Origin of the sequence: Parapedobacter brassicae (assembly GCF_051400755.1) — a bacterium.
In the GTDB taxonomy this organism is placed as follows: Bacteria; Bacteroidota; Bacteroidia; order Sphingobacteriales; family Sphingobacteriaceae; genus Parapedobacter.
Map to the genome: position 1 here is coordinate 201,563 of NZ_JBLFFL010000005.1, position 57,671 is coordinate 259,233.

At 50.6% G+C, this 57,671-nt stretch carries 49 protein-coding genes and 1 pseudogene (2 of these 50 running past the window's edge); 39 read left to right on the forward strand and 11 right to left on the reverse strand.

Annotated features, from left to right (window positions below; all coding sequences use genetic code 11):
* Positions 1-20, reverse strand: partial view of a ribosome small subunit-dependent GTPase A gene (gene rsgA, locus ACMGDE_RS14945; RefSeq protein ID WP_436833622.1) — the start only. Its footprint begins 901 nt before the window's first position; the window shows 20 of its 921 coding nt (coding positions 1-20); its start codon is at positions 18-20; its stop codon lies beyond the left edge, outside the window.
* A gap of 116 nt (positions 21-136) precedes the next feature.
* On the opposite strand from rsgA, the gene polA reads away from it, so the two are divergent.
* The 18 genes from polA (at position 137) to ACMGDE_RS15035 (ending at position 21,375) form a co-directional block, all read left to right on the forward strand.
* On the forward strand, positions 137-2,938 hold the full coding sequence (gene polA, locus ACMGDE_RS14950; protein WP_436833623.1) for a DNA polymerase I: 2,802 nt from the start codon (positions 137-139) through the stop codon (positions 2,936-2,938).
* A 10-nt stretch (positions 2,939-2,948) separates the two neighbouring features.
* On the forward strand, positions 2,949-4,073 hold the full coding sequence (locus ACMGDE_RS14955) for a toxin-antitoxin system YwqK family antitoxin (RefSeq protein ID WP_436833624.1): 1,125 nt from the start codon (positions 2,949-2,951) through the stop codon (positions 4,071-4,073).
* Between the two features lie 50 nt (positions 4,074-4,123).
* A complete protein-coding gene (locus tag ACMGDE_RS14960) occupies positions 4,124-4,783 on the forward strand; it encodes a phosphatidylserine decarboxylase family protein (protein ID WP_436833625.1) in 660 nt (219 codons plus the stop codon).
* Positions 4,784-4,791: 8 nt separating this feature from the next.
* On the forward strand, positions 4,792-5,829 hold the full coding sequence (locus tag ACMGDE_RS14965; protein WP_436833626.1) for a sensor histidine kinase: 1,038 nt from the start codon (positions 4,792-4,794) through the stop codon (positions 5,827-5,829).
* 96 nt (positions 5,830-5,925) lie between these two features.
* Entirely contained in the window at positions 5,926-6,573 is a 648-nt protein-coding gene (locus ACMGDE_RS14970) for a DUF47 domain-containing protein (RefSeq protein WP_436833627.1), read from the forward strand.
* A 20-nt stretch (positions 6,574-6,593) separates the two neighbouring features.
* Complete coding sequence (locus ACMGDE_RS14975; RefSeq protein WP_436833628.1) at positions 6,594-7,604, forward strand: inorganic phosphate transporter; 1,011 nt, start codon at positions 6,594-6,596, stop codon at positions 7,602-7,604.
* Between the two features lie 407 nt (positions 7,605-8,011).
* Positions 8,012-9,415: an OmpA family protein gene (locus ACMGDE_RS14980; protein WP_436833704.1), complete on the forward strand. Its 1,404-nt coding sequence runs from the start codon at positions 8,012-8,014 to the stop codon at positions 9,413-9,415.
* A gap of 155 nt (positions 9,416-9,570) precedes the next feature.
* A complete protein-coding gene (locus ACMGDE_RS14985; protein ID WP_436833629.1) occupies positions 9,571-9,756 on the forward strand; it encodes a CsbD family protein in 186 nt (61 codons plus the stop codon).
* A gap of 71 nt (positions 9,757-9,827) precedes the next feature.
* Positions 9,828-10,601, forward strand: a complete 774-nt coding sequence (surE, locus tag ACMGDE_RS14990) for a 5'/3'-nucleotidase SurE (protein WP_436833630.1) — start codon at positions 9,828-9,830, stop codon at positions 10,599-10,601.
* A 267-nt stretch (positions 10,602-10,868) separates the two neighbouring features.
* Positions 10,869-11,729: a 1,4-dihydroxy-6-naphtoate synthase gene (locus tag ACMGDE_RS14995; protein WP_436833631.1), complete on the forward strand. Its 861-nt coding sequence runs from the start codon at positions 10,869-10,871 to the stop codon at positions 11,727-11,729.
* 128 nt (positions 11,730-11,857) lie between these two features.
* A complete protein-coding gene (gene secA, locus ACMGDE_RS15000) occupies positions 11,858-15,148 on the forward strand; it encodes a preprotein translocase subunit SecA (RefSeq protein ID WP_436833632.1) in 3,291 nt (1,096 codons plus the stop codon).
* A 14-nt stretch (positions 15,149-15,162) separates the two neighbouring features.
* Entirely contained in the window at positions 15,163-15,606 is a 444-nt protein-coding gene (locus ACMGDE_RS15005) for an SPOR domain-containing protein (protein ID WP_436833633.1), read from the forward strand.
* Positions 15,607-15,610: 4 nt separating this feature from the next.
* Positions 15,611-16,804, forward strand: coding sequence for a M20 metallopeptidase family protein (locus tag ACMGDE_RS15010; RefSeq protein ID WP_436833634.1), 1,194 nt, complete (start codon positions 15,611-15,613; stop codon positions 16,802-16,804).
* Positions 16,805-16,821: 17 nt separating this feature from the next.
* Complete coding sequence (locus tag ACMGDE_RS15015) at positions 16,822-17,397, forward strand: thiamine diphosphokinase (protein WP_436833635.1); 576 nt, start codon at positions 16,822-16,824, stop codon at positions 17,395-17,397.
* A complete protein-coding gene (locus ACMGDE_RS15020) occupies positions 17,390-17,887 on the forward strand; it encodes a GNAT family N-acetyltransferase (RefSeq protein ID WP_436833636.1) in 498 nt (165 codons plus the stop codon). The genes ACMGDE_RS15015 and ACMGDE_RS15020 overlap by 8 nt, the downstream gene beginning before the upstream one ends.
* Before the next feature lie 117 nt (positions 17,888-18,004).
* Entirely contained in the window at positions 18,005-18,733 is a 729-nt protein-coding gene (locus ACMGDE_RS15025; protein ID WP_436833637.1) for a nucleotidyltransferase, read from the forward strand.
* Between the two features lie 8 nt (positions 18,734-18,741).
* A complete protein-coding gene (locus ACMGDE_RS15030; RefSeq protein ID WP_436833638.1) occupies positions 18,742-19,521 on the forward strand; it encodes a metallophosphoesterase family protein in 780 nt (259 codons plus the stop codon).
* 66 nt (positions 19,522-19,587) lie between these two features.
* Complete coding sequence (locus ACMGDE_RS15035) at positions 19,588-21,375, forward strand: glycoside hydrolase family 15 protein (protein ID WP_436833639.1); 1,788 nt, start codon at positions 19,588-19,590, stop codon at positions 21,373-21,375.
* Here ACMGDE_RS15035 and ACMGDE_RS15040 read toward each other — a convergent pair.
* Positions 21,365-23,560, reverse strand: a complete 2,196-nt coding sequence (locus ACMGDE_RS15040) for a bifunctional alpha,alpha-trehalose-phosphate synthase (UDP-forming)/trehalose-phosphatase (RefSeq protein ID WP_436833640.1) — start codon at positions 23,558-23,560, stop codon at positions 21,365-21,367. The two genes, ACMGDE_RS15035 and ACMGDE_RS15040, sit on opposite strands and share 11 nt — an antisense overlap.
* A 272-nt stretch (positions 23,561-23,832) precedes the next feature.
* On the opposite strand from ACMGDE_RS15040, the gene ACMGDE_RS15045 reads away from it, so the two are divergent.
* Positions 23,833-25,383, forward strand: coding sequence for an FAD-dependent oxidoreductase (locus tag ACMGDE_RS15045; protein WP_436833641.1), 1,551 nt, complete (start codon positions 23,833-23,835; stop codon positions 25,381-25,383).
* On the opposite strand, the gene ACMGDE_RS15050 is transcribed toward ACMGDE_RS15045, so the two are convergent.
* Positions 25,380-25,637 carry a KTSC domain-containing protein gene (locus tag ACMGDE_RS15050; protein ID WP_436833642.1) on the reverse strand — a complete coding sequence of 86 codons (258 nt, stop codon included), beginning with the start codon at positions 25,635-25,637 and terminating at the stop codon, positions 25,380-25,382. The two genes, ACMGDE_RS15045 and ACMGDE_RS15050, sit on opposite strands and share 4 nt — an antisense overlap.
* A gap of 58 nt (positions 25,638-25,695) precedes the next feature.
* On the opposite strand from ACMGDE_RS15050, the gene ACMGDE_RS15055 reads away from it, so the two are divergent.
* Positions 25,696-26,472, forward strand: coding sequence for an SDR family NAD(P)-dependent oxidoreductase (locus tag ACMGDE_RS15055; protein WP_436833643.1), 777 nt, complete (start codon positions 25,696-25,698; stop codon positions 26,470-26,472).
* A 4-nt stretch (positions 26,473-26,476) separates the two neighbouring features.
* On the opposite strand, the gene ACMGDE_RS15060 is transcribed toward ACMGDE_RS15055, so the two are convergent.
* Positions 26,477-26,836 (reverse strand): response regulator, encoded by a 360-nt coding sequence (locus ACMGDE_RS15060; protein ID WP_436833644.1) that lies wholly within the window; start codon positions 26,834-26,836, stop codon positions 26,477-26,479.
* Positions 26,837-26,848: 12 nt separating this feature from the next.
* Positions 26,849-28,834: a PAS domain-containing sensor histidine kinase gene (locus tag ACMGDE_RS15065; protein WP_436833645.1), complete on the reverse strand. Its 1,986-nt coding sequence runs from the start codon at positions 28,832-28,834 to the stop codon at positions 26,849-26,851.
* Positions 28,835-29,053: 219 nt separating this feature from the next.
* Between ACMGDE_RS15065 and ACMGDE_RS15070 the strand changes: the two genes are divergently transcribed.
* Together ACMGDE_RS15070 and ACMGDE_RS15075 are read left to right on the forward strand one after the other, a co-directional pair.
* Positions 29,054-29,554 (forward strand): hypothetical protein, encoded by a 501-nt coding sequence (locus tag ACMGDE_RS15070; protein ID WP_436833646.1) that lies wholly within the window; start codon positions 29,054-29,056, stop codon positions 29,552-29,554.
* A 1-nt stretch (position 29,555) separates the two neighbouring features.
* On the forward strand, positions 29,556-30,005 hold the full coding sequence (locus ACMGDE_RS15075; RefSeq protein WP_436833647.1) for a DUF421 domain-containing protein: 450 nt from the start codon (positions 29,556-29,558) through the stop codon (positions 30,003-30,005).
* A gap of 18 nt (positions 30,006-30,023) precedes the next feature.
* Here ACMGDE_RS15075 and ACMGDE_RS15080 read toward each other — a convergent pair whose 3' ends face one another.
* Positions 30,024-30,536 (reverse strand): RNA polymerase sigma factor, encoded by a 513-nt coding sequence (locus ACMGDE_RS15080; RefSeq protein WP_436833648.1) that lies wholly within the window; start codon positions 30,534-30,536, stop codon positions 30,024-30,026.
* Positions 30,537-30,735: 199 nt separating this feature from the next.
* Between ACMGDE_RS15080 and ACMGDE_RS15085 the strand changes: the two genes are divergently transcribed.
* Positions 30,736-31,419 (forward strand): SRPBCC family protein, encoded by a 684-nt coding sequence (locus tag ACMGDE_RS15085; RefSeq protein ID WP_436833649.1) that lies wholly within the window; start codon positions 30,736-30,738, stop codon positions 31,417-31,419.
* On the opposite strand, the gene ACMGDE_RS15090 is transcribed toward ACMGDE_RS15085, so the two are convergent.
* Both ACMGDE_RS15090 and ACMGDE_RS15095 read right to left on the reverse strand, forming a co-directional pair.
* Positions 31,408-31,674 carry a hypothetical protein gene (locus tag ACMGDE_RS15090; RefSeq protein WP_436833650.1) on the reverse strand — a complete coding sequence of 89 codons (267 nt, stop codon included), beginning with the start codon at positions 31,672-31,674 and terminating at the stop codon, positions 31,408-31,410. The genes ACMGDE_RS15085 and ACMGDE_RS15090 overlap by 12 nt on opposite strands.
* Before the next feature lie 87 nt (positions 31,675-31,761).
* Positions 31,762-33,072, reverse strand: a complete 1,311-nt coding sequence (locus ACMGDE_RS15095; RefSeq protein WP_436833651.1) for a M20/M25/M40 family metallo-hydrolase — start codon at positions 33,070-33,072, stop codon at positions 31,762-31,764.
* Between the two features lie 101 nt (positions 33,073-33,173).
* Here ACMGDE_RS15095 and ACMGDE_RS15100 point away from each other — a divergent pair, with 101 nt between their 5' ends.
* Together ACMGDE_RS15100 and ACMGDE_RS15105 are read left to right on the forward strand one after the other, a co-directional pair.
* Entirely contained in the window at positions 33,174-33,488 is a 315-nt protein-coding gene (locus ACMGDE_RS15100; RefSeq protein ID WP_436833652.1) for a rhodanese-like domain-containing protein, read from the forward strand.
* Positions 33,489-33,500: 12 nt separating this feature from the next.
* Complete coding sequence (locus tag ACMGDE_RS15105) at positions 33,501-33,689, forward strand: DUF6358 family protein (protein WP_436833653.1); 189 nt, start codon at positions 33,501-33,503, stop codon at positions 33,687-33,689.
* Positions 33,690-33,699: 10 nt separating this feature from the next.
* Here the strand turns inward: ACMGDE_RS15105 and ACMGDE_RS15110 are convergent, their stop codons facing one another.
* The 3 genes from ACMGDE_RS15110 to ACMGDE_RS15120 form a co-directional block, all read right to left on the reverse strand.
* Positions 33,700-34,431, reverse strand: a complete 732-nt coding sequence (locus tag ACMGDE_RS15110; protein WP_436833654.1) for a 2-phosphosulfolactate phosphatase — start codon at positions 34,429-34,431, stop codon at positions 33,700-33,702.
* Positions 34,432-34,439: 8 nt separating this feature from the next.
* Entirely contained in the window at positions 34,440-35,522 is a 1,083-nt protein-coding gene (gene gcvT, locus ACMGDE_RS15115) for a glycine cleavage system aminomethyltransferase GcvT (RefSeq protein ID WP_436833655.1), read from the reverse strand.
* A 126-nt stretch (positions 35,523-35,648) separates the two neighbouring features.
* Positions 35,649-35,990 (reverse strand): single-stranded DNA-binding protein, encoded by a 342-nt coding sequence (locus ACMGDE_RS15120; protein WP_436833656.1) that lies wholly within the window; start codon positions 35,988-35,990, stop codon positions 35,649-35,651.
* A 193-nt stretch (positions 35,991-36,183) separates the two neighbouring features.
* On the opposite strand from ACMGDE_RS15120, the gene ACMGDE_RS15125 reads away from it, so the two are divergent.
* From ACMGDE_RS15125 to ACMGDE_RS15190, 14 genes and pseudogenes are all read left to right on the forward strand, one after another.
* Positions 36,184-36,972, forward strand: a complete 789-nt coding sequence (locus ACMGDE_RS15125; protein ID WP_436833657.1) for a PhzF family phenazine biosynthesis protein — start codon at positions 36,184-36,186, stop codon at positions 36,970-36,972.
* Between the two features lie 69 nt (positions 36,973-37,041).
* Positions 37,042-37,806, forward strand: coding sequence for a type I methionyl aminopeptidase (gene map, locus ACMGDE_RS15130; RefSeq protein WP_436833658.1), 765 nt, complete (start codon positions 37,042-37,044; stop codon positions 37,804-37,806).
* 21 nt (positions 37,807-37,827) lie between these two features.
* Positions 37,828-38,991 carry a DNA polymerase III subunit gene (locus tag ACMGDE_RS15135; protein WP_436833659.1) on the forward strand — a complete coding sequence of 388 codons (1,164 nt, stop codon included), beginning with the start codon at positions 37,828-37,830 and terminating at the stop codon, positions 38,989-38,991.
* Positions 38,981-40,342, forward strand: coding sequence for a PSP1 domain-containing protein (locus ACMGDE_RS15140; RefSeq protein ID WP_436833660.1), 1,362 nt, complete (start codon positions 38,981-38,983; stop codon positions 40,340-40,342). The genes ACMGDE_RS15135 and ACMGDE_RS15140 overlap by 11 nt, the downstream gene beginning before the upstream one ends.
* 6 nt (positions 40,343-40,348) lie before the next feature.
* Entirely contained in the window at positions 40,349-40,822 is a 474-nt protein-coding gene (locus ACMGDE_RS15145) for a gliding motility lipoprotein GldH (protein ID WP_436833661.1), read from the forward strand.
* A 13-nt stretch (positions 40,823-40,835) separates the two neighbouring features.
* Complete coding sequence (locus ACMGDE_RS15150) at positions 40,836-41,027, forward strand: hypothetical protein (protein WP_436833662.1); 192 nt, start codon at positions 40,836-40,838, stop codon at positions 41,025-41,027.
* Between the two features lie 176 nt (positions 41,028-41,203).
* On the forward strand, positions 41,204-44,218 hold the full coding sequence (locus ACMGDE_RS15155) for a SusC/RagA family TonB-linked outer membrane protein (RefSeq protein ID WP_436833663.1): 3,015 nt from the start codon (positions 41,204-41,206) through the stop codon (positions 44,216-44,218).
* Positions 44,219-44,233: 15 nt separating this feature from the next.
* Entirely contained in the window at positions 44,234-45,784 is a 1,551-nt protein-coding gene (locus ACMGDE_RS15160) for a RagB/SusD family nutrient uptake outer membrane protein (protein WP_436833664.1), read from the forward strand.
* A gap of 161 nt (positions 45,785-45,945) precedes the next feature.
* Positions 45,946-46,272: pseudogene (locus ACMGDE_RS15165) on the forward strand (PadR family transcriptional regulator); the annotation flags it as partial.
* A gap of 143 nt (positions 46,273-46,415) precedes the next feature.
* Positions 46,416-48,065, forward strand: coding sequence for a PspC domain-containing protein (locus ACMGDE_RS15170; protein ID WP_436833665.1), 1,650 nt, complete (start codon positions 46,416-46,418; stop codon positions 48,063-48,065).
* A 177-nt stretch (positions 48,066-48,242) separates the two neighbouring features.
* Entirely contained in the window at positions 48,243-50,672 is a 2,430-nt protein-coding gene (locus tag ACMGDE_RS15175) for a TonB-dependent receptor domain-containing protein (RefSeq protein WP_436833666.1), read from the forward strand.
* Positions 50,673-50,975: 303 nt separating this feature from the next.
* Positions 50,976-53,858 (forward strand): triple tyrosine motif-containing protein, encoded by a 2,883-nt coding sequence (locus tag ACMGDE_RS15180; protein WP_436833667.1) that lies wholly within the window; start codon positions 50,976-50,978, stop codon positions 53,856-53,858.
* Positions 53,859-54,196: 338 nt separating this feature from the next.
* The gene (locus ACMGDE_RS15185) at positions 54,197-57,217 is read left to right on the forward strand and encodes a SusC/RagA family TonB-linked outer membrane protein (RefSeq protein ID WP_436833668.1); all 3,021 of its coding nucleotides are present in this window, start codon (positions 54,197-54,199) and stop codon (positions 57,215-57,217) included.
* A gap of 18 nt (positions 57,218-57,235) precedes the next feature.
* Positions 57,236-57,671 carry the beginning of a RagB/SusD family nutrient uptake outer membrane protein gene (locus ACMGDE_RS15190; protein WP_436833669.1) on the forward strand. It continues 1,070 nt past the right edge of the window, so the window shows 436 of its 1,506 coding nt (coding positions 1-436); the start codon lies at positions 57,236-57,238; the stop codon falls past the right edge of the window.

Genomic DNA, 57,671 nt, shown 5'->3' on the forward strand with positions numbered 1-57,671 from the left:
TTGGTGACAAGGCCTTTCATCGGATTGCCGGATTACGTGCTGGGGTGCATTTTGCCATCTGGGCAAAGGTCGAAAAAAAATGGTGAATAGTGAATGGTATCCCTATCTTTGTGGAGATACCAAATATTATATTGCTGTGAAGAAACTATTTCTGCTGGACGGGATGGCCTTGATTTATCGGGCTTATTTTGCGCTGAGTAAGACACCGAGGATTACGTCTACCGGATTTAATACCTCGGCGATATTCGGTTTTGCCAATACGCTCCTTGAACTGCTGAGAACACAGCAGCCAACCCATATAGCCGTGGTATTCGATACCATGGCACCGACGAGCAGGCATACGGAATTTGAAGCCTACAAAGCCAACCGGCAAGCGATTCCGGAGGATTTGGCCACGGCGATTCCCTATGTGTTTAAGCTGGTAGAGGGGTTCAATATGCCCCTCATCACGCTGGACGGGTACGAGGCCGACGATATCATCGGTACTTTGGCCAAACAAGCTGAAGCGAGCGGTTATACAGTGTACTGCATGACACCGGATAAGGACTTCGGCCAGCTGGTGTCCGACAACATTTTGATCTACAAACCCGCGCGGCTGGGCAACGGGGCGGAGGTGCTGGGCGTGAAGGAAATATTAGAAAAGTGGGAGGTCTCAGACGTAAAACAGGTCATTGATATCCTCGGCCTTTGGGGCGATGCGGTAGACAATATCCCGGGCATCCCCGGTATTGGGGAAAAGACGGCGAAGAGCCTAATCCAGCAATTCGGCTCCATAGAGGGCCTGCTGGCCAACACGGACCAGCTGAAAGGAAAGCAGCGGGAGAATGTGGAGACCTTTGCGGAGCAGGGACTGATCTCGAAGCGACTGGCGACCATCCAATTGGACGTGCCTATTGAACTGGATGAAGCGAAACTGGAACGGCGCGAGCCGAATAGGGAAGCGCTGGAACCGCTATTTGCAGAGCTGGAGTTCCGGACATTGGGCAAGCGTGTCTTCGGCGAGGAATTCAATGTGCTGGACGTAAAATCCACCACGGGCACACAGATGGATTTATTCGGCAATGCGGTTGAAAGCGCGAGCGGCACGGAGGTCATCACAACAGATTATGTACCGCCAGTAGCCAGCAGAAGTGTGCACAACACGCCGCATGAGTATCTGCTTGCCGACACGCCCGAGCGGCAGCAGGAACTAGCGATGCTGTTGGCCCAGCAGCGCTACTTCTGTTTCGATACCGAAACCACAGGCACGGATGCCAATATCGCCGACATTGTCGGGTTTTCGTTTGCGATTGAGGCAGGCAGGGCATGGTATGTGCCAACACCTGCCGATAAGGAAGGCAGCCTGCGCGTATTGGCTTATTTCAAACCGCTATTTGAGGATGAGACCATCGAAAAGATCGGGCAAAACATCAAGTTTGACATCCTGTTGCTGGCCCGCTACGGGATCAGCGTGAAGGGTGTCCTCTTCGATACCATGCTGGCGCATTACCTGGTAGACCCCGATACCCGCCATGGGATGGACGTGCTGGCCGAAAACTACTTGGGCTATACCCCCATTCCGATTACGGAGTTGATCGGCCCTAAGGGCAAGAACCAAGGTAATATGCAGGATGTCGACATGGAAGCCATCAAAGAATATGCAGCTGAGGATGCCGATATTACGCTGCAGCTGAAGGCGGTATTCGAGCCGCTGCTGGAAAATGCGGAGGCGATGGACCTGGCACGCAAGGTGGAATTTCCGTTGATCCATGTGCTGGCCGAGATGGAGCAGTGCGGGGTAAACATTGACGTACCGGTACTTAAGCAACTATCGCAGACCCTCGAAACGGATATCGCTCAAATCGAAAAAACCATTTTTGAAAAGGCGGGTGTACGATTCAACATTGCATCGCCAAAGCAATTGGGCGAAGTGCTCTTTGAAAAGCTGCAGCTGGACCCGAAGGCCAAGAAAACGAAAACGGGACAATACAAGACCGGTGAGGACGTGTTGCTGACGCTGGCCTCGAAAAGTGATATTGTAAAAGATATTCTGGAGTTCAGGCAGCTACAAAAATTGAAATCAACTTATGTGGATGCCCTGCCGATGATGATCAATCCGATAACCGGCCGTGTACACACGTCCTATAACCAGGCAGTGGCTGCCACGGGTAGGCTGAGCTCTACCAATCCCAATTTGCAGAATATTCCCATCCGGACGGAACGCGGACGGGAGGTGCGCAAGGCATTCATCCCCAGAGACGATGACCACGTAATCCTTTCTGCGGATTATTCGCAGATCGAACTGCGGCTGGTGGCCCACATGAGCGGCGATGAGGGCATGCTGGAAGCCTTTGCGAAAGGATTGGACGTACACCGCGCCACGGCGGCGAGGGTATATGGCGTGCCCCTGGAAGCGGTGACCGCTGAACAGCGGCGCAATGCCAAGGCGGTCAATTTCGGCATCATCTATGGTCAGTCAGCCTTTGGCCTATCGCAAAACCTCGGTATTCCGCGCTTAGAGGCGGCACAGATTATCGAACAGTATTTTGCCCAGTATCCGGGCATCAAAAAATACATGAATGACACGATCAATTTTGCCAAGGAACATGGCTACGTGGAGACCCTGCTCAAACGGAGACGCTACCTAAGAGATATCAACTCTGCCAACCAAACGGTGCGGGGCTTTGCAGAACGAAACGCGATCAACGCGCCCATCCAGGGCTCGGCAGCGGACATGATCAAGGTGGCGATGATCGGCATTCACGAGGCGATCAAGCGGACTGGACTCCGCGGGAAAATGACCATGCAGGTGCATGATGAGCTGGTATTCGATGTGCCTAAGACGGAAGTACCGATGCTGAGGGAACTGGTTGAGGGCCACATGAAAAATGCACTGACGATGTCCGTACCGATCGTCGTGGAGCTCGGGGAAGGACGGAATTGGCTGGAAGCACATTAATCCGGAAGGAATGGCAAACGTGCGACTGTGGATACTCGGATTGCTGTTCGCCTCCAATGGCGCTGCTGCCCAAGGTATGGACACCGTGCAAGCGCCGGTATATTATGAGGAGGCACCTGACGGAAGGACGCGGTTCTTTTATGACGACCACTATTTTCTCGCCGATAAATATTGCCCGTTTAAGGCGATAGAACGGGTGGGGCAATATGATTTTCAGCAGCAGGTATTTGTCGGCGAATTTACGGACTTCAACCTCCAGGGGCGGGCGATTCTCCGGGGCAGTTACCGCCATGGCAAGAAGGAGGGCACCTTCCAGGCATATCACCCCAATGGACGGTTGAAATGGGTGGTGACCTATGTGCAGGATATACCGCAGGGGCTATGGAAATTTTATTATCCGGATGGGAAGCCGCTGATGGAGATCGCGTATGGTGAGGCGGATGTGCGCTTCCAAAGTTTTTGGGATCAACGCGGTCGGCAACGGGTCATAGATGGAAATGGACGATACGAATTTGCTGTGCAATCCGACGGGTACAATGAATTTGGGTATGTGCGTTATAACCGAAAAGGAAAGGTAGTGGATGGGCGCCTGGATGGGAACTGGACGATTGAATACGTGTTTGCGGATGGAAAAAAAGAGGCAGCGGGGCATGAGTTTTATCGCGACGGCCGGTTTGTGGAGGGGTACGACGCCTACCAGGATGAAACGTTTTCGGACGCACCGCGGTATTCGGTGTTGCCGGTGGAGTTTTTCGCACGTGCGGAAGCGGTGGTCGGAAAGGCCTGTACCATTGATGACTATACCGGGTTTACAGGATACCTGGGCAAGCATTTTGAAGAATGGTTTGAAGGTGAAGTAGATGAAGTTCCGGAACCAACGCGCATTGAGTTTATCATTGATGTGAATAGCAAAGGTGCGCCGGGGCCGATCGATATGAAGACCAACTTTAGTGAGGAACGCTACGCCGAGTTGTTCATGGAAGCGGTGAAATGGATCGGCTTCTGGTTTCCGTCATATGCAGACGGCGCGTATGTCGACGATAAGTTGACCGTGACATTGGAGGCATTTCCGGATATGGCTATGCGCAAACTGCTTTTCTTTGATGTAGTGATTCGGCGGGAGAAAGGGATATAATGTTGCACATGATGGGGAGTTTGTCTAAGTTTGCCTATTAATTTTTTCGCATGACTATTCACAAAGAAGGGTATACCAGTATTGCCATCGTCGTGTTGTTGGTTTTCGTGGCCAACGCCTTGGTGCATTATTTTGTGCCCAATAACGCATTAGTTGTTTGGGCGGTGTATATCCTTTCGTTCCTCCTGTTGCTCACCATCTTGCAGTTTTTCAGAAGCCCCAAACGAGACATCGTTACCGACGATAACATGATTTTGTGTCCGGCAGATGGGAAAGTGGTCGTTATCGAAGAAACGGAGGAAACGGAATATTTCAAGGATAAACGGATACAAGTGTCCATTTTTATGTCGCCCGTCAACGTGCACATCAACCGCAATCCGGTGAGTGGCATCGTACGTTTCTTCCGGTACCATCCGGGGAAGTATCTGGTGGCGTGGCATCCCAAATCGTCGACCCTCAATGAGCGGACGAGCATTGCCGTGCAAACCGCTGCGGGCAAGGAGATCCTGTTCCGGCAAATTGCCGGGGCGTTGGCCCGGCGTATTGTGTGGTATGTGCGGGATGGCATGCAGGTACAACAGGGGGCAGAATTCGGTTTTATTAAGTTCGGATCACGGGTGGATGTCTTTTTGCCATTGGATGCCAAAGTAGCGGTGAAAATCGGCGACCGGGTATCAGGGGGACTTACGATCCTGGGACACTTTGATTAACGGCTGCCATGAGGTTTGTCTTGCTTGTCTTTATTAATGCATTTGCGGTAGGGCTCTCCATCGCTTGCGTTAATTTTTATTTTCAGCATAGCTGGCAACATTTCCTGATCACCTTCGCCATATCCTTTGCCATTAGTTTTGTTGCGTTCTATTACCTCTTCCAACGGTATATCTACAACAAGATCAGACTGATTTACAAACTTATCCATAACCTCAAGCTGGGCAAGGACTTGAAAGATGCGTTGGGTGAAAAAATGAGCGACGATCCCATCAACGACATGGAGCAACAGGTAAGGGATTGGGCAAAGGAGAAGAAAAAGGAGATTGATACCTTAAAAGATCAGGAGCGGTTCAGACGTGAATTTCTCGCCAATATTTCTCATGAATTCAAAACCCCGCTGTTTGCCATCCAAGGCTATATTGACGGGCTCCAAGACGGCATGATGGAGGAGGATCCGCAAATGGCAACGCAGTTTTTGATGAAAGCGTCGCAGAACCTAGACCGACTGACCTTTCTGATCAAAGATTTAGACGAGATATCGAAACTGGAAAGCGGACAAATACCCATTAATTATGAGAAGTTTGATCTCGTACTCGTCATCAAGGAAGTATTGGAATCAATGGAGGACAAGGCAAAAGCACATGATATATCATTGGTATTTAAAGAGAAATATCAACACTTGACACTCGTGAAGGCAGACCGGGAAAAAATCAGGCAGGTGCTCGTCAATCTTATTGATAACTCATTCAAGTACGGCAAGGCAAAGGGACAGACGGATATTCGGATTTATGAATTGTTTGAAACCGTACTGGTGGAGGTGACGGACGACGGTATCGGCATCGACGAAAAAAACCTGCCACGGGTTTTTGAACGGTTTTATCGGACGGATAAGAGCCGATCGCGCAAAATCGGCGGATCGGGATTGGGCCTTGCGATCGTCAAACACATTATGGAAGCGCATCAACAGACCATCAATGTGCGCAGCACAGAGGGGCTGGGTACGACGTTTGCGTTTACGTTAGAAAAGATAAAACCCTCGATGTAAAATTTCTGCACCCGTCAAACAACATAACACGGGGTGAGCTGTTAATTAACATTAAGTTAACATTAACATCATACTTTTGCAGAAATATTTTCTTTTATGTCGCTCAATAGCATATTCCAATATTTCGTTCCCAAGGATAAGAAATTCTTCCCGCTGTTTGAACAGGCCAGCAGTAACCTCATCGACATGGCGAAGCTGCTGAAGGAATTGGTGAATTCTTCTGATCCAGTCAAACGCAAGGAACTGACCAGAAAGATAGAAGACCTGGAGCACCGGGGGGATGATATCTCGCACCAGATACACCTGGAGTTAGGAAAGAATTTCATTACGCCGTTTGACCGGGAAGATATCCATACCTTGACCAGTTCATTGGATGATGTAGCCGATTATATCCACGGGTCATCCAACCGGATCGAATTGTACAAGGTGGAGAAAATCACAGACCCGATCATCGAAATGGCTGATTTGATCCTGGAAGCCACAGAAGATGTCGCCAAGGCGGTACATGAACTGCGCAATCTAAAAAATATCCGGAATATCACCGATTCGTGTGTACGCATTAATAGCATTGAAAATAAAGCGGATTATATTTTTGATAAGGCGGTAGCCGAATTGTTTGAATTTGAAAAAGATGCCATCGCGTTGATCAAATACAAAGAGGTGCTATCCGCCATGGAAACGGCTACCGATAGGTGCGAAGATGTGGCCAACGTATTGGAGAGTATCTTAGTGAAAAACGCCTAACCCAATTATCGCAGCAAAATATGGTCACCACACTCTTGGTCATTGTCATTATTCTTGCGGTCGCATTTGACTATATCAATGGGTTCCACGATGCCGCTAATTCCATTGCAACGATTGTTTCGACGAAAGTGCTGTCACCTTTTCAAGCAGTGCTGTGGGCGGCTGTGTTCAATTTTGCCGCCTATTTTTATTTTACTGACCATAAAGTAGCCAACACGGTAGCCAAAACGGTGTTGGAAGAGTATATCACCTTGGAGGTCATTTTTGCGGGACTGACCGCCGCGATTGGCTGGAACTTATTTACATGGTACTACGGTGTGCCATCCAGCTCTTCCCATACACTTATCGGCGGATTTGCCGGGGCAGGAATGACGCATGCCTTTATTTTGGGAGATAACGCGCTCGGTGCCATAAACTTGGGTGCCACGTTGCAGATCATTTCCTTTATCGTGCTGGCTCCGTTAATCGGTATGATCATCGCCGTGATCATCACATTGATCATCATTAATATATCCAAGCGCGCCAGGCCTTCTGTAGCAGAATGGTGGTTTAGGAAGCTGCAACTGGTCTCTTCAGCGGCATTGAGCTTTGCCCATGGTGGCAACGACGCGCAGAAGGTAATGGGGATTATTTTCGTGGCCATGGTAGCCGGGGGGTATCTGCAATCGAACGACCCCATGCCGGAATGGATCCCGATCACCTGTTACTCAGCTATCGCCTTAGGCACGATGAGCGGCGGCTGGAAAATCGTGAAAACCATGGGAACCAAGATCACTAAGGTCAACGCGCTGGAAGGGGTTGGCGCAGAGACGGCTGCTGCCGTGACATTGGGTATTACCGAGCACTTTGGTATCCCGGTGTCGACGACGCATACCATTACAGGTTCCATTATCGGTGTTGGTGTGGTAAAACGCGTTTCGGCGGTTAGGTGGGGCGTGACCATCAGTCTCCTATGGGCCTGGGTGCTTACCATTCCGGTGTCAGCAATATTGGCGGGTGTCGCCTACGCCGTTATCCATTACCTGTTTTAATTGTCCCGGGGGGCCAACAAAATTTTGTTTTTTTTAGGAAACAATACGATTAATCAGTAGATTTACACCCATTCTTACGCTACTGACCATTAAAATGGACAACTGGGGGAAGTGTCGGGTGAGGGTATAGCGAGTGGTTTCAGGGGCTCCTGAATAAGGAATAAAAGCTTTTTGGTGGGTTGGATGGCAGGTAGATCAGGATAAAACCAGTATAAACAACTGTAATACAAGTAAATACGTTCTTTTTTAGTGTGTTTTTGAAGCCGGTTTTGTGTCGTTTTTTTGAAAAAATGATAAAAGAGGAAAAAACTGGAATAGTATTTGCAAATGTTGCGTGAATCAAACTATTGGTTATTTTTGCAAAAGAAATTAGACAATTAAAAATTTTTAACCTTAAAAAACAGAGTATGAATTATTCTACAATCAAAACGGCAGTAGCGTGCTCGCTTGTCGCAGCCTTAGGGTTGACTGAAACGGCACAGGCACAAGAGCCGACTGTATTTGGAGGAAGGTCCCAATACAGAACATGGTCTATTGGTGTTAATGGTGGTTTTACTACCCCATCAGTACTTATCGGTGGTTCGAATGCGTTTAACCAAAAAGTTGGCTTTGGCGGATACAAGCTTCGTGAGTATTACGGCGTTACCGTACGCAAGCAATTCTCAAGCTGGTTCGGTTTGGAAGGCGCGATCAATCGCGGTCGGATCTTTACCTACAACAACAATGGTGTAGGACACGCCTATTTATTCGATGCGCTAAACGGTGCACCTGCAGCTCCTGCTGGTGGATACCAGTCAGCTGAAACATCAGTACAATACGCCGCTAGCTTGAATGGTGTATTCCAATTGGCAACCATTGACTTTTTGCGTCGTGAAAACTCGGTTAACTTCTACGCGAGTGTAGGTTACGGATTGATGGCGTTCAACCCAGTGGGTTATACTGATGCAGAGGGTTCTGCAGGTGAGTGGGACAACAAAGGCCAGTGGGGTGAAGAATTCAATGCTGATCGTGAATTGACCGCTGACCGCGACTTCAAACGCGAAGCGTATATCCCGGTTGGTGTAGGCATGAAATTCAAGCTGTCTGACCGTGTGGCGTTGAACTTGGGTTACACGATGAACTTCGTGGATGACAAAGCATTGTTCGGTCCAGTTGTTGACCGCGCAGCTAACGACAAGTTCTCGTACACCTATGCTGGCTTGGAGTTCTCATTGGGATCTTCTTCGAAACCAGATTTGACTTGGCACAACCCGGTATCTACTTTGTATGATGAGTTGAAAGATCCTTCATTGCGCAACGAGCTTGAAGCATTGAAACAACGTGTATCTACATTGGAAGGCCTTGTTGATGAGTTGAGCCGTGACGAAGATGGCGACGGTGTCTCTGACAAGTTTGACAAGTGCGCAGGTACTCCTGCTGGTACGCAAGTAGACGGTGCTGGTTGCCCGATTAAGTTCCCAGAGCCTGAAGCTGACTCAACATTGTCTGGTACTTACTCGAACATCCAGTTCGAATTCGACAGCTCTGTATTGAAGACCGAGTCTTATGCTACGCTTGACCAATTGTCTTCAGAGTTGCGCGAAAGCGGTGCAACTGTAAACCTGGATGGCCATGCTTCAGCAGAAGGTACAGAGGCTTACAACATGACATTGTCACAAGACCGTGCTAATTCAGTAAAACAATACTTGGTTAACTCTGGCGTAGACGCTGCTAAGATTGTTGTTCAAGCGTTCGGTGAATCTGCTCCGATTGCTTCTAATGCAACTGAAGAAGGACGCGTACTTAACCGTCGTGTTGAAATCAAAAAATAAGTAAATCCATATAAGGATTGCCAATAAAAAACGGTCACCCAGCGATGGGTGACCGTTTTCGTTTTGGACGACGTTTTCAGTTGATTGGATTTTTTCCAAACTTTTGATCAGAACCCTTGTTGACTTATTAGCGATAACATAAAAAATATAAGGCTATGAGCAACTTGAGATTAAAAGGCAATTGGAATGAACTAAAAGGAAAAGTGAAACAACAGTATGCCGATTTGACGGACGATGATCTGTTGTACGAGGAAGGACAAGAAGAGGAGCTGATTGGCCGTATCCAAAAGAAGACAGGTAAGGCACGGGACGAAGTGGTCGATTGGCTAAACACCTTGTAAGGCGAATCAAAAATTGAGGGGGAAGCGTTACGAACAATTGTTCGTAACGCTTTTCTTTTTAACTTAGTCGCATGTCAAAAAAACGACCCGCCATACTCGTCGTCAACGACGACGGCATCACCGCTACCGGCATCAAGGTGTTGATCGAAGAAATGCAGAAAATCGGAGACGTAACGGTGGTAGCACCAGAAGGTCCTCAATCCGGCACGGGACATGCCATCACCATCGGTAAGCCGTTGCGTATCGACCGCATCTATATCTATCCGGATGTGGAGATGTACAAGTGCTCAGGGACGCCCGTGGATTGCGTCAAGCTTGCCGTCAATAAAGTATTCAAAGGCAGGAAACCCGATATTTGCGTATCGGGTATCAACCATGGACTCAACAATTCCATCAATGTCTTATATTCGGGTACGATGTCGGCAGCGGTCGAGGGGGCGATTGAGGGGATACCCTCCATCGGGTTTTCCTATGATGATTTAGAATACGATGCTGATTTCTCCCAGTGCCGTCCCCATGTAAAGAATATTGCTGAGCAGGTGTTGAAAAGAGGTTTGGCGAAGGGAACGTTGCTCAACGTGAACTTTCCAAAGACGGACCAGATAAAGGGGATAAAAATATGTCGGCAGGCGGATGCTAAATGGGCGGAGGAGTTTGACGAACGGAAGGATCCCAGCAACCGCAGTTATTACTGGCTTACCGGCGTATTTCAGCTGCGAGACAAAGGTGAGGACACGGATGTATGGGCCCTGCATAATGGATATGCCTCGATCGTACCGGTACAGTTCGATATGACGGCCCACCATGCAATCCCTGAGCTTAATTCCTGGGATTTTGAGATTTAATAACCCACTGGTGAAGCGGAATTCGTTTTGGTTTGGTTGCGCAATCGGCCTCGGGGCTCCCCTGGCGGCTCATGCACTTGCTTGGCTCGCCCCCATACATATTGGAATCGGCGATAAGCCTTTGAGTGTTTATGTCATCGCGGCGTTAATTAACCTATTGCTGGTACGGTTTTTCTATCGAAATGGACTTGAAGGAAGCGCTCGAGGGGTAATTTTGGTTACCTTTGTGGCTACATTGCTGCTCATGTTTACGGAAAAGTTGTCACGATGAAGCTATCGCTCGGATTCTCTCCCTGCCCGAATGACACGTTTATTTTTGATGCGCTCATCCACCACAAGATCGATACAGAAGGGCTGACGTTTGATGTGCACTATGAAGACGTGGAAACATTGAACCGCAAGGCATTCGGTGGCGAGCTGGACATCACCAAGCTGAGCTATCATGCGTACGCCTATGCAGTAGATCGGTATGTATTGCTGAACGCAGGAAGCGCCCTAGGTTTTGGCGTAGGGCCGTTGCTGATCTGTAAACGGCCGGCGCTGGCGGGGCAGTTGTCAGACGATGGTCGGTGGTCGGCAGATGCCGGGCAGTTAACGGTGGGTATTCCCGGCAAATACACCACGGCAAACTTCTTGTTGGGGTTGGCATTTCCGGCACTTAAAAACAAACAAGAAATGCTGTTTTCCGATATTGAGCAGGCCTTGCTCGATGGACGTATTGATCTTGGGCTCATCATTCACGAAAACCGATTTACCTATCAGCATAAGGGGTTATATAAGGTGATCGATCTGGGCGACTACTGGGAGAAAACCACACGTTCACCCATTCCCTTAGGGGGTATAGTAGCCAAGCGGCAACTGCCGGACGCAGTTAAGCACCGGATTGACCGGGTCATCCGCAGGAGTGTGGAGTATGCTTTTGCCAACCCAAAATCCGGGATTGATTTTATCCGCTCGCATGCGCAGGAAATGAGCGAGGAGGTGATGTACCAGCATATTGAATTATATGTCAATCAATTTTCGGTTTCGCTTGGTGACGAAGGCCGTGATGCCATCCGTACCTTATTTGACAACGCCTGGAAACTTCAGTTGATACCCGAGACGACCAATGAGCTGTTTCTGGATTAAGGGCCTATCTCAATTCTACTATCCCAAATCTCAATTCTAATAGCTAACTTTGCCCATTATGCCATATTGGCGGTGAGGTGGATTTGGTGCCATTATTGACCATATGGCCTGTTATTAAACAATACACGATGTTAACATTCTTAAGCAAAATATTTGGCAGCAAATCTGAGCGCGATGTCAAACATGTCCAGCCGTTGGTCGAAAAGATCAAGGAGGAATATGTTAAACTCGAAGGGTTGACTCACGATGAGCTTCGTGCCAAAACGGCTGACTTCAAGCGACGCATAGCGGAATATCTTGCGGATCTCGATAAGGAAATTGCTGACCTGAAGACCGAGGCCGAACAAGAGGGGATTGATATGGGTCAAAAAACGGCCATTTACGATCAGGTAGACAAGCTGGGCAAAGCACGTGATCAGAAGTTGGAAGAAGTATTGATGCAGCTGCTTCCCGAAGCGTTTGCGGTGGTCAAAGAGACAGCCCGGCGGTTTACGGAACATACGGAATTAGCGGTGACCGCCTCTGAATTTGATCGTCAATTAGCAACGACTAAACCCCATGTGCAAATCGCCGCTGACAAGGCGATCTGGAAGAATACCTGGACAGCCGCAGGTACCGAGGTGACGTGGAATATGGTGCACTATGATGTGCAGCTCATCGGCGGTATCGTACTGCACGAAGGGAAAATCGCTGAAATGGCCACGGGTGAAGGAAAAACATTGGTGGGCACGCTCCCGGCGTACTTAAACGCGCTATCGGGGCAAGGGGTTCACATTGTGACGGTGAACGATTACCTCGCCAGGCGTGACTCAGAATGGAATGGCCCGCTGTTTGAGTTTCATGGTTTGCGGGTGGATTGCATAGACAAACATCAACCGAATTCGCCTGCCCGGCGCAATGCCTATGCGGCGGACATCGTATTTGGTACGAACAATGAATTTGGATTTGACTACCTGCGTGATAACATGGCGCAATCACCGGAAGGGCTGGTGCAACGAAAATTGCACTTTGCCATGGTGGATGAGGTCGACTCGGTGTTGATAGACGACGCACGTACACCATTGATTATTTCGGGTCCCATTCCCCGGGGCGACCAGCATGAGTTTTATGAGCTTAAACCACGTATCGAACGATTGGTAAATACCCAAAAGGCATTTATAAACGGTGTGCTGAACGAAGCCAAAAAGGCGATTGCAGCAGGAGACACTGGCGTGGAGAGCGGCGGACTTGCACTCTTCCGTGCGCACCGTGGGCTTCCGAAGAACAAGGCGCTTATTAAATTTCTCAGTGAAGGCAACAACCGGCAGGTTTTACAGAAAACGGAAAATTATTACCTGCAGGAGCAGAGCAAAAATATGCCCAAAGCAGACGCCGAGCTGTATTTCGTGATCGATGAAAAGAACAATCAAGTCGAACTCACGGAGAAAGGCATTGAATTGATCACGGCCTCGGGTGAGGATACCAGTTTCTTCATCATGCCCGACGTAGGCACCGAAGTGGCTGAAATTGAAAAGTCTGGATTGAGCGCCGAGGAAAAATTGGCGAAAAAAGAAGAGTTGATGCGCGATTTTTCCATCAAGTCGGAGCGTATCCATTCCGTCAATCAGCTGTTGAAGGCGTATACCTTATTTGAGCGCGATGATGAATACATTATTGACGAAGGTAAAGTCAAGATCGTCGATGAACAGACCGGGCGTATCATGGAAGGCCGCCGCTATTCAGACGGCCTGCATCAAGCCATCGAAGCCAAGGAAAATGTGAAAGTGGAGGATGCCACCCAAACGTACGCCACCATCACCTTACAAAATTACTTCCGCATGTACCATAAGCTGGCGGGCATGACCGGTACGGCGGTTACGGAAGCGGGCGAGTTTTGGCAGATCTATAAACTGGATGTGGTGGAGATCCCGACCAATGTGTCTACGCAACGCGAAGATCGCCACGATCTGATCTACCGTACCGCACGTGAGAAGTATAATGCCGTGGCCGAGGAAATCCAACGCCTTACGCAAGAGGGACGCCCCGTGTTGGTGGGTACTACATCGGTAGAAATATCAGAACTGTTGAGCCGCATGCTTAAACTCCGCGGCGTGAAACACAACGTGTTGAATGCCAAACTCCACCAGCGTGAAGCCGATATCGTAGCCGAAGCCGGGCAAGCGGGTATGGTGACCATTGCCACCAACATGGCTGGCCGGGGTACCGATATCAAGCTTGGTCCAGGCGTAAAAGAGGTTGGCGGGCTAGCGATCATCGGTACCGAACGTCATGAGTCGCGCCGCGTGGATCGGCAGTTGCGCGGACGTGCGGGACGGCAGGGCGACCCCGGCTCATCCCAATTTTTTGTGTCGCTAGAAGATCCCTTGATGCGCTTGTTTGCGTCTGAGCGCATTTCCAATATCATGGTCCGCATGGGGGTAGAAGAAGGAGAAGTGATGCAGCATAGTATGCTCACCAAATCCATCGAGCGGGCGCAGAAAAAGGTAGAAGAAAACAACTTTGGCATCCGTAAGCGGCTGTTGGAATACGATGACGTAATGAATTCCCAACGTACGGTCATCTATTCCAAACGTAAAAATGCGCTGTTTGGCGAACGCCTGGATGTCGATTTGAATAACACCATTTTTGATGTGGTGGAGGATGTGGTAACGACCTACAAGGAGTCCGGCACGTATGACGATTTTGAGCTGGAGGTCATCCGCATATTCGCGCTTGATCCGGCAATCGATGCCGATGAATTTGCACACAGCAATATTGCCACGCTGACCGATAAACTCTTTGAAAGGATCATCACGTACTATCATGAAAAGGCGGATAAAATCGCTATACAGACACTTCCTGTGTTGACGGATGTGTTTGCCACGAGAGGCGGACAGATCGAGAATATTGTTGTGCCTTTCTCAGATGGTTTAAGAGGTATACAGGTAGCCGCCAACCTCAAAAAGGCGGTGGAATCTGGTGGCAAAGAAGTGTTTAAGTCGTTTGAAAAAGGTGTGGTCCTGGCGTTGATTGACGAAGCTTGGAAAGAGCACCTGCGGGATATGGACGAGCTGAAACAATCGGTTCAGAATGCGGTGTATGAACAAAAAGACCCGATCATCATTTATAAAATGGAGGCCTTTAACCTGTTCAAACAGCTTTTGGTCGAGATGAATAAGGAGGTGGTGGGTTTTCTCTTCAAGGGAGAGATACCCAACCAGCAACCGCAAGATGTACACGAAGCACGCCCGATTCCGCGTCAAGAGGCACGGGTGAGAGCCTCCAAACCCGAGTTGGTAGCGTCTGGCGGCGGTGCTCCGGCAGAGGATACCCGTGAGGTACAGCGCGTCCAACCCATCCGCAACGAGCAAAAGGTGGGAAGGAATGACCCCTGCCCTTGCGGAAGCGGCAAAAAATATAAAAATTGCCACGGCGCATAAATCAGATAACGGTCATGGTTAAAAAAAGTCTCATATTTATTGGATTGCTGGTCTGCTTTTGGTGCGTGGCCGGATATGCCCAGCAAAAGGGTCAGGTAGAGATCGTGGCTGACCCGCTGATCAGCCTCATGCAGCGCAGCCGTAAAGGCACCAACATTACCGCCACCTCAACGCGCAAGCCGCCAGTTGACAAGAAAAGCGCCACACGCTCCAAAGCCATGGGCTTCCGTGTCCAGATTTATTCGGGATCAGATCGTTCACAGGCGTATGCCGAGCAAGCCCGCTTCAAACGGCTGTATAAAGGTATAGACACGTATGTCAGTTATGAAGAACCTAATTATCGTGTGAAAGCGGGCGATTTTAAGAGCCGGGGTGAGGCCCAGGCACTCATGCAGGGACTTCGGAAGCAATTCAATAACGTGTTTGTCTTTACCGAAGAGATATACGTCTACCAATAGCGAAATGGAGAGACGAATGAAGGACAAAATCAGTGTGCTTGCCACCCAGATACACGGAAAGATCGTGACGCAGCGGCGGCACCTGCATCAGCATCCTGAATTATCATTTGAAGAATACCAGACCTCCGCCTTTGTGAAGGCGGAACTGGATGGCTTGGGAATCCCCTATCTCCCCATGGCCAATACCGGATTGGTAGCACAGATAACAGGCGAACAGCCCTCTGACAGAGTCGTAGCGCTACGCGCCGACATGGATGCGCTGCCCATTACGGAAATAGGAGGTCGCGAATACGGTTCGCAGCATACCGGTGTCATGCACGCCTGCGGGCATGATGCGCATACGGCATCGTTATTGGGCACAGCGCACATCCTTCAATCGCTGAAGGCAGAGTTCGGAGGCACTGTCAAGCTGATTTTCCAGCCTGGCGAAGAGCGTTTGCCTGGTGGGGCAAGCCTGATGATCAAAGAAGGGGTATTGCAAAATCCGGTGCCGCAGGCCGTCATCGGGCAACATGTGATGCCGCTGATTCCAGCGGGCAAGGTAGGTTTTCGGGCGGGTAAATACATGGCCTCCACGGACGAACTGTACCTCACCATAAAAGGAAAGGGCGGGCATGGCGCACAACCCCAACAAAATATCGACCCCGTGCTGATCGCAGCGCATATCATCACGGCTTTGCAGCAGGTAGTCAGCCGAATTGCTGATCCTAAAATGCCCAGTGTATTATCGATCGGCAAAGTCATTGCAAACGGCGCCACCAACGTGATACCTGATGAAGTATACATGGAAGGCACTTTTCGGACCTTCGATGAGCAATGGCGCCGGGAGGCTCACGTACGGATGAAAAAGATCGCCACAGGTATTGCCGAAAGCATGGGCGCAACGTGTGATTTTGAAGTGCGCATCGGGTATCCCTTCCTCGTCAATGCGGAAGCACTCACGGCTGATGTCCGGGGCTATGCCGAGGAGTTTTTGGGCAAGGAAAACGTAATGGACCTCGATCTATGGCTCGCGGCGGAGGATTTCGCCTATTATTCGCAAGTGGCTGATGCATGCTTCTACCGCTTGGGTACAGGCAATGAAGCCAAAGGCATTACCTCGGCAGTACATACCTCCACGTTTGATATCGACGAAAGCGCATTGGCAGTAAGTACCGGACTAATGGCTTATATTGCGCTGCGTCAACTGGGCAACTAACCTTAACGCATTGAGCGATGTCTTCGCATCATATTGTCAAAGAAGATCAAGAACCCGCTTTAATCATTGCGGATTGCGGTACGGGTCCCACTCCTTACTTGGAGCAGTTGCTCGAGTGGAGTCCAACGGTGATCACGCATCGTATATGCATTGACCAGATCACCGAATGGGGCATTAAAGTCGATGTCCTCATCGCCAATGAGTATGTTCGTATGCCGCAGGACCACATCTTGGTGTTACCATTGGCGACCACCTTTATAGAAGATGCGTTTCACTATTTAATCGGCCAAGACCGTCGTGCGGCGAACATTTTAGCGGACGATATCCAGCCCGAGCTGCTGCTCCGGTATGCTGACAGGATGAATATTACACAGTTATCCAACGGTGTACGCGTCATGACGGTCAAGTCGGGGTTCAGCAAATGGAAACCGAAGGGCGAATCGGTACTCGTCTATGGCGTGGAGGAGGTGCGAGCCACTCAAGGGTTGAAACGCATCAGCAATCACCATTATATGACCGAGGCGGACGGACTTTTTTCCATTTCGTTCGCCGAATCCCATGGGCTGATCGGTGAGTATTTAGCATATGAATGAGATAACCATCCGAGCGGCGACATCGGCGGATGTGATGATCATCCACCGGTTGGCCCACGAAATCTGGTGGCCAACATATGGCGACCTGCTGGCACATGACCAGATCGTCTTTATGCTGGAGAGGATTTATGCCGAAACCAGCCTGCGGGCGCAGTTAGAAGCGGGGCAACGGTTTTCGTTGGCCATGCAGGGTGTCACGCCCGTCGGGTTTGTCGGATTCCAGCCGGCATCCGGCGATGCGCACATCATGCGGATTGAGAAACTGTACATCCTCCCAGCTGTACAGGGCCAAGGCGTCGGAACGCGGTTGCTTCATCACGTGGCAGCAGAAGCTTCAGCTGCCGGCCGGCATAGTTTGGAGCTAAACGTTTACCGGCATAACCCTGCCAAAGCATTCTATGAGCGGCACGGATTTGAGGTCGTCGCGACCGTAAAAATCCCCTACTTTGGCTATACGTTGAACGACTACGTGATGCAGAAGCAGCTTTAGCAAACGATTCAGTCGGTTTTTCAGCCTACTTTTTTGGGTAATTCCAAACAATGGCAACCCTATGTTTGTCTCTACCTGAGAAGCGTGCCCCATGCGGGGGAAGCGCAGATAAGGCAAATGATCGACGAAAAAGTAATTTCCATTTATTGCGATGCGTTGACCGTACTGCAGGATAATCAATGTGATTTTTTGATCGGAGGCGGATACGCTGTTTCCCATTATGTCGGTGCCAGGCGGGTGACCAAAGACCTGGATATTTTCTGCCTGCCGCAAGAATATCCAAAAATCCTCAAGTGTTTTGCAAATAGCGGATACCGCACCGAGTTGACCGATTCGCGGTGGCTGGCTAAAGTATTCAAAGAAGAGCACTTTATTGACATCATTTTTGACACGGTAAACAACATATGCAAAGTCGATGAAACGTGGTACACCTATGCGGTGGATGGCGATTTTTACGGTAAGAAGGCCAAGTTTGTTGCACCGGAAGAATTGATATGGTGTAAGATATATGTACAGAACCGCGAGCGCTATGATAGTGCGGACATCAACCACTTGCTATTAAAGACGGGGTCTCGGTTAGACTGGGCCCGGCTTTGGAAGCGACTGGATAACCATTGGCACCTATTGTTGGCCCAACTGCTCATTTTCCAGTTCGTATATCCCTCAGACTACCGGCAGATCGTACCGGATTGGCTATTTCAGGACCTGATCAGCCGGGCCGTGGAGCAATATGATTTGCCGCCCTCCCTGGAGAAAGTGTGCCGTGGGCCGCTTATCGATCAAACGCAATATGAAGTGGATATCAAAGAATGGAATTATAAAGCATACACGATAAAGACAGTGTAACCTTGCTTATGGACGTAAAGAAAAGACGTATACGAATAGCAGCGATAGGCGATTTGCATGTGCGCGAGACCGACCGCGGAAAATGGAAAGACTTCTTTGCTGCGATCAATAAGGAAGCGGATGTGTTGGTCATCGCCGGCGATATTACAGACACTGGCGACGAAGACGAAGCCATCTTATTTACAGAAGAGTTAAAAGGAAACAACATCCCAATAGTCGGTGTATTGGGTAATCATGATTACGAGAAAGGTCGCCATAAAATCATCAAAGAAGTACTCCAGCAAGCCAATATGCAGGTGCTGGATGGCGAGTCTACCATTATCCATGGGGTTGGATTTGCCGGGATTAAGGGATTCGGCGGGGGCTTTGGCGCCAGAATGCTTGCCCGGTTTGGCGAAGACATGATGAAATCATTCGTACAGGAAGCGGTAGATGAGGGGCTGAAGTTGGAAAGGGCATTATCTCGGTTGGGTCAACATCATGGCGGGGTTGCCAAGATCGCCATTATGCACTATGCCCCTATTCCAGAAACCGTAGAAGGCGAGCCGCTGGAGATATACCCCTTTTTAGGTTCATCACGGTTACTGGAACCGCTACAGCACACCAAAGTTGCAGCGGTGTTTCATGGCCATGCGCACATGGGTCAATACGAAGGGCAGACCCCGGACGGCACCAGCGTGTGGAACGTCTCATTGCCCATCCTGGCGCGCCAGGGAAAACCCTACCCTTTCCACCTGATGGAAGTAGAGGCAGTGCAAGAGGAATCGGGAAGCATGCCGATAAAGTAGAACGTGTTTGTTATCTTTGAGCGACACGCGCTGAAAGCACCTTTTTCATACACCTAACATTGATGCATGGATAAACGACATGTTTATAATAGCGGAATCATCGGTAACTGCGCTTATTTGGCGCACATTCAGAAAGACACGAATGTTTCTTGGCTCTGTTGGCCATCTTTTGATAGTTCGTTTGTTTTCGGGAGCCTCTTAGACGCCAATAGAGGCGGGCAGTTTTCCATATTGCCAGTCGGCGAGTACGCCAGCAAACAATACTATGTGGAGAACACGAATGTCTTGTGCACCGAGATCACGGCTGCCGACGGCAGCTATCGGATTACAGATTTCGCCCCCCGGTTTAGGCAATATGAGCGCTATTTCAAACCGCTGATGCTCATCCGGAAAATCGAGCCTTTGGATAACCGGCCACGTATCCGCGTGGTCTGCAATCCGGTGGGGGCCTATGGCCAGCGACCGTTTGACAAACACCGGGGCAGCAACCATGTAGAATTTGCCAATGGTGAGGAACATATGCGGTTGACGACCAACGTACCGGTCAGTCATTTTTTCGGTGAGGAATCATTGGTGCTGAGCGAAACCAAGTACCTGGTGCTTACCTACGGACAGCCGCTCGAAGCGCCCCTTGAGCGTACCGCTGAACATTTTCTCCGGGAGACGGTCGGCTATTGGCGCACCTGGATAAAGCACGCAACCATATCGCCCTTTTACCAAGAGGCCGTCATCCGCTCAGCGCTTGCCATGAAAATCCACCAATATGAAGATACGGGCGCCATCATTGCGGCAAGTACCACGAGTTTGCCTGAGTATCCCGGCAGTGGGCGCAATTGGGACTACCGCTACTGCTGGCTCCGCGACAGCTATTACGTCATCACCGCACTGAACCATATTGGCCAGTTTGAAGAGATGGAGCGATATGCCAATTACATCACGAATATTACCCACGCCGATCGGGGAAGGCTTCAGCCGCTTTATGGCATAAATGGCCAGTTTGACCTGACCGAACAGGTATTGGACAGTTTGGACGGGTATCAGGGGAATACCCCCGTGCGGGTAGGCAACCAAGCCTACGAGCATATCCAAAACGATGTGTATGGACAGGCGATGATCGCCTTATTGCCGCTATATACCGATTACCGCTTTGTTTTCAAAGAGCGCTCGGATGCAGGGCGATGGGTAGATTACATTCTCCAAAAAATCGAGAAGACCATCGATGAAAAGGACGCAGGAATTTGGGAATTCCGAAATTTTGCCAATCATCACTGCTATTCAAACCTCTTCCAATGGGCGGGAAGCTCCGCTGCCAGTAAGATCGGCACCATTATCGGCGATCAACAAATGGTCAGCAAGGCAAACGCGCTGATGGAACGCGCGGCGCACTACATCGAGGCGTGTTATGATGCCGGACGGCAGGTATATACCAATGCTGCCGGAAGCCCCTATTTGGATGCCAGTACCCTGCAACTCATTATGATGCATTACCTCGATCCAGCATCGGACAAGGCCCGCAATCATTTGAAGGCATTGGAGCGCGAGTTGAAGACACCGGAGGGGCTTTTCTACCGCTACCTGCACTCGGATGATTTTGGTAAGCCAAAATCGACATTTTTAATCTGTGCATTTTGGTATGTAGAGGCGTTGGCCTGTGTCGGGCGTGTGGATGAGGCGGTTGCCACGTTCGAGCGACTGCTCGCGTATAGCAATCACCTGATGCTTTTCAGCGAAGATATCGATGAATCGGATGGGAGCCAATGGGGAAACTTTCCTCAAGCCTACAGTCACGTGGGGCTCATGAATGCGGCGTACCGGATTTCGATGAAACTGGATCGGCCCATTTTTATTGGTTGACCAACGGGCTGAGTGCAGCGAGTTTTTGCAGCAAGGTCCGTACATCTTGCTGCTGCTTGAGATAAAATCGGGCAGCGGACACTTCGGTTCCTACTTTTATCGTATAGGCCTCCGGCGGGAGCGCCTGAAACGTGTCTTCATCCGTACGGTCATCGCCTATTGATAAAATGAAATCATACCGATTTTCATGGAGGATATCCAGGGTTGCCCGGCCCTTGTTTACTTCCGCGCTGCGTATTTCGACCACTTTGTCGCCATCCAGCAGTTGCAAGCCATAGGCCGTAGCATAATTGCGGAGGCTCTCGATCAGCTCATGCGCCCGTAACGGGCCTAGGTCGCGCTGTACCTTGCGATAATGCCAGGCCAGGGAGAAGCTTTTTTCTTCTACGAAAGCACCGGGGGTGCGGTCGGCATATGACTCCATGAGCGCACCAACGTCTGTTTTCCACACGCTGGAGAGCCCGCTCTTGAGTCGCCATTGAGCTTCGGGCTCCTTGGTCCAAACCCCGTGCTCAGCTATTAAGCTGTACGGCCTGCCGCAAAACCATTTTTCGAGTGTATCGTGTTTTCGCCCGCTGATAATGACCAAATGATTATTCATGTCCGACTCCAAGGTATCCAGCAAATGATAGAGCTCATCATCAGGAGAGGCTTTGTCGATATCATCTTGGAACCCCACCAGCGTACCGTCATAATCGAGCAACAGTAGCCTGCTGCTGGCCTGTTGGTATTGCGTGATGATGTGTTCTTCAATGCTTGCTCCTACCAGTCTGGCTTTTGTTGTTGATTGCACGTTTTTTATTTCTTCTAATCTATTCATAAATAAGGTTGCCCAATGTTGCACATTGAATTTGAAAACGATCTCTCGCATGGCTTTCATGCGCTTTTTCATTTCTGCGGCTGGCATATTGAACGCATTCAGCAACGCATCGCGGATATCATGGATGTCATTCGGGTTGACAATGAGGGCATCGATAAGTTCTTTTGCCGCTCCGGCCATCTCGCTTAGGATCAGCACGCCGGTTTCGTCGTTTCGACTGGCAACATACTCCTTGCTCACCAGGTTCATCCCGTCACGCATGGGGGTGACCAAACACACGTCGGCAACGTTGTATAAAGCCGAAATTTCCGTCACCGGATAGCCGTGGTAGAAATATGCTACCGGATGCCAGTCGTACGCCCCATACTGGGCGTTGATGTGACCGACCAAGCGGTCAATGCGGTCTTTAAGCTCCCGGTATTGGGGCACGGTATCGCGTGAGGGTACGACCACCATATAGAGCGTTACTTTCTTATGGTAGGCGGGATTTTCGAGTAAGAAGAGTTCAAATGCTGCCAGCCGCTGCAAGATGCCCTTACTGTAATCTAACCGGTCGATAGAAAGGACGATTTTCTGACCCGCAAATGTCGATTTTAGTTCTGCGACCCGTTTCACCACGGCTTCTTCAGCCGATAGGGCGGAAAATCGCTTACTGTCAATGCCCATCGGATAGGGCTCGGCAAAGATCGTGCGACCGTCTACTTCCAATCGGTTTGAATTGTTGCTGGTCGTAGTGAGCCGGGTAGCAGAGCTGATAAAATGGCGGACATCATCAAAGGTGTGGAAGCCTAACAAATCGGCGCCCAGCATCCCGTACAGCAGTTCCTTTCGCCAGGGAATGAGCCGAAAAAGCTCCTGCGACGGGAAGGGAATATGCTGGAAGAAACCAATAGCAGCATCCGGAAGCGCGTTGCGGAGCAACCCCGGCAATAACAGCAATTGGTAGTCCTGAATCCAAATCGTGTCATGAGGCCCAGCATGTTGAAGCACGATATCACAGAATTTTTCGTTTACCCGCACATATGTTTCCCAATTGGCAAGGTCATAATTGGCATAGGAAGGGATATAATGAAAAATGGGCCACAGCACCTCATTGGAGAATCCTTCATAAAAGCCCTTGATTTCTTCTTCATCCAAAAATAAGGGTACCAATCGTTTTTCTTTCAAGATTGACGCAAAGTAATCGCGTTGTCGTTCATCCTCGAGGGAGATTCCGGGCCAGCCGATCCAGCTGTTCTCTCCTTGTGCGTGTATTGAAGCCAATCCGGTGGCCAATCCTCCCTCACTGGGGTGCAGGGCATAGCCATTTCCTTCTTCAGTGATTTTGACGGGCAAACGATTGGATACAATAATAGTCCTACTCACTTCTGTTGCTGTTGAGATCAGTTAATTTATTACCATCGCCTGCTCGTTCACGGACAGTCCAATATTGCGTTTGGTAGAAAACGATGTCCGATTCGAACGTAGGCGTATTGGCATAACAGGGATATGCCGTATCAGCTCCCAATATAGTTATAAACAAGTGAAGCGCCAAAAGTTTGGCGCATTATCAGCCGTTTCCGTCCTTTTTTTGCCAGGCGGATGACACATTAAACAATCCCGATGCTTCCATGTTATCACAAGAAAGGACAGTAACTATGAAGAGAGATGGAGTGTTGCCAAGTTTATGGCAATATACGAGCCGGACCGCAGCACGACAACCACACAGGGCGGCTAACCTAGCAGATCGGGCATGGGATGTGCTGATCGTGGGCGGTGGGATTACCGGGTTAACCACAGCGCTGCGGTTGCAAGAAGCCGGATTGGATTGCGCCGTAGCCGAGGCTCATCAGATAGGCTTTGGCACCACCGGTGGGACGACCGCCCACATCAATACGATGTTGGATACACCGTATCATACCATTGAAAACGATTTTGGGGCGGCAAATGCGCAGCTGGTGGCTGATGCCGCGCGGGCGGCTCGCGATTTGATTGCCAGCAACGTATCCACCTATCAGATCGCATGCGATTTTGAATACAAAGAAGGAGTCCTATTCGCGCAGACCGAAAAAGAGGCGGCGGAACTCGAAAAGATTTATACAGCATCCCTGCGGGCCGGTGTGGAGGTAGCACGTACAGAAAATATACCGATCCCCCTAAGCTTCCGTCAAGCGATCAAATACCGTAAGCAAGCCCAAATGCATCCGCTCGACTACCTATCTGCGCTGGCGGACCGCTTTACGCAATGCGGAGGCATGATATTGGAAAATACGAGGGTAGAAGATGTCGCGCGTGCTGCGGGTCATCACCGGATCCAGACAAGCGCCGGCGTTATGCGGGCTCAGCACCTGGTGTATGCCACCCATATACCCCCCGGGGTCAATATCCTCCATTTTAGATGCGCTCCCTACCGGAGCTATGTATTGGCTGTGCAGCTCACCGATGGCCAATACCCCGATGCGTTGGCCTATGACATGCAAGATCCTTATCATTATTTTCGAACCCATCGGATCGACGGGACGCCGTATTTGATCGTCGGAGGGGCAGACCATAAAACCGGGCATGGCGATCCACAGGGTTCGTTCCGCGAGTTGGAGGCTTATGTCCGCAAGCACGTTGACGTGTCGTCGATTGACTATCGTTGGTCTGCGCAATATGTCGAGCCGGCCGATGGCCTGCCTTATATCGGGAGGCTTCCGGGAGGCGATGAGCATACGTATGTGGCCACTGGGTTCAGTGGAAACGGAATATTGTTTGGAAGTTTTTCGGGCATATTATTGACAGACCTCATCCTCGGCAAAGAAAACCCCTATGAAAAGCTATTTTCGCCATCGCGCGTTAAACCTGTTGCAGCGTTTAGCAATTTCATAAAGGAGAGCGCGGACGTGGTTTATCGGTTTGTTGCAGACCGGATAGCCGTGGAGCAATTGGGTACGCTGGCGGAATTGCCTCCTGGAACAGGCGCCGTGGTAACCTATCAAAATGAACAAGTAGCGCTGTATAAATCACGTGATGGCGCCCTTAGTGCGCTAAATCCGGTGTGTACCCATGCAGGATGCATCGTGGCATGGAACGATGCCGAGAAAAGCTGGGACTGCCCCTGTCACGGCGGGCGTTATGATGTTCATGGCAACGTGCTGACCGGACCGCCCCGGAAGGACCTGCAGGTCATCCCCATTACCCAAGATGACGTCGCAACTAAACGCTAAAGTCGCTGGAACGGAAATTGTCCTGAAATATACTTGTTGAAATACCTCCCCTTTGACCGCGCTTGTCTCAGTCCGATATGTACCGATGCCGGAACTTCATAATAAGTATACACGGCCCCTGTCTGAAAGGTGATTTTGAGGGTGTTGCTGTCTTCGTTATATTCGATATGTTTGACCACGCTTGAAGGCATATCCGGTGTGTATAAAGCATTAACCTCATCATCCGCCGGTTTGTTTGGGACGGTGGTAGTCATCGAAACAAATGACGACGGTCTCCTGTTATCCTATTGAATTTACAACACCATCAATCACATGGACAAGCTAAAAGATAAGGTCGCGTTGATTACGGGCTCGGACTCGGGTATTGGGCGGGCCATCGCCCTGGCATTTGGCGCCGAGGGCGCGAAGGTGGTCGTCACCTATCGCACCGACGAAGCCGGCGGAAAACAAACGGCCGAGGATATCCGGGCGATGGGAGGAAACGCCATTTGCCTTCACTTGGATGTGAGTGACGAAATGGCCGTAGCCGAAGTTTTTGATCAGATCATCCACCAATACGGGCAGGTCGATATCCTGGTCAATAACGCGGGGGTCAATGGCAGCGATGTACCGGTTGCAGACATGAGCACCGCCACGTTTGACAAATGCATAAAAACAAACCTGTATGGTCCCTTTTTTTGTTGCCGCGAATACCTCCGTCGCAGGCGTGACGCCTCATCCGAAGGCAGCATGATCTTCATAAGTTCCATTCACGAAGACATCAACACAGCAGGAAATGCGGATTACAATGCCTCGAAAGGCGGGCTCAAAAATTTCAGTCGCAGCCTTGCGCTGGAGCTGGCCGACAAGCAGATACGGGTAAACAACATTGCTCCGGGGATGATCTTGACCAAAATGAACCAGGCGGCCATAGCGGATGATGCCGTGCGAAAAGAGAAGGAACAGCATATTCCCATGAAACGTGCTGGCAAACCGGAGGATGTAGCTCAGGTAGCGGTATTCCTGGCATCGGCAGACAGCAGCTATGTGACCGGCGCCACGTACGTGGTGGATGGCGGACTGATGATCCACCTTGGACAGGGCGCATGAGTGTTCAGGCAATCTGCTGCCCGATACGGAAAACAAAATTATCAATGTCGAACGGCTTGGCAATAAAGTCCACCGGTTTGCACGCATCACTATCATCCAACTGATCGTAATGGGCCGACATCATCACGATAGGGGTCTGCCGCGTAGCATCATTGGATTTCAAGTGCCTGCACAGATCGAGGCCATTGCCGTCCGGAAGCATGATGTCCAATATATACAGATCTGGGCGTATGGCAGCCACCGCTTCTAGGAAGGTAGTGGCCGTTTCAAACGAAATGACTTCAATTTCATTATCCTCGAGAATGTATTCAATCAGTTCCCGAATACTCGGATTGTCTTCTACGACAACGACCTTTTTTTTCATTTTTGTACTGTTTTAGCTACCTGACTTCTCCGTTGCCACCTTCGGCACCGTAAAATAAAATTCACTCCCACTACCCAACTCACTTTGACATAGAAGTTGTCCGCCGTGTCCGGCAATAATTTGTTTGCTCAAGAACAGTCCTAAGCCCAGGCCCGGCACTTTTGCCCTACTGTCCTCTACGCGGTAAAACCGTGTAAATAGTCCCGCCCGTTGCTCTTCATTCATTCCGGTGCCTTCATCCCTCACCTTAATTTGAACATGATCACCTTCATCGACCAAGCTCACGTATACGTTGTTTGACTGTGGCGAGTATTTAATCGCATTGTCCAGAAGATTGGTCAGCACCTGTTCAATCCGTTGCTTATCTGCAAACACCATCGCCTCATTCATTGCGTCATCGAAAAGAAAACGATGGTCTGCAAAGGTATGGCGGAAGGTCTCCAATACATCCATCACCAACACCCTGCAATCAAACGCCTCCATATGAAAGGGCAGGCTAGTGTTTTCAACCCTTGACACATCAAGCAAGTCTGATACCAAGTTGTTGAGTTTCTCCACCAACTTGATCGTTTTGTGGATAAATTTGTCCAACAGCGGATCCTGAGATTTTTTCTGAAGGATCTGAAGAAAACCGCCTATGGATGTCAACGGGGTCTTCAGTTCGTGGCTTGCCAATGCGATGAATTCGTCTTTCTTTTGGCTTAAGCTTTTTACTTCGTCAAATAGCTTGGAGTTGTCCAGCGCTATTGCCGCTTGAGAAGCAATGCTATTGACGAGTTCTTCATGCCTGCTATCGAACATGCCCGGTTCGGGATGCCCGAAGAAGAGCTCTCCGACGACCAATCCGTTCGAAGAGGTGACAGGCACCTGCAAATAGCTGCTCACTACAGGGCGTTGTTTTTCCGGTAGGCGGTCATCAAGCGCCAAGGACATGTGTCTTTCGTTTCGAATGTCTCTTAGATTGATGGCGCTTAACTGCGTTTGTACGGGTTCACCCGATAACGCGCCTTCGCCCTCGAAGATCGCCGCCGAGATGCCGGACAAGGCATAACGTGTGACGGCCTTTCCCTCTTCGTTTTTCGCGTGATAAAAGAATGCCCCGAACGCAGCGCCCGTGAGGTTAGTAGTAGCATCCACCACATATTGCATTATTTTAGAGACATCCAATTTCTCTGAAATGGATTTGCTGATGGAATTGATCGCTTCGAGGTTGCTGGCATACAGTCGTATTGCCGCTTCGGCATTGGCCTGCTTCGTAATGTCCCGTGCAATCTTCGAGGCTCCCACTATCCGGCCACTACTATTTTTCACAGGAGATACGGTCAACGATACGTGTATTTCTTCGCCCGTTTTGCTTAGCCTAACGGTGCGAAAATGATCAACTTTTTTGCCGCTTCTGATCTGACTGAGTATATGGGTTTCCTCATCGATCCGTTCCTTGGGAATCAGTATGGTGATTGGTTTTCCGATCGCCTCCTTCTCCGTATATCCGAAGATCTGTTGCGCTCCCTTATTCCAGCTGGTGATGATCCCATCTAGGTTTTTGCTGATGATGGCATCATCTGAAGACGCGATGATCGAAGAGAGAATGGCCTGTTTGGTATCCTGCTCATCTTTGTAAGTGATGTCAATAAGGAACGCGCAACCACCGGATAATCCATTTTCCTGATGAACGTGCCTTGAATGGACCAGTATTTTCCGGCGTGTTCCGTCAGGCCGCTCGATGATCATTTCCAGCTGTTTGGCGGGTGTCTTATGCTTAATGACCTTCGCCATAGGGCATTGCCCATGCGTCATGATCGAGCCATCTACGTGGAATGATTTCCATGCCCCACACCAGGCATCTTGGCCGATTACCGGTTCGCGACCCCAAAGTTGAGCGGCTGCTTCGTTGAAATAGGTAATAAATCCCTGGTGATCACAGGTATACATGGCTATGGGTGCCTCTTCTATCAGCCATTTTTTATAGCTATCTTGGATACGATCTTCAATTACCATGTACCTAATAAGTTGCTGTCACTAACGCCGCGTTTTAATAACAAACATTTTTAATGCAGCAGGGTTTGGAACTGGTGCGAATAATTTATTAACATACAATCCACTTTAGTAAACAAGAAGGCCCAAAAGGAGTACAGTATAGGTGAGCGAGCGCATGTAATCTGGCAAAAGCGATTAAAGGACGGGTTATTGCAATTATATCGGTATAATCACGTAACGATGCAAACCCAAGACCGCGTAGAAAAAATAAAACATTCGCTTGAACTGGATGAGCAGCTAAACCACCAAATAAAAGGCTGGAAGGTCCAACGTGTGTGTGGCGCACTCATCATTATCGTCATCATCCTCACCGTCCTCGGTTTATTTGGCAATGGGCCATTGAGCTTGGTGAAAGCGGTGCGAAAGGGTACGGCCCTCCAATATCAACGATTTTTGCGTTATGAAAACGAGACGGACATCCAATGGCGGGTAAGCGGTCAAGATACCATCCGTTTGCTGATACCCATGCGGTACCTGGACTATTTTAAGGTCGAGAAAATCGTCCCCGATGGCTATGAAAGCAGCATTTCCAATGGGAATGTCAGCTATACCTTTCATACAGACCGCACCGCGGAAAATATCATCCACGTTTACCTCATTCCGCAGCAGGCCGGAAACATTTCGGGCACGTGGCAGATCAACGAACAGGATTTTAAGGTCACTCATTTTATTTACCCTTAATATGGAAGTTTTTTTTCGTGGTGTTGCCATCTATTTATTCTTGTTAGTGCTCTTCCGGGTGCTGGGCAAACGCAGTTTGGCCGAAACCACCACCTTTGATTTTGTACTGTTATTGATTGTGGGCGAGGCCACGCAGCAGGCGTTGCTGGGTGATGATTTTTCAGTCACCCATGCGCTGGTGCTGATTACCATTCTCATGGGTGTAGATATGGTCTTTTCAACGCTGAAAATCAAATACAAAAAGCTGGATCGGCTGTTAGAGGGTACACCCTTGATCTTGGTCGATCATGGTAAGCCATTAGAAGGCAGGATGAAAGAAGCGCGGGTAGATGCCGAGGATATCATGGAAGCCGCCCGCATCAGCCACGGGCTTGAGCAGATGAGCCAAATTAAATATGCTGTTCTGGAGCGTGATGGGCAGATTTCGATTATACCTTTAACCTCGGGTTAAGCGTCCTCATAGCCGCCATCACTTGCCATTGGCGTATGTTTTAAGCTTCCGCTTCAATTGCTGCCTGGCCACATGTATCCGGGTCTTCACCGTGCCGATCGGGATTTGGAACTGTTCAGCGATTTCATGGTATTTATAGCCCTCGTAATACATCGTAAAGGGGTAATAATATTCTTCAGAGAGCTTCGACAGCGCAGATTCGATGTCTTTCATGACAAACTTTCCTTCTGCGTGGTTATGCAGTGAACTTTTATAAAGATCTGACGACGAAATGGTCTCGGTCTTGACGATGATGGCATTCGTTTTAACCTTCCGTCGATAATAATTGATAAACGTGTTTTTTAAGATGGTGTATAGCCACGCCTGTAGATTAGTGCCTTCCTTGAATTTGTTATAATAAGAGAATGCTTTTAGCATGGTGTCTTGCACCAAGTCGCTGGCATTTTCGGGATCTCGTGTAAAATAACGTGCGTAGCTGTTGAGCGAATTTACTTCTTGTACCACTTTGTTGCTAAATTCAATCTTATTCATAATCCTTTAATTAGATAGTACATCAACCCGATAATGATGCACGCATGCTGTTTCCTGAGCGTGTCTGGGCAGGGAAGCAGACAACAAGGGTGCTAAGTTTGTTTGGATAAATTTAAAATAATCGGGAATTTAAAAAAAGGCACTAACAATTTGGGGCGTTGACTGTCTTCTTGCTAAACCAACACTTCGAATATTAAAAATGAGTGAGAAATATGCTAAAAACATCGGCACGACGGAGCGGATCATTTCGGTGGGGCTGGGCGTGTATATGCTATACACAGCGTTGAATCACATCCGCAGGCCACCGATAGCCACGTTGGCGACCAGCGGGTATCTGTTATTCCGGGGCAGTACAGGCTATTGTCCGCTAAGCCGCTGGATGGGGAAGAAAGAGCCACATAATCCGGCCATCAACATTCAAACGTTTGTGACAGTGAATAGGCCTCGGGCCGTGGTCTATCAGTATTGGCGTAGGCTTGGTAACTTGCCAACCTTCATGTCGCATTTGATCAAGGTAGAAGAGCTGGATGAAAAGCGCTCGCATTGGCTGGCTAAAATGCCGGGTACCGGCGGTACCATCGAGTGGGATGCCGAAATTGTTAAAGACGAGCCTGATTACCTCATCGGCTGGAGTTCGGTCAGTGGGTCGCCCATCGAGAACGCCGGCAAGGTGCAGCTCTATGATACCCCGGACGGATTAGGTACGGAGGTAAGGGTGGTGTTCAGCTATCATCCACGGGTGGGCTCATTGGGCACGGGTATCGCCAAGTTGCTGACACCTTTTTTTAAGGATGTCATTGAAGAAGAAATACGCAGTTTCAAGCGTGTCGTCGAAGCAGATGTCGTGTCGGTTGCCGAAAAGCAACGGCCTTTAAGTCACTAAATGTTTATAGATAAAAAGCTGCAACTCTTCCAGTGATCGGATGAGTTCTATCCGATGCGTGCCGTAGTTGACGGCATACACCTCGCTCTCGTCAGCATTCTCGCTCTTGGGATCAGCGGGCAAATATTCTTCTACACCTAACCACGGCTTACTGCGGAGGATGAAATAACGAAGTAACCGGCCATTGGAAAGGCATGGACCCTCGGGCGGATTGAATCCCATCCGTTCGAGCTGGTACCTGTCAAGCGTTTTCATGATCATCCTATTTGCAGAGCAAACAAGCGAAGGCGGCCTTTGTTTTCGTCGGCCATCACCTTTTTTAGCATAATCCCCGGTGATGTTTTACGGCTGGAGTTTCGGTACCCGACGGGGGGTATCTTTTCCCGATACGAGGCTTCTTGCGCCGAGTGCGATGGCTTTTATAGAAGAGACGATATTCTCGATATGCAGGGTCTCGATTTCGTCATCCACGGTGTGGTAGTACTGATCTTGGTCGATCTGAACGGTCGCAAACGTATGCGCTGGCACACCGAGGGCGGCCAATGAGGCGTTGTCACTGCGATAGAAGAGGTTTTGTGTGGGGTAAGGGTCTGGATGGAAGGAGAAGTCCGTATTGGCCACGTTGCGTTGCATAATTTCTGCCAAATCGGACTGGCTGTAGCCGGTCACATAGAGTGAGTTCGGTCCGAAACGCGCATCTTTGCCGATCATCTCGATGTTGATCATTGCCACCACTTCATCAGCGTTGAGCTGACCAGAAAAATATTTCGATCCGACCAAGCCGAGCTCTTCGGCGGTGAACGCCGCAAAAATGAGCGTGCGCTCGTGGTCATTCTTTTTCTTATAGTAGTCGGCTAAGCTGATAACGGCGGATACGCCGGAGGCATCGTCATCCGCCCCGTTGGCAATGGAATCCTGCTCTTTGGGTCGGAGGATGCCGATATGGTCATAATGGGCTGAGAAAATGATGTACTCATTTGGCTTGGACTTGCCGGGTAGCACACCGATAACGTTGGATAGCGGCAGCTTCTCGATGTTGTTGGTAAAACTCACGCGGAACGACTTGGGGACTTCCTTGGCCAACACAAAGACAACGGATGGGGTCGGCGAGGTCGCATTGGTCGGCTGGCTGATCCGGCTTTGCATCAAAAAGCCGCGGTATCTTTCGAATAAGTCGGCAAAGCTGGGGTCGACCAATACGATCGCATCATTGCTGCCGGCGGATGCCTCCCTAAAACGCTGGGCGAAATCCTCACCGGCTTTTAGTTGGATGAAGGATACCGTCGGTACCGTGTTCCAATTGACACCCGGACTATTACTTGAAATGATGATGTGTTTCTGGGGAATTTCAGTCCCGTCAAATTCCACTTCCCAAGTCGCGGGACTGATGCGGGTCACTTCGAACGTTTGCCGGTAGCCCTCTTTGGTATAAGGTTGCAATCCGATCTTCTCAAATTCTGTCGCGATGAAATCAGCGGCCCGTTCGACACCGGGGGTAAACGCGGCCCTGCCTTCCATATCATCCGCAGCCAAGGTGTTCAATATCCGGCTGACCGCTTTGGGGTCTACTGACTGGTCAGCTGATTGGCGGATTGCACATCCTCCTGCCAAAAAACAGCATACCCAGATCCAATGGCTAAACGTGTTCGACATGACCTGATCAATTTTATTAGTTCAAATGTAGACAAATTCCTGATGATCTGCTTCGCTTTGCCGAATAACCATTATCTTTGAATAATAAAAGAGGCGAGCATATGAACGAGATTACCGTTGAAGAACTAAAGGCAAAGATCGACAATAACGAAGATTTCCAATTGATTGATGTACGTGAAGAGTTTGAATACGAAACATCAAATATCGATGGCGAAAACATTCCTTTGGCCGAAGTGGTGCTAGAGCAGGATAAGATTTCCCGCGATAAGCCGGTGGTGGTACATTGCCGTAGCGGCAAGCGGAGCGCGCAGGCGATCATGTTGCTCGAACGGGAAGGGTATGATAACCTATATAACCTGAAAGGCGGAATCTTGGCGTGGCGCGATGCATTCGATCCGGAGATGCAAGTCTATTGATTCGGGAGCGCCATGAAGAGGCAGTTTTTATATAATATCCTATTGAATGTCGGTTTGATCCTCATGGTCTTGAGCGCGGTGGCGGCATACAACAGCAAGCAGTATCCGGTGCTCGCGATTTCAGTAGCCATCATCGCCATCTTGGTGTTCTTGAAATACCGGCTGCTGAAACAGATCAGGCAACTCACCAAAAACAGATAGGGGTTGTCCACTAAGGCCCGGCCGGCTCGATCAAACGAACAAGTTCATGACCTTTCATCACCGGGATGACCGATACCAGATCTTCTTGTAGGCAGAAGGTGATATCTTTTGTGATGCCGAGCCGTTGCATGCGCTTGCTGTGAGACGCGTTGCTAAGGAGATATCCCTCCAGATCTCCCTGCGCGTCCAGGTAAAGACGCTCTGCCGCGTGCGCGGCATCATCCAATTCCAGGCCCGCTGTGTTGAGGCGGTTCACCAATGCGCCCGCAAAGACGGTATCCTCCAAACTAAACTGGTTTTTCCAGCCTGCACAGACCAACAGCAGGTGGTGGTTTTGCGTCTTGAGCCAAGCCAAGAGTGCGCTGATGTTTAAGAATGACCCGATGACCACCGCATGTGCATCCAAACATTGCCGGATGGCTCGGGTGCCGTTGGTGGTGGTCAACACAATGGTTTTTCCGGCAACCTTTTCCGCGGTGTAGGAAAAAGGCGAGTTGCCGAAATCAAAGCCGGCCACGACCTCCCCATTGCGCTCAGCGGCCAATAGATGCCCGTTATTCCGATAAGCCAGGCATTCCTCCACCTCGGCAACAGGGATAATGGCCCGGGCGTCGTTGGCCAACCCATAACACATCGATGAAGTAGCCCTGAAAATGTCGATAACAACCGCTACCGTATCAGCTACATCGTAAAACGGCAGTAACCCGGGACTAACACAAACGCGGATACTTTTAATGTTCATAAACGCATTTACTTCACGAACGGCGGTTTTACGACGACGGCCTTTACGCCGTTATTGCGGATGTCAATGTATAGCTCACTTCCTTCCCTGGCGTGGTCGATGGTCACATATCCCAAGCCGATGGATTTTTTCAGCGTAGGCGATTGGGTGCCGGAGGTAACATGTCCGATGGGATTGCCGTTGGCATCCATGATGTGATATCCATGGCGGGCGATACCCCGGTCGATCATTTCAAACCCAACCAGCTTTTTTGACAATCCGGCCTCCTTCTGTTTCTTCAAGCCTTCGGCATTGACAAAGTCCTTGGTAAACTTGGTCACCCAACCCAATCCGGCTTCCAGGGGAGAGGTGGTATCATCGATATCGTTGCCGTAAAGGCAGAATCCCATTTCCAGGCGGAGGGTATCGCGGGCGCCCAGGCCGATCGGCTTAATCCCATAAGGTGCCCCCGCTTCAAAAATCGCGTTCCACACCGCTTTGGCGTCGCTATTAGCGACATACACCTCAAATCCGCCCGCACCGGTGTACCCGGTGGCTGATACCAGCACGTTGTCCACCCCGGCAAAGGTGCCTTTGTTGAACGTGTAATATTCCATGGTCGCCAGGTCGATGTCGGTGAGGCCGGCGAGCGCTTCGGCAGCTTTCGGACCTTGTATGGCAAGCAACGAGGTTTCGTCAGAGATGTTTTTCATCGTCACGCCATAGGTGTTGTATTTGGATATCCAATCCCAATCTTTTTGGATATTGGAGGCATTGACGACCAAAAAATAGGTCTTTTCGTCAATCCGGTAGACAAGGAAGTCGTCTACCACCCCACCCGTTTCGTTGGGGATATAGGCATACTGCACTTTCCCGTCGTACAGTTTCGAGGCATCGTTGGAACTGATTTTCTGCACGAGATCCAGTGCACGGTCGCCTTTGAGGATAAACTCGCCCATGTGGCTTACATCAAACACGCCCACCCCATTGCGGACGGTTTCGTGTTCGTCGTTGATGCCTGAGTACTGGACGGGCATGTTGAATCCGGCAAAAGGGACCATCTTGGCGCCTAAAGCCACGTGTATGTCAGTGAGGGCGGTATCTTTGACCATGAAATGCGTGCGTTTTATTTTCGGCAAAGCTAATGAAACCTGCATGAATTGCCAATCAAAAAGAAGATGAACTCAGCAAAGCAGCAATTCATGCAAGCTTCATCGCCATTAAACGACGCCTTAGCGTTATTCCGGCTTGCGGTTGAGCTGCAGCACTTCGTTTACATTTACTTCGGTGACATAGCGCGTCACCCCGTCCTTATCCACATATTGACGGTTGACCAGTTTGCCTTCAACGCAGATTTCCGACCCTTTGGTCAGGCTCTTCTGGGCAAACACAGCCTGTCTGCCCCAAAATACCAGGTTATGCCATTGGGTATCCGATACCCATTCCCCTTGGCTATTGCGATAGCGCTCGTTGGTGGCAATGGATACACGGGCAAAGTTCCGGTTGTTGGTAAACGTTTTGACGTCGGGGTCGCTGCCTAAGAATCCGGTCAGGCGTACACTGTTTTTTAAGGTGTTCATAATGCTAATGGTTAATAGTAAAACAAGCGGTTAACGAACGATGGCATCCCTTAGCCATCGACAGGACAAAAATGGGGCGGCCGACCTAAGTTAGTCGGATGGTAAACGGATATATCCGTTTATAATCGGCTATAATCGGCTATTATTATCCTATATTTGTTTTACCCACTTGCATAATTATTGAAAATAAGCAATGACGCTAAAAATCTATCAAATCGATGCCTTTACCGACCGGGTTTTTTCCGGTAACCCGGCTGCGATATGCCCATTGGATGAGTGGTTGGACGATAAGCTCATGCAACAGATCGCGATGGAGAATAACCTCGCCGAAACGGCTTTCTACGTGAGACGGGGCGACGAATATGATATCCGGTGGTTCACGCCTACCGTAGAGGTCGATCTCTGCGGCCATGCCACATTAGCATCGGCCTTTGTGTTGTTCAACCATGAAGGCTATGGAGAAGACACCGTCCGTTTCCACTCGCCACGTAGTGGGCCGCTCACGGTAACGCGCGACGGTGATTTCCTCGTCCTGAATTTTCCGGCAGACGTGTATGCACCCGTCCCGGTGACACCGGAATTGACGGCATGCGTAGGGATCGCGCCCACTGCCGCCTATAAAGGCAAGACCGATTATATGCTGGTATTCGAAAGCGAAGCCCATATCCAATCGGCCAAGCCGGATTTGGCGCGGATCGCGCAGCTGCCCGCCCGGGGCGTCATCATCACGGCGCAGGGCAATGAAGTGGCTTTTGTATCCCGTTTTTTCGGTCCGCAATCCGGGGTCGACGAAGACCCGGTGACGGGTTCCGCACACACCACGCTAATCCCTTATTGGGCGGGCAAACTGGGCAAAAGCGAGCTGACCGCCCGGCAGCTTTCGACGCGGGGAGGATACCTCAAATGCCGCCACCTGGGCGACCGGGTTGAAATCGGCGGACAAGCCAAGTTGTACCTGACGGGCGAAATCAATGCTTTTTAGTACCTTTGGAGAATCTGCTGGATTGCCAAGCAATACCTGCGCGGTCCGCAAAAAGGAGGATATAGGAAGATGTCAATCACAAACGAATCGGAGTGGGTAGGAATGAAGAACGTCAGCGAAGTCGTTGCGCTCACGTTGAATGCCATGCGTCGTTATGCGAGACCGGGTATCACGACGAAGCAACTGGACGATTTTGGTCGACAATTGCTCGAAAGACATGGCGCGAAGTCTGCACCCGCCCTCACCTATGGATTTCCGGGTTGGACATGCATCAGCCTGAACGGCGAGGTTGCGCACGGTATACCCGCTGCTGACCGTACATTGCTTGAAGGCGATTTGGTGAATATCGACGTTTCAGCGGAACTCAATGGGTATTGGGCCGATAACGGCGGTTCGTTTGTATTGGGTCGCGATGTACACCACCATCAGGCGCTCGTGAATACGTCGAGGCAGATTTTGAAAAAGGCCATCAGCCATATCCGTGGAGGCGTCCGCATCGCCGAAATCGGCAGACTTATTGAAACACAAGCAAAAAAATCGGGTTATACGGTCATCAAAAACCTCACCGGCCACGGCGTAGGCCGGAGCCTGCACGAGGAGCCGAGTGATGTGGCCAATTATTATGACCGGTTCAACCCCACCCGGTTCAGGAAAAATTCGGTGGTTGCCATCGAGACATTTATTTCAACCCGTTCAACCTTGGCGCTCACCTTGAAAGATGGATGGACCTTGGTAGGCAACCGCGGGGGCTTTGTAGCACAGCATGAGCACACAATTGTGGTGACAGACCGGGAGCCGATCGTCTTAACGGACGGAAATGGCATTTGGGACTGATTAGCGATAAGCTGTTTAACTATGCGCTTTAAAGAAATCATCGGACAAGAAGACGTCAAACGGCGCCTCATCAATACCATACACGAAAACCGGGTAAGCCATGCCCAGCTTTTCCTCGGGCCCGAAGGGAGTGGCAGCCTTGCACTGGCCGTGGCCTATGCGCAATATATCAATTGCGAAAATAAGCAACCCGACGATAGTTGTGGCGACTGCGCCTCGTGCCGCAAATACGGCAAACTGATCCACCCCGACCTGCATTTTTCCTATCCTTTTTTTGCCAAACACAAGGATGATACAGCGGCAACATATGTAGAAGCCTGGCGTAAAGCTTTTCTGGCCAACCCCTGCCTTGGTCTCGATTATTGGCGCAGCCAGCTCGATGCCGAAAATAAGCAGGCCAACATCAATATCGCTGAGGCGCACCACATCATTAAAAAACTAAGCCTTAAAGCGTTCGAGGCCGAATACAAGGTGCTCATTATGTGGTTGCCCGAGTATTTGGATACCCAGGGCAACGCGTTATTGAAACTCATCGAAGAGCCGCCTGCAAAGACGCTGTTTCTGTTGGTCGCCGAAAACCAGGACAAGATATTGAACACCATCATTTCCCGCACCCAGCTGGTCAAGATAAACCGCCTTGCCGATGCCGATGTCAGCAGGTACTTGGTGGATGTCCAGCAGCTGAGCCCGCAGCGCGCCGACGAAATCGCGTTTATCAGCAATGGTAGCGTGCAGCAGGCGATTAATCTGTTGGGAGAAGACACCAAAGGGCATTTTGACTTGATGATTCGCTGGTTGCGCCATTGCGTTACCGATGCAGGTGCTGCATTGATCAAGGTATGCGACGAGGAATTATCAAAATTGGGCCGCGAAAACCAAAAAAGTTTCTTACTTTACGCCATTAATGTCATGCGCCAGGTGGTGCTGCTCAAAGAAAATATGCCGCAGCTGGTGTATCTGCCCAGTACTGAATTGGATTTTGCGCAGAAATTCAGCAAACATTATCAGCTGGCACAGATCGAACGGGCGGTTGGCTTATTTGAGGAGGCTTATTATCACATTGAGCGCAATGCAAACCCAAAGATATTGTTTTTAGACTTATCTTTGCAGTTGGTTTTACTATATAAATATCAAACGTTCCGCCAATTGGCGGACTCGACATATATCGATCACTATGGGATGTAGCAGTTGCTCATCCGGCGGCGGGTGTGGCAGCACACCGGCAGGTTGCCAGAATAATGGCGCTTGCATGACGAGCGGATGTAATAAATTGGATGTATACGATTGGCTGTCCCACATGGACATGCCAACAAATTATAAACCCTTCAACATCGTGGAGGTGAGGTTCAAGGGGTCGCGGAAGGATTTTTACATCAATCATGAAAACCTGTACCTCGAAATGGGCGAAATGGTTGCCGTAGAACCCAGTACGGGAGGGTACGACATTGGCCACATATCCATGATGGGCGAACTGGTGCGGATGCAATTGAAGAAAAGCAATGTAGACCCCGCCAGTGTCACCAAAAAGATCTACCGGAAGGTGACGGACGCCGACATCAAAAAATGGCAGGCGGCTAAGGACCTCGAATGGGAAACCATGCACCGCGCCCGTACCATGGCGCTGGACCTTGGCCTATCCATGAAGATCAGCGATGTAGATTACCAGGGCGACAAGTCGAAGGCCACGTTTTATTATACCGCCGAAGGGCGTGTCGATTTCCGGGAACTGATCAAGCGCATGGCCGAAGCCTTTCGTATCCGTATCGAAATGCGGCAAATCGGCATGCGGCAAGAGGCAAGCAGGCTCGGCGGCATCGGTTCCTGCGGCAGGGAGCTGTGCTGTTCTACTTGGCTGACCGACTTCAAGACGGTGTCTACCTCGGCAGCGCGCTATCAAAACCTTTCGCTCAATACGCTGAAGCTAGCCGGACAATGCGGAAAGCTCAAATGCTGCCTCAATTACGAACTGGACAGCTACATGGATGCCCTCCGGGATATTCCCAATAACATCGAGCGGATAGAAACCCAGAAGGGTACGGCGTTTCTCCAGAAAACCGACATTTTCAAAAAACTGATGTGGTTCAGCTACCCCGGTGAGGAAAACTGGATCCCGCTGACGACCGACCGGGTGAAGGAAATCCACCTGCTGAACAAGGAAGGCGTGAAACCCGAAGAAATCGGCGCCATCGTCATCGAAACGGTGGAAGAGAAGCCCGTCAGTTACGACTATGAAAATGTAGTGGGCCAAGATAGCCTGACCCGCCTGGATGAGCGGAATAAGAAAAAAAACAAGTCTGCCAAGAACAAACGGAAACCCGGAGCGAGAACCGGAAGACCGGGACAGGATAAGCCGGAACAAGGCAAGCCCGAGCAGCGCAAACCGGAACAACGCCGGCCTGAGCACCGGAAAGACCCGGCAAGCCCGTCGGCGTCCGAAAACAAGTCTGCCGACGCAAGGCCTAAGCCGAAAAAGCGGTTCCGCGGTAACCGGAGAGGCAAACCCGGGGGGCAACAACAAGACGGACCAGCCAGCTAACGACAGATGCGTTTTCAGTTGACAGTATGGATCGGACGATTGGGTATGGCGCTGCTTGCCGCATCCTGCATGGACACGGCGGTAGTGGACCAAAACGTGGCCATCGCCGATCATGCCTGGCAGTACGCCGATCAGCCCCGGCTGACAGCGCGCATCACCGATACCGGCAAACGCTACAACGTTTACCTCAACCTTCGGCATACGCCGGAGTATCAGTATTCCAATATTTTCGTACTGCTTCACCAGCATTGGCCCGATGGAAGCGATACCACCGAACGCATTGAACTGCCCCTCGCAGCGCCCGACGGTCGTTGGCTGGGCGAGGGCGGCGGAAGCGTATTTACCCACCAGCAGTTGATCAAGCAGTCTGTCCAATTTCCGGATACCGGTACGTATACGTTCGTCATTGAACAAAATATGCGCGAGAACCCCCTTCGCGAGATTACCGACGTGGGCATCCGGATAGCACCTGTTGAGTGATCAGAAGCACCGCATGAACACGTTCCAGAAAATCATCACCCACCCTTATTTCAGTTACCTGTACATCTTCGTCGTCATTTTCTGCCTCATCAGCCTGTTGGTCTTGCCGCCGGGGCACCCCCTTATCCAATATGCGGTGGCCGTTGGCATTGTCCTGTTTGCGTTGCACCAATACCGAAAGTATTTACTGAAACATCGGAACTGACCGATTACCGAAGATATTTTTTCAAACAAAATTCATCATTAATTGTTCTTGTGTCGGCTATCCAATGGCCATGCATTGGAAAGACCTTGCCAATTATATGCACGCGAACTGCAGTGGGCGGTTGAGCCAAGTATGTTGAACACACATTAATAAACACATACACACACAAATAAATTATGAGAACAATTCCATTAACTATTCGACAATTATGCGTCGGCGTGGCCATGCTATGCCTGGCGCTGCTGTGTCCCACATGGGGGCACGCCCAAGCGGGCGGAGTGCAAGGGAAAGTGCTGGACGAAAACAATGAGCCGTTGGCAGGCGCCTCCGTGCTCATCAAAGAGCTAAACAAAGAAGTCGCCACCAATGAGGACGGGCTTTTTTCGTTTACGGGCGTCGCCGATGGGACATACACCCTATCAACCTCGTTCGTCGGCTATGAGCCCGATGAGCGCTCCATTACGGTTTCCGGAAATCAGCAGGTCATTGATATTACGCTGAAACCCGGCGGAGAGAGTCTCGACGAGGTGGTGGTCATCGGCTACGGTACCTCCCGGAAGCGCGACCTTACCGGCTCCGTGGCATCCGTGCAAGCCAAGGATTTCAACAAGGGCGTGATCGCGGCACCGGACCAGTTGATTCAGGGCCGTACCGCCGGGGTCATGGTCATCAACAACACCGGGCAGCCCGGTGGCTCCACGACGGTGCGGATACGGGGCAATTCCTCCATCCGCGCGGGGAATAATCCCTTGTTCGTGGTCGATGGTATTCCCTTGTCGGGTACCTCCGCCCGCCCGGGCGGCAGTGGGGGGTACGGGTCAGATGGTGGCAATCCACTTAGCTATCTCAATCCCAATGACATTGCCAGTATGGACATTTTGAAAGACGCCTCCGCTACGGCGATATACGGCTCACGCGGTGCCAATGGGGTAGTCCTCATCACGACCAAGCGGGGACAGTCCGGTACACCAACCCTCAATGTGGTTGCATCAACCGGGTTTTCTAACCTGCTGAAGAGACCCGAGGTGCTGAGTGCAGATGAGTTCAGGCAGGCCTTGCAGGCCTATGGGTTGCAGGGAGACTCTACAGACTTCGGTGGAGACGAGTATGCATTTGATGCGATAACCCGGACGGCCATGACGCAAAACTATTCGGTGGATATCTCCGGCGGTAATGAAGACGGCCGGTACCGGATTTCGGCCGGTTATTTAGACCAGAATGGTATCATTGAGACCTCTCGCTTTAAAAAGTACACGGCCAATGTGAGCAGCAACTTCAGGTTTCTGGAGAGCAAACGCTTGGGACTTGACGTTAATATCTTGGCTGCGCAGACCGACGAAAACATCGCACCGATTGATGTGGGAGTGGGTTTTGAAGGGAATGTGATTTCGCAGGCGCTGCAATGGAACCCCACGCTCCCGTTAAGAGATAGTGACGGTGCGTTGACTTTTCAATCATCTGACCTCCGGAATCCACTCACGTCGTTGGCAGCGTATAAGGATATTGCTAAGGTAAACACGATTTTAGCAAGCTTTGCTCCATCCTTCAAAATCACCGACGAGTTGGAATACAAATTCATGTACAGCCTCACCCACCAAGCTGGGCGGCGCACGGGGCGTTATATCGCGGGGATGATCAATCCCAACGACATCAACAACGGGTCCGCTTTCATTGGCAATGATACCGAAACCAACCACCAATTGACGCATACGCTGTCGTTTAATAAAGAAATAACGGCTGACTTAAACCTGAATGCCGTCGTCGGTTATGAATACCTGAGTTATGATAGCCGCTGGAATTCGGTGAGCGGGAGTGGCTTTTCTGATATTGGCGGACTTGATTACTTTGACTATTTGCAATATTCCATTGCTAACAATAGGGGAGCCAATTCTTTTAGAAGTCCCACCAATGAACTCCAATCATACTTTGCCAGGGCAGCCCTTAACTATCGGGATCGGTACCTGTTTACCGGGACAATCCGGAGAGACGGCTCGACAAAATTCGGGGAGAATAACCGGTATGCCAATTTTCCTTCCTTAGCATTTGCTTGGAATGTTTCTAACGAAGACTTTTTGCAAGGTAGCGAGCACATCAGCAACCTCAAGCTGCGCCTGGGCTGGGGACAAACCGGCAACCAGGAGTTTCCTTCGGGCGCTTCAAAAGACCGTTATGTCTTCAGTGCGCAGAGTATCGCGCAAGCCAATTTCGGCAATCCGGACCTAAGGTGGGAAAGCTCATCTACCATCAATGCCGGTATTGATTTCGGGTTTTTCCAGAATCGGCTTTCCGGTTCGGTGGATTATTTCCGCAAAACCACTACGGATGCGCTCTTTGAGCAGACCCTGGCCCAGCCTGCACCCAGCGGCCGCATATGGGTCAATCTGGATGGCGAAATCATTAATGAGGGGGTGGAGTTGGCCGTGATGGGCAACATCATCCAACAGGAAAATTGGAACTGGAACCTCGGTGCAAATGCCACCTACCTCAAGAACGAAGTGAGCGGTCTGCTTGGCTACTATGAAACCGCTGCCCTCCGGGGACAAGGGTTTTCGGGTGTGCTGGGGCAGCGGATGGTCAGTGATCAGCCGCTGAACGTATGGTATTTGGCCCAGTTCGAAGGAATAGACCCGACGACGGGAACCAGCATGTACAGGGGGCTCGATGGTGCCGTAGGTACGGATGTGGATCCGGCATTAAACAAGTTTTATTTAGGCAGCCCCAATCCCAAGTACTTGTTGGGTATCACCACCGATGTGAATTATAAACGGCTGACGGCTACCATCAACATGCACGGCGCGTTTGGCCACTACCTGTTCAACAACACCATGGCCACGGTATTGGGGGTCAATAACCTGTCAAACCGGAATATCGGCAAGGTGTTCTTTGACCCGCAGGCGGTCGAATCTACATCCAATTCGGCATCGCCCTCCAACCGATATTTGGAGAAGGGAGACTTCCTCAAAATGTCAAACCTGACATTGAGCTATAATGTGGGCAACATTGGCAATACCATCAGGAACCTGAATGTATCCCTTACGGGCCAAAATCTGTTTATCCTCACGGGTTACAACGGATTTGATCCCGAGGTGAATACGGATGGCACAACCAATGGGGTACCGTCGCTGGGTATCGAATATCTTCCCGTTCCATCCGCGAGGACGTTTCTTTTAGGTGTTAATTTCTCATTGTAGCAAAAACTTGGAATCATGAACACAGTTAAATTATATCGCACCATTTTCTTGGTTATTGCGGCACTATCATTCTCCTGTACCGACTTGGACGAGCAGCTTCGGAGCGAGTTGGAGCAAGGGGGATCAGATGTGAATACCGCAGACTTATTGATCGGTGCCTACTTGGCGCTGAATACACCCTATCAGCAGGAACAGCGATGGGTGTTGGAAGAAATTTCTACCGATGCGGCTATCGCCCCTACCCGTGGTGGCGACTGGGATGACAATGGGATGCACCGGGCCATCCACCTCCACACGTGGAATGCTGATAACGGGTACATGAACAATACCTTCGTCAGTCTGCTGACGGCACAATTCCAGGCCTCCAATGTGTTGCGCAATAATCCAAACCCGCAACAGGCCGCCGAGGCCCGCTTCATCCGGGCACTCAGTATGTATGACGTGTTAGATCTTTGGGGGGTGGTACCTTATCGCGAAGATTTGGAGGATTTTCGGGCAGACCCCGTCACGCTTCAGCCTCAGGAAGCCATCGATTTCATCGCCAGCGAGTTGAACGCCATTATGGGCGATCTGCCAAGCACCGGTGCAGCCTATGTGGCTAACCAAAACGCTGCCAAGACACTGCTAATGAAGCTGTACCTGAACAAGGGTGTATTCCTCAACCGGGAAAATCCGGCGTTTGATGCTGCTGACATGAACCAGGTGATCACCCTGGCAAATGAGATTACGGCCAGCAATCGGTATACCATCTCTGCTCCCGGCAAGTACTTCGATAATTTTGCGCCGAATAATCATGCCGTGTCCACGGAGAACATCTTCACGCTGTATAACGAGAATGGGGTGCGGGGCGGCAACGTCGATCGGACGTGGAACACCGTCGCCCACTATAACATGGTGCCCGGTGGCTGGAACGGCTGGTGTACCCTTTCGGATTACTATGACCGGTATGAGGAAGGCGACGAACGCCTGGGTATTTACTACGATTACCCTGCGGATACGATGAGTAACCCCGATCATAGGCGGAATGTGGGTTTCTTTATCGGCCAGCAATACAACTTGAGTACCGGCCGACCGTTGAACGCACGGAACCCTTCGAGCCAACCATTGGCATTCACACGGGAGGTTAGCATTAGGACATCCGGCACTACGTTGGAAATCGCGGGCATCCGGGTCATGAAATACGCGTTCGATTACAGTGTGCCGTCTGGTCAGCGCAACAATGACTGGGTCGTGTTCCGGTATGCCGATGTGTTGCTCATGAAGGCTGAAGCCATCTTGCGGGGTGGCACGGGTGCGCCGGCGGAGGCGCTGGCCTTGGTCAATACCATCCGTACCAATCGTGGTGCTACACCTCTTGCCACACTCACGTTAGATGAGCTGATCGATGAGCGTGGCCGAGAGTTGTATTGGGAAGGATGGAGAAGACAGGATTTGATCCGCTTTGGTAAGTTCTTGGAACCGGGGTCGGTAAGGGTTACCAGTTCTGAGCCGCATCGATTGGTCTATCCGATACCAAGCCAGCAAATCGCGGTCAACCCTAATCTCGAACAGAACCCGGGCTATTAACCGAATCTCACCGCCTAAAACATCCGAGCCGCTCCATTTTTCAGTGGGGCGGCTTTTCTTTTTCGATTAAGTAAAAATTATTTATCTGATAATCAGCACATTTTGTTTTTATATACTACTATGTATTGCATAGTATAGTCCTAAACATATATCTTTGTATTATGATAGTAGATAATACACAAACCCAAATGAGGAAAGGGATACTGGAATACTGTATCCTTTCAATTATCTCGCAAGGCGAGATATATGCCTCGGACATCATCAGCGAGCTCAAGAAAGCGCGGTTGCTGGTGGTAGAGGGTACTCTATATCCTTTGCTCACGCGCTTGAAAAACAATGACCTATTGAGTTATGCATGGAAAGAATCTACTTCGGGGCCGCCGCGCAAATACTACCAGATCACGCCAGCTGGACAAGAGGTGCTCCGCAAATTGGACACCACCTGGGAGGAATTGGTCTTCGCCGTGCAGACGGCGATGGATGGCCGGGTGAGACAGGAGGCTGGAGACATCAGACAGGAGACAGGTGTAGCAGAACGGAGTCCCGATGAGCAAGGCGATATCGGGAAGGCGTCAGACGAGGGAGAGAAGACATCAGATAATCAATAATAACGATATAAAACCACAAAAACATGAACAGGACTATCATCATTAATATAAACGGCATCGTTTTCCACATTGAGGAGGATGCCTATGAAGTACTCCGCTCGTATATGATCGATGTAAAGAAGCACTTCGGCTATACGACCGACAGCCACGAGATCGTGGGCGATATCGAGAATCGTATTGCCGAGATGTTCAACGAGCGTATCGTACAGGGCAAAAAGGAGGTGATCACCACGCAGGATGTAAACGAGGTGATCGCCCAGATGGGGCGTGTGAGCGACTTTGAGGGCGATGAGGCAGAAGACGCTGCAACGGATGGCGGGGTTTATGACATGCCTCCCGCTAGCGGAGAGCGCCGATTGATGCGCGATCCGGATGACAAGGTGTTTGGCGGCGTGTGTAGCGGCTTGGGGCATTATTTCGGCATGGAAGCACGGTGGATCCGGCTTATCCTCGTGCTGCTGTTTATCTTCGGCGGCACCGGGCTGTTGCTGTACATCATTCTGTGGATCGTGATGCCCCTCGCCCGGACCCGGGCCGATCGCATGGCCATGCGGGGTGAGGCGCCCAATCTGCAGAATTTTAAGCGCAGTTTTCAGGAGGAGATGGAGGGCCTCCGTACAAATTTTACCGGGGCCGAGGAAGGGCTTAGAAGGGGCTTGGACTCGGCCGGCAATTTTTTTGTCAAAGCCTTCGTCGTGTTGGCTAAGGTTATCGGGGTATTGTGTATAGTAGGCCTGTGCGGCGGCCTGATCGCACTGGTTATTAGCATCGTTGCCTCCTTCGGATTTTTCGGCGCCGATGCGGATATGGCCATGTTTCCGCTCAATGTCATTGAGCCGGCGCTCCGCACCCCCATGCTGATCAGTGCACTGGTCGTTGCGGTGATCCCCTTTGTCGCATTGGTGGCGCTCATCATCCGCATCTTGTTCAATAAAAGTGCGATGGGGCAGTATACCGGATTCACCCTGTTGGTGGTGTGGCTCATTGCCGTTGGTTTCACCGCAGTATATGCCACCCGTACGGCGAATGACTTCCGGGAAGAAAGCACGGTGGTAGAGGAGCAGCCGCTGGAGAAACAGGCCGTATACCACCTGTCAAAAAATGACATCACCGTCATCCGCTTGCAGGATGACTCACTGGACCGCGCTTCGCGCATCCGGCACCGGGCCATCACGCGCAATCGCAACATCATGGAGTGGCAAAGCCGCATGCACATGCGTATCGCCAAGGTCGACTCCACGCAGGGCCCCTCGCTCACCTATGAATATTCGGCACGTGGCACCACCTATGAATTGGCGGCCGATCGGGCCGGAAAAATAGCCTATCACTTTCAGCAGCAAGGAGATCAGTTAATATTCGATAGCCACTTCAACATCGCCAGCCAAGATTTGATGCGCGATCAGCAGTTGTACCTCAAGCTGAATATTCCGGTCGGCGCAAGGCTAGTGATCGACAGGGACATGCAACGGCACGTCTGGGATCTGCCGTTCAATCAATGCGAAGAGAACTATAATTATGCCGATGATAACCGTCCGGATAAAACCGAGTGGGTCATGACCGAGTCGGGATTGAAATGTGCCATCGCAGCGCCACCGGTGGAAGAACCCTCGGCGGCGACGATCGATACCCTGCGCGCGGATAGCGCAGTAGTGGATACCATCGTCAACCAGTAGGAGGATAAACACAAAATTAATTGACGAGTCGGTGCAACTTTTTGACAGGTTAGGGCGTCCTATACACAACGCCGATTTGAGCGGGACGAAGCGAAAATAACTAAATATCACATTATCAATTGATTAAAAAGCGATTTGCTTTTTGATACGGGGAGCCTTTGTGCAAAGGAAACAATCATGAACAAACTTATCCATATATGCTTGATGCTTTTAACGGTGGTTTCGGCGCATAGCATCGCGTTAGCCCAGCAGGGTTCCATTACGGGCAAGATCGTCGATGAACAACAAAAACCGTTGGACCTGGCCACGGTCAAATTATTGGCGGCCACCGATTCGGCTTTGGTCAAATCGGTCTTTCCGGATGAGCAGGGCAACTTTACCTTCGCCGGACTGGGGCAAGGGCGGTATGTGGTCACCGCGGTCCTCATGGGCTATGAAGATGCCAGCACGGCCGTAGCCATCACCCAGACCGGCGCCCAAAACTTGGGTACCCTGGTGTTGAAAAAGGCTAATACGGTACTGGCCGAAGTGGCCGTCACTGCGCCCCAGCGTCCGCTGGTCGAGCGTAAGCCGGACATGCTGGTGGTCAATGTCGAAAACTCTACCTTGGCAGCGGGCAACACCGCCATGGATATCTTGGAGCGTTCACCCGGTGTGACGGTTGATAAGGATGACAACATCAGCCTCATGGGCAAGCAGGGCGTCACCGTGATGATCGATGGCAAGCAGACCTACCTATCGGCGGATCAGCTGGCCAATCTCCTCCGCAGCACGGACGGCAACACCATCAAATCCATCGAATTGATCACCAACCCCTCCTCCAAGTATGACGCCTCCGGTACGGCCGGTATGATCAATATTGTCCTGAAGAAAAACCGGATGACCGGTACCAACGGCACGCTGACATTGGGCACCGGGTACGGACGGGGGCACAAGGCCAATACTTCGCTCAACATCAACCATAAGGTAGGTCGCATCAATCTCTTCGGCAACTATAGCTACCTGAACAATGCCGGCTCGCAGGATATCGGCATCATCCGGTCGGTGACCGACAATGCGGGATCTGTGACGCACTTCGACCAGCTGACGGAGTTTAACCGCAAAAACCGGAACCATTCCTACCGGGCCGGATTGGATTACAATACATCCGATCGCAACGTGCTGGGCATACAGCTGAGCGGCTACGCCACAGGCGATGACAATGACAACAATGGCAGTACGCTGATCGGGAGCAGCATGGCCTCGCCCGATTCCACGTTAGCGACACGGTCCATATTCGATGGCCGGTATAGCAGCTTTGCAGTCAACCTGAATAACCAGTTTACCATTGACAGCAACGGGCGCAAATTGGCGGCGGATGTAGACGTTTCCCGCTTTTCTAATGAAAACCAAGCGAATTATGACAATACATTTTACCTGCCGTCGGGCGGCGTCAAGGGCAATCCCCTGCTTTCGCGCAGCGTGATGCCTACCATCATCGATATCCGGGTAGCCAAGGTCGACTATACTCACCCCTTCGGCAAGGATAACAAGGTGGAGGCCGGGGTGAAGTACAGCAACGTGACGGCGGATAACGACATGAAATTCGAAAACCAAATCGACGGTACCTGGCAGAATGATGCCGGGCGGACCAACCATTTTGTCTATGAGGAGCAAGTGGCGGCGGCTTACCTCAATTATAATACCCAATTAGGCAAGTGGGGTATCCAGGCGGGCCTGCGCAGTGAGTATACCCGGTCCGACGGCAACTCGGTGACCTTAGCGAATCGCGTGCAACGGGATTACATCGATTTCTTCCCCAGCATCTTCCTGAATTATAAAATTTCGGACAAGCATCAGACAGGCCTATCGTACAGCAAGCGTATCAACCGGCCTAATTATGGCAATTTGAATCCATTTACGTATTTCCTCGATCAATACACGTATGAGCAGGGCAATCCGTATCTCGGACCCGAATACACACATGCGTTCGAATTTTCGTACACGCTGATGGAAAAATACCACTTGACGGCGGGGTATAGCCGCACCAACGATGTGATTGCAGAGTCTATGCAGCAGGATGATGCCAGCAAAGCCACTTGGGTGACCAACGACAACCTGGCCAAGCAGGATGTCTGGTTTGCCAACTTGAACCTACCCATCAAGCTCGCCAAATGGTGGGATACCAATACCAACCTCAATGGCTTTTACATGGGCTTCGAGGGGCAGTTGGGTCCAGACTACCTCAAGCAGGGGCAGTATGCGCTGCAGGTGCGCAATAATCATACCTTCAACATCACGCCCACGTTCTCGGCAGAGTCATCGGTCAATTATCAGTCACCCTTGGTATACAGCATATACCGCATCAGTACGCAGTGGTCTATCGATGCTGGACTGAGCAAGTCGTTTTACAATAAAAAGGCCAGCTTGAAGCTTTCGGTGAGCGATGTATTCAATACCCGCACCCAGGATGTACGGACCAACTACGCTAATCTGAACGTGGTGGTCAATCAGAAGCGCGAAACAAGGGTTGCGCGGCTTACCTTCACCTACAACTTTGGGAATCTCAAAAATGGCGCCCGCCAGGAGGCCCAGAGTGAGGAAAAAAGCCGTATCAATATGCCTTAGTGTGTTTGGGCATATAAATTTGTGGTTCGCCGTCCCGACGTGAGTCGGGACGGTTTTTTTTGTTTTCTCCTCATTGACGAATAAACTCGACCCTGCTTTTTAATATAATCAAAATACTAAACGTATATGACTAATACTTCATTCATATGTAATAGGTATTTTCCCCTATAAAGTCCCTATAAAAACCCTATAATATACGTTTAATATACCTGTTATTATTGAGACCATTCGCCTATCGGTACCTGGTTATGCCATTTACGAATGAAATCCTTATGTTTGTCTATATCCATTGTGCTGCGAGGTATGTATAAACCGACATTTGCGAGTATCATTACCTGGATGAGCCTGGCCTTCGGCGTAGCTTCTGCGCAGGAAATCCAGCGCATCGGCTCACCCCTGGTGCAGGCATACACCAAATCGGACTACAAGGCGGGCAACCAGAATTGGGCGGTCGCGACCGGCTCAAATGGCATCATGTATGTCGCCAATGCGGATGGGTTGCTGGTTTTCGACGGCCAATATTGGACATTGCATCAGCTGCCCAATAAAAGCACGGTGCGGAGTGTCGCCGTTGACAGTGCCGGTAGGGTGTACACCGGCGGATTGGCCGAATTCGGCTTTTGGGAAGACTCCGGCTATGGGCAGATGCGTTATCAGTCTGTCAGCCGCCTGCTGGACAGCGCCGATCAGGTGCGCGATGAAATATGGAAGATCGTTGTCGATGGTGACCGTGTCATTTTCCAGTCCTTTTCGACCCTGTATATCTACGAAAACAACAGCCTGCGCACCGTCAGGGGAGACGGCCAGCCTTTTCTTTTTTTGCATCAGGTCCGCGGACGCACGTTCATCGAGCTGATCCCTGCCGGTCTCCACGAATTAAGAGGCGATCAGCTGATCCCGATAGCGGATAGGGGGGTATTGGGCGGGGCGAATATCCTCACCATGCTTCCCTTCGGCGACGACGAGATCCTCATCGGTACCGCTCGGTCGGGGTTGTTTCTGATGGACAGCACATCGGCTATACACAAGTGGCATAATGCCGCTGACGGGTTATTGCGGGCGGCCCAGCTCAACAATGGATTACGGGTCTTAAACGGGTACTATGCCTTCGGTACCATCCTCCAGGGTGTGGTGGTCATCGATGAGGGCGGTACCATCGTGCAGCATATCCACAAGGGAAACGGGCTGCAAAACAACACCGTATTGGGCATCCAGGTCGATCTCCAGCAGAATATCTGGGTCGGGCTCGACAATGGTGTCGACCGCATCGAGATTAACGCACCTCTATACTATTATACCGACAACAGCGGGAGCATCGGCACCGTCTATGCCGCGCGTATTTTCGAGGGCAACATCTATTTAGGGACCAACCAGGGATTGTTCTACAGCCCATGGCCGGCAGTGGCCGGATACCGACCCTTCGCCTTCACCTTGGTAGCAGGCTCGCAGGGACAGGTCTGGGACCTGACGGTGGCCGATGGCGAGTTGCTGTGTGGCCACAATGACGGCACCTACAAAGTACAGGGAAACCGGCTGATCGCCTTGTCGCCCGTGACCGGAGGGTGGACACTCCGGCAGCTAGCCAACCAGCCCGATCGCTTGATGCAAGGCACCTATACCGGACTGGCGGTTTTTGACAAGGCCGGCAGCGGATGGCGGTTTTCGCACCGTATCCGCGGATACAGTGACCCCACGCAGTTTATCGAACCGGTGTCGGCGACCACCGTATGGGCCAGCGGCTATAAGGGCCTGCGGTTGCTTACCTTGGATAGTACACTTACCCATACACGGCAGGTGCATAGCTATGACACCGCCAGCGGGCTGCCGAAAAGTAAATTTGTCAACGTATTTTGGTTGTCGGGGAGCCCGGTGTTTGCGACCGATAGTGGGTTTTATCGGCACGATGAGATTACGGACCGATTTTATCCGTATGAGCAGCTGAATGCCCAGCTGGGGTCTTTTGCTTTTTCCAATAAAGTCATCCATGCCGGTTCCGATCGGTATTGGTTTATCAATCGTGCCCGGATCTCGCTGGTGCATTTCGGTCCCCGGGGGGCGGTAACGGTAGACTCCACGCAGTTTGCTACGCTCAATGACCGCATGATGAAATTCTATGAGAGCATCAATCAGGTGAAGGACAAGGTATACCTGATCAGCCTCGACGATGGTTTTGCGATTTACCAGGCAGCCGATTCGGCGAGGATGACTCCCCGCTTGCCTGCGCCGCTTATCCGCAGCGTGAATAACATTACCGATAGCCTTTCAGGCAAATGGTACGCCACCGCTACCCATCCCGAGATCCCCTATCGGCACCATAATATCCGCGTATCCTACGCCCTGCCCTGGTACAGTGCTGTCCCCCTGCGGTACCAGTTTTACCTGGAGGGATATTCCCGCACCTGGTCCGAATGGAGCGAAGCGGCGCAAAAAGAATTTACCAACCTGCGCGCGGGCGATTATCGCTTCAAGGTACGTGCCATGACCGCCGATGGGACCATCTCCGGCATCGCCGATTTCCGGTTTACCATCCTGCCGCCGTGGTACCTATCGTGGGTGGCCTTTGCAATCTACGCCATCGCACTGGTGCTCCTGTTCTTTGCGGGCCGTAGTTGGTACCGGCGCAAAATCCGAAAGCACCGTCGGCTGGTGCAGGAAAAAATGACTGCACAACAACAGGAACTCCTACGCAAGGAGGCCGAAGAAAGCGAGCAACGGCTGATCAAATTCAAGAATGCGCAGCTCGAACAGGAGCTGTCCAGCAAAAACCGTGAATTAGCCAATTCGGCCATGAGCATCGTTTACAAAAATGAGCTGCTCAACAATGTGCATGACGAGCTCCTGCAGCTTCGTGATGGCGAAGGCCGCAAGCTATCCAACGAACAGCTGCGCAAGATCAATAAGATCATTGAAGATGCGCGCAGCGATGAGCGCGACTGGAATATCTTCGAACGGAGTTTTAACGAAGCGCATGAAAACTTCTTCAAGAAGCTCAAAGCAGATTACCCCGAGCTGGTGCCCAATGACCTGAAACTATGCGCCTACCTGCGGATGAATATGAGCAGCAAGGAGATCGCATCCCTGCTCAACATCACCACTCGAGGTGTCGAAATCCGCCGATACCGTTTGCGCAAGAAACTCAATTTGCCCCACGAAAAAAACCTGGCGGAGTTCCTGCTCGAGGGTTGATCAAGGGCTACACATCCTCAATTTTACTACATCATTACCTCTCATCCCAAACAGTGTATCAAATACACCCTTTTGATTTTTTTGTAGAGTTGCTTCTGTTTTTTAATATGCTGTGTATCAGTATGATATTTGTAATGTGACCGGTATGTTGAGCAATTGAATTGACAGCGATGTAGCGATGTAGAGGGGTAATATTGCCGGTTTTAACCAAATACGTCACACCTTTGCAAAACATAGGGAACCCTTGACGGGTTTTATGTTAACCAATTAGTGCCCGCAATTGCGGGCAACGGAATAACACACAATTATTATAAAACCAAACTAAATTGAGGAACAACATGAGGAATTTATTTACATGCTGCTTAACGTTGCTGTGCATGTGGTCTGTATCCGCATATGGGCAGCAGGTGCGGATAAGCGGGAAAGTGACCGACGCACTGACGTCCGCGGGAATACCGGGAGTCACGGTCATGGTAAAGGGTACCACCTCCGCCACTCAGACAGACGCGACGGGAAACTATTCAATAGAAGCAGCCGGTACAGACACCCTGGTTTTCCGTTCCCTCGGCTTTGCCGCGCAGGAGGTTGCCATCGCCAGCCGGACCATGGTCGATGTGGTATTGGAGGATGAAGGTACGGAATTGGACGAGGTGGTGGTCATCGGGTACGGTACTGCGCAGAAGCGGGATCTGACCGGATCGATCGCTCGGGTAAGTGGCGCGGACATTGCTGATAAACCTAGCACGAATCCCATTGCTTCCATTCAAGGTAAGGTGGCCGGTGTACAGGTGGTCAACTCTGGCCGCCCCGGCGCCGAGCCGGATGTCCGTATTCGTGGCACCAACTCCATCAATGCGATCAAACCGCTTTATGTGGTGGATGGAATCTTGAATGACAATATCAATTTCCTCAACCCGGCCGACATCGAGTCGATGGAAATCCTGAAAGACCCCTCCTCATTGGCCATCTTCGGTGTACGGGGGGCCAATGGGGTGATCATTGTCAGCACCAAACAGGCCAAAGCCGGGCAGCTAAACTTCAATTTCAATTCCACTGTAGGCGTTAAACGTGTCCAGGATCGCATGGCCCTGACCGATGCCGATGAATTCAAAATGCTGTATGATGAGCAATTGACCAACCAGGGCGCAGCACCTTACAACTACGCCCTTTGGCAGGCCAATACCGATTGGCAGGATGAGATCTTCCAGCAGGGGATACTTAACTACAACAACCTCAGTGTGAGTGGAGCGACCGAAAAGAATAAATTCTACATGGGGTTGGGATACAACATCGATCAGGGTATCATTAAAAACGAGCAGCTGGATAAAATCCAGCTCACGTTGAATGACCAATTGAGCATTACTGATAACCTGCGTTTCGGTATCAATTTCAGCGGATACCGGTCGGAGTTGCCACGGGATGATGCGTTTTACAATCCCATCGTCGGGAGTGCCGTACGGGCAGCGCCCATCGCACCGACATATAATGACGAATACGGCTTATTCCATACGCTGCCTAATTTCCAACGGGCGCAGATCCGTAACCCGTTGATCAGTGTAATGGATCTCAGCGATACCTCCATCCCGCGGGAATACCGTGCCGTAGGTAATGTGTTTGGCGAAGTGGATTTCTTAAAGAATTTTACGTTTAAGACCGCGTTCTTATTTGACTACGGATTTAACCATGGCCGGACGTATGACCCCCTTATTAGTGAGTACAATCCGGATATCGAAGGTGATGACAAAACCGAGTACCGCGAACAGGTGACCGCGGTTTCGCAATACCAGAATATCTTTACCAAAGTGCAGACAGACTGGCTGCTCACTTACAAAAACAGTTTCGGCGACCATCACCTCACAGCTACGGCTGGGTGGACATCGTATTTTAACTCGTATGAAGCAACGAACGCACGCCGCACGCAAGGCACCGGAGACCCGATACCGAATGACCCCCGGTTTTGGTATGTGAATATCGGCTCCGCGGCGGCGAATACGCAAACCGCGGGTGGTTCGGCCTGGGAGCGTGCCACGCTTTCTTTCTTAGCGCGGGCGCTCTATAATTACAAGGGCAAATACTTGTTGAATGCCTCCTACCGCCGCGATGGTACATCTGGATTCTATAAATATGGCAATCAGTGGCAGGACTTCGGGGCGGTGGGTGCCGCATGGGTATTGTCTGAAGAGAATTTCATGCAGGACCAAACGCTCATCAATAACCTGAAATTGAAAGGATCATGGGGCCTGTTGGGTAATCAGAATACGGGCGACAACCAATACCCGCTGTATCCCCTGCTGATTGCGAGTAATTCGGCGGTTTTCGGTGAGGAAGTATATCCTGCATATGAGCCGGAATACATTCCGGACCGGAATCTGCATTGGGAAGTGGTGCATGCATGGGAAGGAGGGTTTGAGTTAAATGCCTTTGAGAACCGGCTGGCGCTCGAGGCCGTATACTACGCGAAGCGAACCAAAGATATCATCGTTACCCGTCCGGGAACGCTAGGCGTCAGGCCTGGGCTCACCAATGCCGGGGAGGTTACGAACAACGGTATCGAACTTTCCACGTCATGGAACCAACAGGTGAATGACGATTTCTCGTTCAACATCGGCGGAAATTTCACCTCCATGAATAATAAAGTACAGTTCTTGGTGGAGGAAGGCTATGATATCTTTACGGGGATATCCCGTACCACGGTAGGTTATCCCATTGGATACTTTTATGGGTACGAATCCGAAGGCATTTACCAGACCCAGGAAGAAATTAGGCTATCTCCGACGAATACGCTCAATGAAGTTCAGCCCGGTGATATCAAATACCGCGATGTAGACGGCAATAATCAGATCGACCAGAATGACCGCACGCTGATCGGCAACCCGACTCCTGATTTCACCTATGGCATATCCTTGGGGTTGAGTTACAAAGGGTTTGACTTTTCCACTGATTTTATGGGCGTGTATGGCAATGAAATTTTCCGTGATTGGAACCGCGGAACATTCGCGCAATTCAACTACCAAGAAGAGCGGCTGGACCGCTGGAATGGCGTGGGCACTTCCAATTGGGAGCCTATTCTGAATCCGAGCAGATCGAATAATACGTTGGTTTCCAGTTACTGGATCGAAGACGGTAGTTTCTTCCGCTTACGGAATGTACAGTTGGGCTACAACTTCAATACGCAACTGCTGCAAAGCTGGCGCATGAAAGCCTTAAGGGTATTTGTGAATGCACAAAACCCCTTTACCTTACGGAACAGTACGGGGTATACGCCTGAAATAGGCGGCAGTGCTACTGCTTTTGGTATCGACGGGGGCACCTATCCCGTGCCGGCCATCTATACCTTCGGTATAAACCTGAATTTCTAACCTTATTGATAAAAGAAGATGAACAAGATAACGATATCAAGAACATACCTGCTTCTGAGCTTGGTTATTTGCCTGGCTGCAAGTGGTTGTAAAAGCGATTGGTTGGACAGGAGGCCTCAAGGGCAGTACACGGAGGAAGACATTCCTGCCGGGTCATTGGTCGGATTGATGAATGCCGCTTATGGCGGATTGCGGCATGGTGGGATAAGCGGCCTTCCTTATATCGCCGTGCACAACATCCGTTCGGATGATGCCATCAAAGGAAGCTCTGTGACCGATGGGGCCGATGCAGAAGTTTATTTCGATAACTTCCAGTACACCACTAATTTTTGGCTGCTAAACGACTACTGGACGGGGCAATACAGCCTGATTAATTTGGCGAATAACGTCATCCATGCGGCAGATTCCACGGGTGAAAGCACTCCTGAAGGGTTAGCTTATGTTGGCGAGGCCA

Bases quoted from the DNA above. Each gene is read 5' to 3' on its own strand.
- ACMGDE_RS14955 (WP_436833624.1), top strand. From the start codon at position 2,949: ATGGCAAACGTGCGACTGTGGATACTCGGATTGCTGTTCGCCTCCAAT.
- ACMGDE_RS14960 (WP_436833625.1), top strand. From the start codon at position 4,124: ATGACTATTCACAAAGAAGGGTATACCAGTATTGCCATCGTCGTGTTG.
- ACMGDE_RS14965 (WP_436833626.1), top strand. From the start codon at position 4,792: ATGAGGTTTGTCTTGCTTGTCTTTATTAATGCATTTGCGGTAGGGCTC.
- ACMGDE_RS14970 (WP_436833627.1), top strand. From the start codon at position 5,926: ATGTCGCTCAATAGCATATTCCAATATTTCGTTCCCAAGGATAAGAAA.
- ACMGDE_RS14975 (WP_436833628.1), top strand. From the start codon at position 6,594: ATGGTCACCACACTCTTGGTCATTGTCATTATTCTTGCGGTCGCATTT.
- ACMGDE_RS14980 (WP_436833704.1), top strand. From the start codon at position 8,012: ATGAATTATTCTACAATCAAAACGGCAGTAGCGTGCTCGCTTGTCGCA.
- ACMGDE_RS14985 (WP_436833629.1), top strand. From the start codon at position 9,571: ATGAGCAACTTGAGATTAAAAGGCAATTGGAATGAACTAAAAGGAAAA.
- surE (WP_436833630.1), top strand. From the start codon at position 9,828: ATGTCAAAAAAACGACCCGCCATACTCGTCGTCAACGACGACGGCATC.
- ACMGDE_RS14995 (WP_436833631.1), top strand. From the start codon at position 10,869: ATGAAGCTATCGCTCGGATTCTCTCCCTGCCCGAATGACACGTTTATT.
- secA (WP_436833632.1), top strand. From the start codon at position 11,858: ATGTTAACATTCTTAAGCAAAATATTTGGCAGCAAATCTGAGCGCGAT.
- ACMGDE_RS15005 (WP_436833633.1), top strand. From the start codon at position 15,163: ATGGTTAAAAAAAGTCTCATATTTATTGGATTGCTGGTCTGCTTTTGG.
- ACMGDE_RS15010 (WP_436833634.1), top strand. From the start codon at position 15,611: ATGGAGAGACGAATGAAGGACAAAATCAGTGTGCTTGCCACCCAGATA.
- ACMGDE_RS15015 (WP_436833635.1), top strand. From the start codon at position 16,822: ATGTCTTCGCATCATATTGTCAAAGAAGATCAAGAACCCGCTTTAATC.
- ACMGDE_RS15020 (WP_436833636.1), top strand. From the start codon at position 17,390: ATGAATGAGATAACCATCCGAGCGGCGACATCGGCGGATGTGATGATC.
- ACMGDE_RS15025 (WP_436833637.1), top strand. From the start codon at position 18,005: ATGATCGACGAAAAAGTAATTTCCATTTATTGCGATGCGTTGACCGTA.
- ACMGDE_RS15030 (WP_436833638.1), top strand. From the start codon at position 18,742: ATGGACGTAAAGAAAAGACGTATACGAATAGCAGCGATAGGCGATTTG.
- ACMGDE_RS15035 (WP_436833639.1), top strand. From the start codon at position 19,588: ATGGATAAACGACATGTTTATAATAGCGGAATCATCGGTAACTGCGCT.
- ACMGDE_RS15045 (WP_436833641.1), top strand. From the start codon at position 23,833: ATGAAGAGAGATGGAGTGTTGCCAAGTTTATGGCAATATACGAGCCGG.
- ACMGDE_RS15050 (WP_436833642.1), bottom strand. From the start codon at position 25,637: ATGACTACCACCGTCCCAAACAAACCGGCGGATGATGAGGTTAATGCT.
- ACMGDE_RS15055 (WP_436833643.1), top strand. From the start codon at position 25,696: ATGGACAAGCTAAAAGATAAGGTCGCGTTGATTACGGGCTCGGACTCG.
- ACMGDE_RS15060 (WP_436833644.1), bottom strand. From the start codon at position 26,836: ATGAAAAAAAAGGTCGTTGTCGTAGAAGACAATCCGAGTATTCGGGAA.
- ACMGDE_RS15065 (WP_436833645.1), bottom strand. From the start codon at position 28,834: ATGGTAATTGAAGATCGTATCCAAGATAGCTATAAAAAATGGCTGATA.
- ACMGDE_RS15070 (WP_436833646.1), top strand. From the start codon at position 29,054: ATGCAAACCCAAGACCGCGTAGAAAAAATAAAACATTCGCTTGAACTG.
- ACMGDE_RS15075 (WP_436833647.1), top strand. From the start codon at position 29,556: ATGGAAGTTTTTTTTCGTGGTGTTGCCATCTATTTATTCTTGTTAGTG.
- ACMGDE_RS15080 (WP_436833648.1), bottom strand. From the start codon at position 30,536: ATGAATAAGATTGAATTTAGCAACAAAGTGGTACAAGAAGTAAATTCG.
- ACMGDE_RS15085 (WP_436833649.1), top strand. From the start codon at position 30,736: ATGAGTGAGAAATATGCTAAAAACATCGGCACGACGGAGCGGATCATT.
- ACMGDE_RS15090 (WP_436833650.1), bottom strand. From the start codon at position 31,674: ATGAAAACGCTTGACAGGTACCAGCTCGAACGGATGGGATTCAATCCG.
- ACMGDE_RS15095 (WP_436833651.1), bottom strand. From the start codon at position 33,072: ATGTCGAACACGTTTAGCCATTGGATCTGGGTATGCTGTTTTTTGGCA.
- ACMGDE_RS15100 (WP_436833652.1), top strand. From the start codon at position 33,174: ATGAACGAGATTACCGTTGAAGAACTAAAGGCAAAGATCGACAATAAC.
- ACMGDE_RS15105 (WP_436833653.1), top strand. From the start codon at position 33,501: ATGAAGAGGCAGTTTTTATATAATATCCTATTGAATGTCGGTTTGATC.
- ACMGDE_RS15110 (WP_436833654.1), bottom strand. From the start codon at position 34,431: ATGAACATTAAAAGTATCCGCGTTTGTGTTAGTCCCGGGTTACTGCCG.
- gcvT (WP_436833655.1), bottom strand. From the start codon at position 35,522: ATGGTCAAAGATACCGCCCTCACTGACATACACGTGGCTTTAGGCGCC.
- ACMGDE_RS15120 (WP_436833656.1), bottom strand. From the start codon at position 35,990: ATGAACACCTTAAAAAACAGTGTACGCCTGACCGGATTCTTAGGCAGC.
- ACMGDE_RS15125 (WP_436833657.1), top strand. From the start codon at position 36,184: ATGACGCTAAAAATCTATCAAATCGATGCCTTTACCGACCGGGTTTTT.
- map (WP_436833658.1), top strand. From the start codon at position 37,042: ATGTCAATCACAAACGAATCGGAGTGGGTAGGAATGAAGAACGTCAGC.
- ACMGDE_RS15135 (WP_436833659.1), top strand. From the start codon at position 37,828: ATGCGCTTTAAAGAAATCATCGGACAAGAAGACGTCAAACGGCGCCTC.
- ACMGDE_RS15140 (WP_436833660.1), top strand. From the start codon at position 38,981: ATGGGATGTAGCAGTTGCTCATCCGGCGGCGGGTGTGGCAGCACACCG.
- ACMGDE_RS15145 (WP_436833661.1), top strand. From the start codon at position 40,349: ATGCGTTTTCAGTTGACAGTATGGATCGGACGATTGGGTATGGCGCTG.
- ACMGDE_RS15150 (WP_436833662.1), top strand. From the start codon at position 40,836: ATGAACACGTTCCAGAAAATCATCACCCACCCTTATTTCAGTTACCTG.
- ACMGDE_RS15155 (WP_436833663.1), top strand. From the start codon at position 41,204: ATGAGAACAATTCCATTAACTATTCGACAATTATGCGTCGGCGTGGCC.
- ACMGDE_RS15160 (WP_436833664.1), top strand. From the start codon at position 44,234: ATGAACACAGTTAAATTATATCGCACCATTTTCTTGGTTATTGCGGCA.
- ACMGDE_RS15170 (WP_436833665.1), top strand. From the start codon at position 46,416: ATGAACAGGACTATCATCATTAATATAAACGGCATCGTTTTCCACATT.
- ACMGDE_RS15175 (WP_436833666.1), top strand. From the start codon at position 48,243: ATGAACAAACTTATCCATATATGCTTGATGCTTTTAACGGTGGTTTCG.
- ACMGDE_RS15180 (WP_436833667.1), top strand. From the start codon at position 50,976: ATGTATAAACCGACATTTGCGAGTATCATTACCTGGATGAGCCTGGCC.
- ACMGDE_RS15185 (WP_436833668.1), top strand. From the start codon at position 54,197: ATGAGGAATTTATTTACATGCTGCTTAACGTTGCTGTGCATGTGGTCT.